Origin of the sequence: Phenylobacterium sp. (genome assembly GCF_030680185.1) — a bacterium.
Lineage (GTDB): Bacteria > Pseudomonadota > Alphaproteobacteria > Caulobacterales > Caulobacteraceae > Phenylobacterium.
This window is the reverse complement of sequence record NZ_JAUXVZ010000034.1, coordinates 1-54,325: the sequence shown is the minus strand read 5'-3', so window position 1 is coordinate 54,325 and position 54,325 is coordinate 1. Positions and strand designations below refer to the sequence as shown.

Below are 54,325 nucleotides of genomic sequence, written 5' to 3'. Positions count from 1 at the left end.
TTGCGATGCAGGCTTTCGACCCGCTCGATCACCGCCAGGCGACGCTGCGCCTCATCCTTCAGCGAGGCGGGCAGCCGCTCCCAGCGTATCCACACGCTTTCACGGTCCATGCGCTCGGCGGCGGGCGCTTCGCGCATCATCATCTGGGCGCGGGCCACCTCCGGCAGCAGCGAGAGGTGATACTCCGTCCCGCCGCCCCGGCCGCGCCGGGGCCGGGCCAGGGCGCCGCGGATATCGCAGACCGCCTGCGCCCAGCCTTCGCGCTCGGCGAGCTGCTGGACGCCCCGCTTGGTTGTCGCCAGGCCCGGCAGTTTCAGCTCGGCCAGCTCGGCCGCTGAAAACCACTCCTGGGCCATCCCCCCCGACGTCATCATCATTTCCGGCCCCGGCTAATTCGAACTTCAAGAGGGGCCTGGCTGCGCAGCGTCTTGGCCTTGGCCAGCAGCTCGCGGCCATGGGCCTCGGCCAGGCTGGCCTGGGCATGCCGGGCCTCTTCGCCCTGCAGCAGCAGCACGCCGTCGTCGTGCAGGCAGACGTCCCAGAGCCACAGGCAGCCGGTCGCCCGCACGAAGGCGATGAAGCGGACCAGGCTGATGTTGTGGGTGATCTTGGATGGCGCGGTGTAGGCGTAGAGCTGCTGGGCGGTGACCTCGTCGTCACCCAGCAGGTCGGTCATCTCGGCGGCGACGACGGGGACCGTCTTTCCGCACTCGCGGATGGCCTCCATCATCGACATCGAGATCTGGCGCTTCATATCGAGCGCCTTGGGCAGGCTCTGCGGCGCCCGCACCGGCCAGACCTGCTCCACGTCGAACAGATCCCGCGTCTGGGAATCGCCTCGCGTCTTAGCCATGGGCGTGACTCTGGCTAAGGTGTCGCCAGTAACGGGAGCTATCCATGCCGACAGCGATATGGCCCACCCCCAACTCGGCAGCTGATGCCCTGCTGGTTCGGCTGCTGGAAAAGGTCCTGCCGGACTGGAAACGACGGGCCGTGCAAGAACTGACGGGGTACGACGTCGCCGAGTTCCTCTGGGACGTGATCGCTCCCTTAAAAGGACGCGCAGCGCCGACGGCGCAGCCCTTGGCTGAGATAGAAGTTGACGCCAGCCTGGCTGCCTTGGCGGAAGGGGCAGACTTCTCATTCGACCGGCTGTCGTCGGCCGCCCAAGATGTCTTCCATGCTCGCCTGCTGGTCGCTCTGGCGGGGGCGATGGTTGCCGGAGCGGAGGGAAACGCTGTCATGCTTCTTCCCCTCGGCCTGCCGGAGGCTGAGCGATCGCGCGCCGTACTTGTTCGGCTGCTTTATCAAGCCCCTCTTTCGATCGAAGGGCTCGACTGAGCGCCGAATGTCCGCGGCGCATCACGGCGAGATCAAGCGGGTGTGGGGTTGTGAAGCGGTCACGCATCGGCCCGCTCCACCACCCACCCGCCCGGCAGCGGCTTGCCCGCCAACTCGTGCAGGATCGCTTCGCGGGCGACTGGCGATGCCTTGCCCCAAAGCGCCTTGAAGGCCTTCAACGTTTCGTCGACGGGCGTTCGCGCGGTCTGTGTAGGGATGACGCCGGAGGCCTTCGCGAGGGCGTCGGAAACGCTGCGGTTCTCACCCTCCAGCAGGATGTCGATCACCGGGGCCTTGTCGGCCTCGGGCAGGGACGCCAGCTGGCGCAGGACGCCTTCGTTCTTGGCGATCCAGGTGCCGCGAAGACGGGGAATATCAGCGATCAGGCCGGCATATGCCTGGCAAGCGCGGTACACCGTGCGCGGCGACAGCCGGGCTTCCGCGGCTGTCTCCTCTGCGAAGCCCATGAGCGACCGGACATAGGCGTTGGGCCTTTTTGTCAGGCTGACAAAATTCTTCGGGGGGCGCCCACGCCTTCCACTCCGGACCGGCTCCGCGACGACTTCTTCGGGGTGGCGCTCGGCATAGAGCTCGAGCCGCTCGGCGACATGCAGAATGAAGTCCAGGCCGCTGACCTCGCCGCGGATGAGGTTTTCATCGACCTCCATCTGACGGGCGTCCAGGTCCGTAAGGACGCGAACCTTGCATCGCACCGTAGCCAGGCCGAGCTGCCGGTGAGCGGCGACCCGTGTCGCACCCGCCACAAGCTTGAACAGCCCGTCCTCACCCTCAAGCGGGCGCACGGTCGGCAGGTGGATGAGGCCGACTTCTCGGATGGAGACGGCAACCTCAGCCACCCGGGCAGTATCAGGCGTGCGTAGGCGTTGACCCAGCACGATGCGGTCCAACGGGATGTCGAGCTCGACCGCTGTCACCGGACGTTGTGCGGAAGCAGTCATGCCTAACGCGCCCCCGCGAATTGACGGTGCGTTTCGGAACGATTCCGACTATTTTGATCACGAACGTGACGGGTTGCGAGCCGACGGCCATAGGGGTCGTAACGGTCTGGCCAAAGAACTTGAAGAGGGACGCCCAGGAAGGACGAGATCACCGATTCGCCTGCGGGCGAGGGCCTTACGAGAGCTACGCGGCACGCGCTGTCGCTTAGGCCGTTGTCCAACGCCAGTTGGGTGACCGTGGTGCCACGCTTGCGGATCGCCGCTTTGATGTCTTCACGGTGCCAACCGTGCTGTTTGGCTCGGGGCGGTGCCATTTAGCCTCAATCTCGTAACGAACGGCACGAGATTGGCGACAATCGTTTCGGATATCAAGTCCCCACTTCAGGGCGCGATGACGCTTGGATCAAATTGTCGCGGACTTCGATTACGACGGGTTCGCTCAGCGGGCGAAGGAGGCGATCTTCCCAGAGAAGATCACCGCCTTTGCGACCCGCATCGGCATGCAGCACGGCACGGTGTCGAAAGTGCTCAACGTGCGCGGCTCCATGGCTCCCCGCCTGGACATCGCAGCGAAGATCGCCGAGGGCGCTGGCGTGACCTTAGACTGGCTTGTGTTTGGGCGTGGGGACGGGCCTGGGCACGCCGACCTAGTCCAGGTTCCCCGTTATGACGCCCAGTTGGCGGCCGGGGCTGGGGCATGGAATGAAGGACGCCTGAAGCTCGAGGACGTCCCCTTCACGAAAGCATTCCTCAAGGAGCAGCTCGGCCGCGACACCGCGGCCGGCCTAGTCATCGTCACCGCCCGCGGCGACTCCATGGAGCCCACCATCTCAGACCGTGCCTGGCTTTTGGTGGACGAGGCCGAGCAGCGCGTCTTCGACGGCGTCTTCGCCTTCGTCCTGGCCGACGAGGCGCGGGTGAAGCGCCTGCGCCGCCTCACCGACGGCCTGCTGCTGATCTCAGACAACGACTCCTACCCGCCGGAAGAGGTCCGCGGCGAAGAGCTCAAAAAGCTGCAGATCATTGGTCCCGTTCTCACCACGATCCAGCCGATCTAGGGGAGGAGCGGTGCTCCTGGGGGAAACCGAAATCCGGCCGCTTGGGCGGACAGATGACGTGTGTCCTTCGTGCGGGGTCGAGCTGGCGCGCCGACCTGGTCGCAAGGCGAGCTGTCCACATTGTGGCGAGTACATCTATGTCAGGACCCGCCCCTGGGACGGGCGCAGGGTCCTGGCGAGCGAGTCCGAGACTGTAGAAGTCGAGGCGCAGTGGCGTGCGTTTTATGATTTCAAATGGGGGATCCGGCAAATGGCGCTGGAATTCCCGCAGCTGATGCCCCTCTTCGATGATCTTCACACTGGCCGGCGCGGACAAACCCCAGTGGACTGGCTACATCTGGAGGCGGTGGTTTCGGGAATTCCTGCAACTACCGAAAGCCACTATCGGGACCTGATCCAGACCATAAAAGAACAGCAGAGTAAGAGGACTGCCCCATGAGCGAGGTCGACCAGCAACCCCCCGTTTCGCCTTACAGCATCTTCGGATGGACACTATTTGCCGTTGGCTTGGGCTTGGTTGCATGGGCTTTCACCATCGATCCCAGCGTCTCTGTCCGTGATGCGGCACGGCTCATGGAGATGCCGGGAGGCGGACTGCCCATGGCTGAGACGCGGGTGAACAACATCGGCCTGCTGATGCGTCAGGCGCTACTCTGCATCTGCGGCTCGGGCTTCATGGTCGCCGGAGCGGTCTTCGCCTGCAGGCGCTGAGTGCGTTCCCAGTTCGTAGACCGCGCCAACCTGCAGATGCCCTCGCTCTTACCGGCTACAGCTCTGTAATCATCGACTTTTTTGGAACTGGGAACAACATGCCGAAGTGGGAAGGGCATTTCCCAGTTCGCTTCCCACTTCCATGCGGCCAAAACGCGCCCGCCGGAGTGGCCAGGCTGCGCCCTCGAACGCCCTTCAAACACCCTTCGAGCGCTGCTCAACCCTTATGGATCAAGGCTTCCCGCGGGCCACGCCGACCGCGCGTCGAACGCCCCTGGGCGGCCCGTCGAATGTCTAAACCGCACTCCGGTTTTGACTGTCCAAAACGCCCTTGAGGGCCGATTCTGGCCCGATCCGCCGGACAACCGCCTCGCCGCCCGACCGACCCCCGAGACGGCCCAAAACCCTTGATTCCAAAGGCCCCGTCCCACCTTGTCCCGGGTTATCCCGCCTCATCCCGCCTACTCCAGGATCAAGTGTCTAGGCACAGAGCCTGTAGCGCTCGGCGCCATGGGGACGCAGCTCCATCAGGATCACCTCGTCCAGCTGGGCCCCACGCCAGACCGACTGCGTCAGCAGGTCGTGAGTGGCCGACAGGGCCAGCAGGCGAGCCTCGAAGGCTTCGCGGAAGTCGGCTGGGCTGGCGGTGGTTCTTAGGGTTTGGGCGGCGATGGCCTGGACGGTGGCCAAGGTGTTCTTCACCCGGTGGTTCAGCTCGTCCAGCAACAGCTTCTGCTGGCGCTCGGCCCGCACCCGCGCGGTGACGTCGCTGCCTTCGATGAACACGCCCCAGGGAACCCCGCGGCCATCGAGGATGGGTTGATAGATGAAGTCCAGGAACCGCTCCTCCGGCGGTCCGTCGGCCTGCCTTTGCAGGAGAACGCTGGCGGCCTGCCCCACATAGGGCTGCCCGGTGCGCATCACTTCGGTGAGGATGTCCTGGAAGACCTGGCCCTCGAGCTCGGGCAGGGCCTCCAGCAGGGGCTTGCCGATCACGGCGCGGCGGCCGATCAGGCTCTGATAGGCGTTGTTCACCAGCCGGAAGACGAAGTCCGGCCCGATCAACACGGCCATGAGGCCGGGCGCCTGCATGAACAGGTTGCGGATCTGATTGGTCTCCTCGACCAGGATCAGATTGGTCTGCTGAAGTTCCCGCGCCCGCTGGTAGAGCTGGGTGGCGCTTTCGATGGGCGGCTCAGCCGGACCGCCGGAAGGGCCATATGCGATGTCCTTCAGCCGCTCGATCTCTGTGACGTCCACCGTGTTCTGGAGCACATGGGTGACATTGCCGGCCGGATCGAACAGCGGGGTGTGAACGGCCGACCAGAAGCGCATCTCGAAACCGCCGCCCAGGGAGACGGGCAGGGGAATGGCGTAGGGGATGAGCGCCAGGGTGTCGGGCTGGCCGGTGTCCAGGACCCGTTGAAGCGAGTCGCGAAGCTGGCGGCCACCCTCGCCGGGATTGGGAAACAGGTCGAAGATGTTGCGGCCGATCAGTTCCTCACGCGACCGCTCGGTGGTGCGCTGATAGGCGAGGTTGGCCTCGACGAAACAGAGATCGCGGTCGAGCACCATGTGCGGGCTCGGCAAGGTTTCAAACAGCGCCCTGAAGTCGATCTGCGGCAAAGCTACCCCCATATTTTCCGGTAACGCTCTCACCGGGGAAGCGATCCACAGGGGCGTATCGGCCCATAGCGGGCGGCCCTTGAGACATCAACAATCTCGTCCGCGTGTAAACGCCGCGCCTCTGGGTCTGGCGCTCTGAGTCGCCTATATCGGCCTGATGGTTGAACCCGACGCCGCGCCGCCGCTCATCGGCGCCGCCCTCATCAAGGATCACGTCAAGCGCCTGCCCGACGCGCCCGGCGTCTATCGCATGGTCGGCGAGGACGGCGAGGTGCTCTATGTGGGCAAGGCCCGCTCGCTGAAGAAGCGGGTGACCCAGTACGCCCAAGGCCGCTTCCACACCCAGCGCATCGCCCTGATGGTGGATCTCACCCGGTCGATGGAGTTCGTCACCACCCGCACCGAAACCGACGCCCTGCTGCTCGAGATCAATCTGATCAAGCAGCTCAAGCCCCGGTTCAACGTCCTGCTGCGGGACGACAAGAGCTTCCCCGAGATCGTTATCCGCCGGGACCATGACGCCCCCCAACTGCGCAAGCACCGGGGCGCCCACACCATCAAGGGCGACTATTTCGGCCCCTTCGCCAGCGCCTGGGCGGTGAACCGCACGCTCAACACCCTGCAGAAGGCCTTCCTGCTGCGGTCCTGTTCGGACAGCGTCTACGAAACCCGATCGCGGCCGTGCATGCTGCACCAGATCAAGCGCTGCGCCGCGCCCTGCACGGGGCTGGTCTCCCTGGAGGACTATGGCGCCCTGGTGAACGAGGCCGAGGCCTTCCTGCGGGGCAAGAGCCGTGCGGTGATGGCCAAGCTGTCGGCCGAGATGCAGGCCGCCTCCGACGAGATGGAGTTCGAGCGCGCCGCCCGCCTGCGCGACCGCATCCGGGCGCTGGCCTCCGTCGCCCAGGAACAGCAGATCAACCCCGAGAGCCTGGAAGAGGGCGACATCATCGCCCTGCACGGCGAGGGCGGTCAGGCCTGCGTCCAGGTCTTCTTCTTCCGCGGCGGCCAGAACTGGGGCAACCGCGCCTATTTCCCGCGGGTCGACAAGAGCGATGAGGCCGCCGACGTCATGGCCGCCTTCCTCGGCCAGTTCTACGAAGACAAGCCGATCCCCAAGCTGATCCTGACCAATGTGGAGCCGGCTGACCGGGACCTGCTGTGCGAGGCCTTCGCCCTGAAGGCCGGCCGCAAGGTGGAGATTGTCCAGCCCCTGCGCGGCGAGAAGCGCCAGCTGGTGGAGCACGCCCTGACCAACGCCCGCGAGGCCCTGGGGCGGCGGATGGCCGAGAGCTCGGCCCAGTCCAAGCTGTTGCTGGGGGTCTGCGAGGCGTTCGGCCTGGAGGCGCCGCCGGAGCGGATCGAGGTCTATGACAACAGCCACATCATGGGGACCAACGCCGTCGGGGGCATGATCGTGGCCGGGCCCGAGGGCTTCCTGAAGAACCAGTATCGCAAGTTCAACATCAAGGGGACCGACCTCACGCCGGGCGACGACTACGGCATGATGCGCGAGGTGCTGCGTCGTCGCTTCGCCAGGATGGTCAAGGACGAGGAGGCCGGCGATGCCGCCCCGCGTCCCGATCTGGTGCTGATTGACGGCGGTGCAGGGCAACTGGCCGCGGCCCAGGAGATCATGGCCGATCTCGGGGTGGACGATATCGCCGTGGTGGGCGTGGCCAAGGGACCGGACCGCGACGCAGGTCTGGAGCGGTTCTTCATGATGGGCCGCACGCCCTTCATGCTCGAGCCCAAGTCGCCGGTGCTCTACTACCTGCAGCGCCTGCGCGACGAGGCCCACCGGTTCGCCATCGGCAGCCACCGGGTGCGTCGCGCCATCGACATGAAGAAGAGCCCGCTGGACGAGATCGACGGGGTCGGCCCGGGACGCAAGCGCGCCCTGCTGCACGCCTTCGGATCGGCCAAGGGCGTGTCCCGGGCCTCGGTGGACGATCTGGCCAAGGTGGATGGGGTCAGTCTGGCCCTGGCCCAGCGGATCCACGACCGGTTCCGCAAATAGGCGCCGGATCGCCGGTCCGTGCGTTATGGTCGGCGAACACTACGGAGATGTCCCATGCTGCTTCGTCTGACCCTCGCCGCCGCCCTTCTCGCCGTGCCCGTTGCGGCCGGCGCCAGTTCTCCCGACGCCTGGAATGAATTCCGGGCCGAGGTCCGCGCCAAATGCCTGGCCCAAGCCCAGGCCCAGGGCATGGGCAGCCCCGACGTGGTCGTGCATCCCTTCGGCTCGGAATCCTATGGGATCGCCGTGCTCCGCGAGGGCGACGACAAGCGCATCTGCATTTTCGACAAGCGCACCAAGGCCGTCGAACTTACCTGATCGTCTTAAGGACCGAAGGCCCCGATGAAAGCCCTGCCCAATATCCTGACCTCCCTGCGGCTGGTCCTGGCCCTGTTCATGTTCGTGGCCCTGGCCACGGCGGCGGGGGGAACACCCTGGCTCAGCGAGCGGCTGACCATGGAGGGTCAGTTCTCCCTGCAGCGTTGGGCCTTCATCGCCTTTGTCATCGCCGCCAGCACCGACTGGGTCGACGGCTGGCTGGCGCGCAAGATGGATGCGGTCACGGTGTGGGGGGCGATCCTCGACCCGATCGGCGACAAGGTGCTGGTCTGCGGCGCGGTGCTGGGCCTGATGGCCCTCGGGCCGCAGCCGCTGGTGCTGCTGCCGGCCGGCCTGATCCTGTTCCGCGAGTTCACCGTCAGCGCTCTGCGCGAGGTGGGGGCCGGCAAGGGCGTGAAACTGCCGGTGACCATGTTGGCCAAGTGGAAGACGGCGTTGCAGATGACGGCCCTGGGGGCCGAGCTGTTCGTCGCCTCCTGGGGCGCCTTTGGCCTGCCTCAGACGCCGGAACTGCTGGGACCGGCCAGTCTGGTCGCGCACACGCTGTTCTGGCTGGCCGCCGTGGTGACCCTGATCACCGGGGCGCAGTATTGGGAGCAGACCCGCAAGGCTCTTGCGCCCGGCTAGACCGCGGCTTCTGGGGCGAGGGGCCGGGCGAAGGCCGTCGGCCACCCGCCCGATCCAGTTGCATCATGCGAACCAGCATCGCTTCGCCAGCCATGCGCAGCATCATCGACCCTCTCCCTGCCTCGGTGCGATCCGTCTCGCCTGGGGTTATCGATATTGAGAATGAATCTCATATTTGGTCAAGAATGAGACGCCGAGGGGAGCAAACGTCACCGTGGCGCGTTAGGGTGACCGCGAACAGCTGAGGAGATTCTCATGCGCCCCCTTCTTCTTTCCATGGCCGCCGTCGTGGCCCTTTCCGGCGCGCCGTCCCTGGCCGCGGCCCAGACCGCCTCGGGCACGCCGCTCGGCAACTTCTTCGCCTGCGAGGCCAGCGGCCAGCGCCAGGAAACCGGCGCCCTGCTCGGCGGCGTGGCCGGCGCCCTGCTGGGCAGCCAGGTCAGCAAGAACGAGCGCGCCCTGGGCGCGGTGCTGGGCGCGGGCCTTGGCGCCGCGGCCGGTTCCTGGGTCGGCTGCCGGATGCAGGTCAGCGAGCAGCAGCGGGTCGTCAACGCCGTTGAAACCGCCCTCAACACCGACCGCAGCCAGACGTGGAACGATCCCACCACAGGCACGACCGGCCGGGTGGACATCATCAACGCCAATGTCGGCGGCGGCGGTGGCGGCGGGGTGTCCTACGGCCAGGCGACCTCGGCGGCCAATCTCCGCTTCGACGGGCGCGTGCAGCCCCTGCGCACCTCGTTCGAGCCCACCAACGCCCAGTTCACCACGTCCAGCACGGTGAATCTCCGCGGCAGCCCCAGCGCCAATGGCGCGGTGGTCGGCCAGCTGCGCGGCGGCCAGACCTTCAATGTCGCCGGTCGGGTGGCGGGCGACCGCTGGCTGCTGGTCGAACAGAACGGCTATGTGACCGGCTATGTGGCCGAATGGGTGGTGCAGCCCGCGGCCAGCGGCGGCGGCTACGCCAACGCCAACTGCAAAGTCGTCCAGCAGACCATCCAGCCCCGCATGGGTCAGGCCACCACCGAGCGCTACACCGCCTGCCGCGAGGCCGGTGGCGGCTGGCGCCTCACTTCCGCCTGATCGCTCAGGCTGACGGACAAGATCAGGGCCTGGGCGCGCAAACGCCCAGGCCCTTTTCATTCAGGACATCGGGTTGGCTTCCGGCGGGGGATCGCCAGGCAGGGGGATGAACTCCTGGTCGTCGGCGTCGGGCAGCTTCATGCGGCCAGCCCGCCAGTCGGCCTTGGCCTGCTCGATCCGATCCTTGGATGACGAGACGAAGTTCCATTCGATGAACCGCTGGCCCACCGGCTCGCCCCCCAGCAGCATGACGATGGCCTCGGTGACGCCCGTGAACAGCACCGGCTGGCCCGGCTCGAACACCAGCATCTGGCCTTCGCTATAGGTCTGGCCCTCCACCTCAACCTGGCCGCGCGCCACATAGGCCGCCCGCTCGGGATACTCGGCGGGCAGTTGCGCCCGGGCGCCCGGCTGCAGGGTCCAATGGACATAAAAGAGCGGTGAGTGGACCGGCACCTTGGACTTGGCGCCAAACGCCGCCCCGGCGATCAGCACGGCGCTGAGGCCCGGCTCGTCGTGGCGGACCAGCTCGTCTGCGCCGAAATGCACGAAGCCGGGGTCGGTCTCCTCATCGGCTTCCGGCAAGGCGATCCAGGCCTGGATGCCGTCCATCCTGCCGCCCTCGTGCCGCAGATGCTCGAACCGCTCGGAGTGGGTGATCCCCTTGCCGGCCGTCATCCAGTTGACCTCGCCGGGCTTGATCTCCTGGATCGCGCCGACGCTGTCGCGATGGGTGATCTGGCCGTCAAACAGGTAGGACAGGGTCGATAGCCCGATATGCGGGTGGGGCCGCACGTCCACATTGGCCGGAAAGCCCGGATCGAACCGCGCCGGCCCCATATGGTCGAAGAAGATGAAGGGCCCGACCATCCGGCGGGGGCCATAGGGCAGGACCCGTCCCACCTCGAAGCCGCCCAGATCCTTGCGGCGCTGCTGAATCACCCGTTCGATCGTCACGGTCGTCTCCCGTTTGGCTGTGCTTGCCAGCGACTATAGAACGTCTCGGCGCCAAGGGCAGTTGGAGGATGGGCTTGAAGCCGGATCGCGAGACCTACCGGCCGCCCTGGCTGTTGTGGGCGGTCGCCGCCCTGGCCATTCTCGTTGGAGGGCTTTCCCTCTATCGCGAGGTTACGGGGCAGAACGATGGCTCGGACCTCAGGGCCGACCCACGCCTCGCGCCCGTTCATCAGGCGCAACTGCTGGAGGTGGCGCGCACGGCCTATGCCCTCCTGCGGACGCCGGAATTCGCCGCGGTTCTGAAGGCGGCGGCCGACGACCAGCCGGTCTACGTCTCCCGCGACCGGGGCGAGCGGTCCGCCGAGGCCGTTCTGGCCGATCTCACCGGCCGGGGCCGCTACCTGCCGGTCCGGCTGGTCATGATGGACCCGTATGCCCCAGGCGCCCGCGGCCACTACGCGGCCGGCGGCGGCGTCGGCTATGTCAGCCAGGATGGCGAGATCCACCTGCCGCCGGACGTGCTGGCCGACTGGGCCTCGGGCGACCTTGTCCGCCAGTCCTGCGCCCTCAACACCCTGGCCCATGAGATCGCCCACACCATCTCGATCTCGCCCTTCGTCTTCACCCCGGCCTTCACCGACACCCGCATCGGCGAGCGCGCCATTCCCCGCCGGGACGGGGGCGACAGCCCGGTGGCCTCCTATCTGATCGGCTCGGCCGCCCAGTGCGCCTGGCTCCAGCAGCAGGGCCGGATTGTAGCAAGCGAGGTCCGCGCCTGTGTGAATGTGTTCGGAACCCGAGGTTTCAACGACCGCTGCCGCGCCTTCACCGCCGACGAACCCATCCGCGAACGCCCCGGCCTGCCCCCGCCCATGCGCCCGCTCTAGCCTCAGGCGACGCGGGGGGCGTAGGGCCCCAGCGACTCCAGGTCCTGGTCTGCGTCAGGCCACCGGCGGCGAAGCCATGAGGCCGCCCGCCGGGCCCACCCGGCCAGGTGCGGCAGGCGCCGATGGTCGGATGCGGCGTCGGCCGCCGCCTCCAGAGCCGCCACCATCTGCAACCGGCTGGCGTCGCCCCACGGCCGGGCGTCCAGCCGTTCGAACCGGGTGAGCCGTTCGCAGGCCCGGGTCAGACAGGCCGCGGCCATGCCGAGGCCAAAGACGTCATCGTCCTCGGCGGCCGGCACCCCTGTCGCCAGCGCCGCCCGGTAAATCTGTTCGAGCGCCGCCCGCTGGGACGGCCCTGCCACCGTCAACCAGGCTGGCCCAGGCACGTGCATGGCCGCCGCATCCACCAGGGCGTGCCTGAAGTCGGCGGCCTCGAAATCGATCAGACGACCGTCGCCTTCGTGCGCCAGGAAGTTGTTGGCTTCGCAGTCTCCATTGGAAAAGACCTGCAAGGGGCCGGGCGCCAGCAGGGTGGCGAAGGCCGTCGCCAGATCGGCCTCGACAGCAGGGCCAAGCGGCAGGCCGAGCCCTGCGAGCCCCTGCATCATCGCCAGGGCCGCGCGCGCATCGACGATCCGCTGGTCGGTCGGCGGCGCGCCGCTCCGGATCAGCGCGGCCTCGAATTCGGCCCGTCGTCCGCTGGTCCGAGCCGCCAGTTCGCCTGAGGCCTGGGCGAAGGCGGCGAGCCCCGCCCAAGCCCCTGCGACGCCAGCCTCGCGGATTTGCTGATCCAGGGCGCGGCGGGGCGCCAGGTCCTCCATGACCAGCAGGCCGGCGGCCAGGTCGCTCGCCAGCAGCCGCGGCGCGCTGGTCACCCCGATATCCTGCAGGAAGATCAGGGACGCGTGCTCCACAAGGATCTGCCGCCGATCGCTCCTGACCGCGCCGCTGCGCCGCCATTTCACGATCACCGGGACACGCGCCTTCTCCAACTGGCAGCGCATCACCGACCAGGGCTCCAGCCGAGCCCAGCTGACGATGCGGTCTCCGAGGAGGTCCTCCAGCGTTTCGCGCGCAGGGCCGCCGTCTGTGTCCATCTCTTCCCCCAGCGGTTCGCTACGGGCGCGGTGTGACGGCCTGACGACAGCTCGGGCTGGCTGTGGAGCAGACGCGCTTCGCTTCGTCATAGAAGCGTCGGGTCAGACGGCTAAGCAGTGGTCATTGCGCAGTGCAGGGGGCGGGCATGGAGCGGGTCGTGATCCTGGGCTGCGCGGGCACGGGTAAGTCGACCCTGGCCCGGCGGCTGGGGGCGAAGACCGGCCTGCCGGTGGTGCATCTGGACGCGCTGTTCTGGGAGGCGGGCTGGACGGAGTCCGAGCCGGCCATCTTCCGTCAGCGGGTGGTCGAGGCCCTGGCTGGCGGGCGATGGATCACCGACGGCATCTACAACTCCAAGACCTTCGACCTGCGGCTGCCCCAGGCCGACCTGATTCTCTGGATCGACCAGCCGCTGGCCCTGCGGCTCTTGCGGGTGATCTGGCGGGCCCTGCGATACCAAGGCCAGACGAGGCCGGACATGGCTCCGGACTGTCCGGAGCGAGTGGATCTAGAATTCCTGAAATACATCTGGAACTTCGACCGCAAGAACCGCCCGCGGCTGGAGGCGACCATCGCTCGGCTGGCGCCGGCCACGCCGCTGGTGCGCCTGCACGGCGATCGCCAGATCGCGCGGTTCCTGGAGGGCGTGGCGGAGCTGTCCTGAGCGTCAGGCGCTTCACGGGTCTTGCAACCACGCAGCTTTCGCGCGTTGTAGGCGAATGGGCAGATACGATCCGCGGCGGGACGAGCTGAAGGGCCGACAGGCTGACGCGTTTGAGCCCACCTTCGGCGACGCCTTCCTGATCGCCGGCGCGGACCGGGTCCGTTTTCGCCGCGTGCGGTGAGCCTTGATGGTGCGTCGCGCCCCGAGCGGGAAAAAGGTTCTCTCTGAGGCCAATCTGGCGTCCCTTGGCGCCGAACGGCTGGCGGCCCTGCTGATGGAGACCGCCAGCCCGGCCCTGAAGCGCCGCCTGCGCATGGAGCTGGCCGCCGAGGTGGGGGCCGCCGACCTGGCCTTCGAGCTCGACAAGCGGCTGACAGCCCTGGAGGTCAGCCGGACGCGGGTCTCGTGGCGCAAGCGGCCGGAATTGCTGGCCGAACTGAGGACGCTGAACAGTATGATCGTCGAGCGGCTGGCGGCGCTGGAGCCGGCGCTGGCGCTGGATCGGCTGGTGGCCTGGTTTGATCTCTATCCCAGCCTTACCCGCCGGGTGCAGGACCCCAAGGGCGAACTGGCGCTCATCTTCGACTCCGCCTCAGGCGATTTGACAGCCCTGGCCTCGAAACTGGGTCCGGAGATTGCGGGGCCGACTCTGGGCGAGGCCCTCTCCACCCGGCTGTCGGAATGGGCGGTGTGGGTTGGTCGGGGGGCGGAAGGGCTCAGCCCGGCGCTGGCGCGGCGCCTGCTGAGCGATCTCACCCAAGGGCGGGAGAAGCCGACCGGGCGACTGGCCCTGGTGGTGCGTCGGCTGGCCGACCGGGCGGGCGATCTTGACGCCTGGATCCTCTCCTTGTCCGAAGCCGAACAGAAGAAGCCGGAGGTCGGCGCAGAGATCGCCCGGCGTCTGGCGCAGGCGGGCCAGGTCGCAGCGGCCCGACAGGCCCTGGAGGCGGCGCGAACCTCCAGCCCCGGCGCTCGCCCGGCGCCGAAGGCGTCTGCGCCCGAGCCGCAGCCAGAGAGCTGGTACGCCGCAGAGATCGCCGTGCTGGAGGCCGAGGGGGATGTCGAAGCCGCGGACGCCGCGCGGTGGCGGCTGTTCGAGCGCACCCTGTCCGAAGACGCGCTGCGGGCGCTGCTGGCCAAGCTGGCGGACTTCGAGGACGTGGTCGCCCTCGATCGCGCCTTCGAGATCGCCGCGGGCCATGGGGATCTCATGAAGGCGCTCGCTTTCCTGATCGACTGGCCTGCCCATCGGGAGGCCGCGGCCCTGGTCCTGAAGCGGCGCTCTGAGCTGCGCGGGTCCTGGAACGATCTGCCGGCCTGGGCCGAACGGCTGTCCGCCCGCCATCCCCAGGCCGCCCTGCTGCTGGTGCGGGCGCGGGCCATGGCGCTCCTGCGCCTCGGCGCCGGCTTCACCGAGGAGGTCCAGCAACTGATCGCCGAGGCCGAGGTCCTGGCCGTGGGGCTCAGCGACCCTGACATTCCTGGCCACGAAACCTTCCTGGCAGACCTGCGGCAGCGTTAGGGCCGCCGTCGGCCTGCATCGGGACTGGTGATCGTCTCGTGGCCGAGGCCAAGACCCAGGAGCCGGCCGGCCATTCTGCGCAGACGGCGATGGCGACTGAGCACGCGCAGCGGCAGGGGCGCACGCAGGTCATCACCCCCAGCCAAGGCTGGGGCGAGCAGGCGCTCGTGGGCGATTTTCTGCACGGCCTGCATGCGGACAATCTTGCGCCAGCGATCTGCCTGGAGCCGGTGCAGCAGGGGGTCTGGATTTTCCCCCAGGGCGAGGGGACCGGCGAGCAGGTTCGCGGCGACAACGGCGTCCTGGACGGCGAAATTGATGCCGACGCCGCCCACCGGACTCATGGCGTGAGCGGCGTCGCCCAGGGCCAGCAGCCCGGGGCGATGCCACGTCGTCAGCCGATCGAGGCGCACGGAGAGCGTCTTCACCTCATCCAGGCTGGCGATGCGAGCGACCGACGGGGCAAGTTCGGGCAGCAGGTCGGCGAGGTCAGCCTTGAAGGCGTCAAGCCCGGCGTCATCGATTTCGGTGCGGCCGCCCTTGGCCACGACATAGGCGCACTGGAAGTAGTCCGCCCGGTCGATGAGCACGGCGAAATGGCCGCGGCCGATCACAGCCGTCAGGTCTTCCCCGGCAGCCCCGGCCTTTTCCAGCCGGAACCAGAGCACGTCTATGGGGGCGTAGAGATCCTCCAACGGCAGGGCGGCGGAGTCTCGGATGACGGAGCGACGCCCATCGGCGGCGATGACCAGGCGCGCCGGGAACCGCTCGCCGCTGGCCAGTGTCACGCCATCCACCCGTCCGTCGCCGTCGAATGTCGCGCCGGTGACGGCGGTCGACATTCGCAGTTCGAACTCGGGATAGCGTCGGCCTTCATCTGCCAGGAACTTCAGCAAGTCCCACTGCGGCATCATGGCGATGTAGCGCTCCCGAAAGGGGAGGGCGCTCAGATCTGCGACCGCAAAGACCTCTCCGGCGATGCGAATCCGCATGCTGTCGATCCGGCTGTGCGGAATCTCCAGGACGGCTTCCAGCAGACCCAGCTGGCGGAACAGATCGAGGGTGGTGGGGTGAACGGTGTCGCCCCGGAAGTCCCGCAGGAAGTCGCCGTGCTTCTCGAAGACGGTGACCGGAACCCCAGCCCGGGCGAACAGGAGGCCCGAAAAGAGACCTGCCGGCCCGCCGCCGACAACTGCCACCCGGTCATTCATCGTCGCCTGCGCCCGCCTCGCGACTAGCTGTGGGCGCTCACATAGGGGCTGATGAGGCCCAGCGGCGCGGCGGTGGTGTTCTTGACCGCACGGATGACGATGCGGCTTTCGATGTTGGAGACCAGGCCCAGCGACAGGATCTGGTCGCGGAGGAAGTTGTCGAAGGCGTGCATGTCCCGGGTGACGATGCGCAGCTCATAGTCGGCCGAGCCGGTGACGGTGGCGCACTGAACCACCTCGTGCAGCTTGGCGATGGCGGTCTCGAAGGCGTCGAGATTGTCCCGCGTCGGCAGGGACAGCTTGACGGTGCAATAGACCTCGAAGTTCAGGCCCAGGCGCTCGCGGTCCAGGATGGTCACCCGCCGCTGGATGACGCCGGCGTCCTCCAGCCGCTTGATCCGCCGCCAGCACGGGCTGGAGGACAGGCCGACACGCTCGGCGATCTCGGCCACGGACAGGCCGGCGTCGTGCTGGATCAGGTCGAGGATCTTGGCATCGACGGCGTCGAGGGTCTCGGACACGGTTTTCTCCCTGATATGGGCTGGATGCGCCCGTATCGTGCCCCGGAACCGGCTGCAGGGGGCACGCCTTTAGTAAGCAATTGCCGCGGTCTTATATGATCTTGCAATGACATAGGGAGTCCCAAAGGGAAAGATATTGCGATGCGGCACTCAGATGTGACGCTCGACGACAAGTTTCTGCTCACCGAGGGTCGGGTTTTCATCACCGGGGTCCAGGCGCTTTTGCGGGTGCTGATGGATCAGAGGCGGCTGGACGAAGCCGCTGGCCTCAACACCGCCGGCTTCGTCTCCGGCTATCGCGGCTCGCCGTTGGGCGGGCTCGACCAGCAGGCCCACCGGGCGGGCAAGCACCTGGACGCCGCCCAGGTGGTGTTCAAGGAAGGCCTGAACGAGGACCTGGCCGCCACCGCCGTCTGGGGCAGCCAGCAGGCCAATCTCTTTCCCGGCGCCCTTTACGACGGCGTCTTTGGCATGTGGTACGGCAAGGCGCCGGGCGTCGACCGCACCGGCGACGTCTTCAAGCACGCCAACTTCGCCGGGACCTCGCCCAAGGGCGGCGTGGTGGCGGTGGCCGGCGACGACCACAATTGCAAGTCCTCCACCCTGCCATCCCAGTCGGAATTCGCCTTCCAGGACTTCGAGATGCCGGTGCTGTCGCCGGCCGACGTGCAGGAGGTGCTGGACTACGGCCTGATGGCCTACGCCATGTCGCGTTTCTCAGGGCTGTGGGTCGGGCTGATCGCGCTCGCCGACACCATGGACTCCGGCATGACCATCGATGTCGGGCTGGACCGCCACCGCGTCGTCACCCCCGCAGGCTTCAAGCTGCCGGCCGACGGCCTCGGCATCCGGCTGAAGGACCAGCCGATGGACAAGGAGCGGCGGCTGCGGACCTTCAAGCTGCCCGCTGCGCTGGCGTTCGCCCGGGCCAACCGCATCGACCGGGTGACGCTGGCCTCGCCCCGGCCGCGCCTGGGCATCGTCTGCCAGGGCCAGGCCTATAAGGACGTCATCGAGGCCTTCGCCGCCATGGGGGTCACGCCGGCCCAGGCGGCCGATCTCGGCGTCTCCATCTACAAGGTCGGCATGCCCTGGCCGCTGGAGCCCACGGGGCTTCGCGCCTTCGCCGCCGGTCTCGAGACCCTGATGGTGATCGAGCACAAACGGCCGCTGATCGAAGGTCAGGCCCGGGCCGCCCTCTATGACCTGCCGGCCCAGGCGCGGCCCGGGATCATCGGCAAGACCGATGAGCAGGGCCATCCGCTGCTGTCGGATCTCGGCGCGCTTTCGGTGGCCGAGGTGGCGCTGGCCATCGCCGACCGCCTGCCGCCCGGGCCGCATATGGACGGGGTCTATGACTATCTGAACCGGGTTTCGGCGGCCGGCGTCGCCGCCGTCAGCCTGTCATCGGACCAGCAGCGTAAGCCCTTCTTCTGCTCGGGCTGCCCGCACAACACCTCGACGCGCCTGCCGGAAGGATCCCGCGCCCTGGCCGGCATCGGCTGCCACTATATGGCCAGCTTCACCGACCCCAACACCGACCTGAACAGCCATATGGGCGGCGAGGGCCTGAGCTGGGTGGGGGCCGCGCCCTTCACCACCGAGAAGCACGTCTTCGTCAATCTGGGGGACGGGACCTATAACCACTCCGGTTCGCTCGCCATCCGCGCCGCCGTCGCAGCGAAGGCCAACGTCACCTACAAGCTGCTGTTCAACGATGCGGTCGCCATGACCGGCGGCCAGGCGGCCGAGAGCGGCTTCACGCCCGCCCAGATTACCCGCCAGTTGGCTTCCGAAGGCGTCGCCCGCACTGTCATCGTGGCCGACGATCCGGACCGCTACGAAGGCGTCAAGGACCTGGCCCCCGGCGTCGAGGTCAAGCCACGGGCCGAACTGATGGCCGTCCAGCGCCAGCTGCGCGACACGCCCGGCGTCACCGTCCTGCTCTATGATCAGGTCTGCGCCACCGAGAAGCGCCGGCGGCGCAAGCGCGGAACCCTGGTGGCCGCCGAGCAGAGGGTGATGATCAATCCTCTGGTCTGCGAGGGCTGTGGCGACTGTTCGAAGGCCTCCAACTGCGTCTCGGTCGAGCCGCTGAACACCGAGTTCGGCCGCAAGCGCAAGATCAACCAGTCCACCTGCAACCAGGACTATTCCTGCCTGGATGGCTTCTGCCCCTCCTTCATCACCCTGGAGGGGGCGGAAAACCCGCACGCGGCCCGGCTGCCGGCGCTCACGGCGGACTCCACGCCGCTGCCGGCGTTCGAGCCCTCGCCGGGCGTACGCAACATCGTCTTCACCGGCGTCGGCGGCACGGGCGTGACGACCACCGCCTCGATCCTGGCCATGGCCGCCCATGTGGACGGCAAGGCGGCCTCGGTGGTCGACATGACCGGCCTGGCGCAGAAGGGCGGGGCCGTGTTCAGCCACGTGCGCATCGGCGAGGACGAGGACAGCATCGTCGGCGGTCGGACGCCCGCGGCCAGCGCCCATGTGCTGATCGCCTGCGACGTCATGGTGGCGGCTGGCGCCGATGCGCTTTCCCTCTACGCCAAGGACCGGACCGTCGCCTTCGGCAACGCCGACCTGTCGCCCACCGCCGACTTCGTCACCGACCGGGACGTGCGGTTCGATTCCGGCGGCATGGCGCGGCGGATCGCCGCCGCCGCCAAGGCCTATGACGAGACGCCCGCCCACCACATGGCCGAGACCGAGCTGGGCGACGCCATCTACGCCAATATGATCATGCTGGGCTTCGCCTGGCAGAAGGGGGTGATCCCCATCTCCAGCCGAGCCCTATATCGCGCCATCAAGCTGAACGGCGTCGCGGCGGAGGAAAACCTCCAGGCCTTCGAACTGGGCCGCCGGGCGGCCCACGATCCGGCCCACCGCGGCAGGCCAGAGGCCGACGTGGCGACGCCGGAAACCCTGCCGCTGCCTGAGCTGATCGCGCACCGCGTCCGGGAACTGACCGCCTATCAGAACGCCGCCTATGCCCGGCGCTATCAGGACCGCGTCGAGACCTTCCTGCCCCTGGGCTCCGAGGCCCTGAGCCGGGCCGTGGCGATCAACCTCTACAAGCTCATGGCCTACAAGGACGAGTATGAGGTGGCGCGGCTGTACGGGGATGGTCGCTTCGACGCCTATCGCAGCCAGACCTTCAAGGGCGGCAAGGCCAAGGTGTGGCTCGCGCCGCCGATGCTCGCGCGCAAGGACGACCAGGGAAACCCGCGCAAGATCGCCTTCGGCGGCTGGATGCTGGACTACGGCTTCCCGGTCCTGGCCAGGCTGAAGGGCCTGCGGGGCACGGCGCTCGACCTGTTCGGCTACTCGGACGAACGCCGAATGGAACGCGGCCTGATCGCGACCTATGAGGCCGACCTTCAGCGCATCGCCCGCGAACTGATCCCTGAGCGTCTGGCCCTGGCGGTCGAGCTCGCCCAGGTCCCGCAGGACATCCGCGGCTTCGGCCACGTCAAGCAGGCCTCTTTGGAGCCGGCAATGGCCAAGCGTGAGGCCCTGTGGGCGCAATGGGATCAGGCGGGCGCGGCGGCTGCGGCCTGACCGACGCTGAAAGTCGTTTCCCTGGGCCGCCCCTCGGGTTAGCCATGAGCATGGCAGATTTCGATTTCGACGCCCTGGTGGTCGGGGCCGGCGCCGTGGGCCTGGCCTGCGGCTATGCGCTCGCGCGGCGGGGGATGACCGCGGTGGTCCTGGAGGCCGACGCGGCCATCGGCCAGGGTGTCTCCTCGCGCAATTCCGAGGTGATCCACGGGGGGCTATACTATCCCACCGGCTCGCTGAAGGCCCGGCTCTGCGTGCAGGGGCGGCGCATGCTCTATTCGTTCCTGGAGGCGCGCAACGTCGCCTTCGACCGCTGCGGCAAGCTGGTGGTGGCCAACGGCCCCGAAGAAGTCGCCCGGCTCGAGCCCATCCTCGAACAGGCGCGGACCAACGAGGTCGAGGACATGGCGCAGCTGACCCGCGCCCAGGCCCTGGCCCTGGAGCCGGAGCTCGCCTGCGACGCCGCGCTCATCTCGCCGCAGAGCGGGGTGTTCGACAGCCATGGCTACATGCTGGCCCTGCAGGGCGAGATCGAAGCGGCCGGCGGGGCGGTGGTGGTCTCCACGCCCTTCGAGGGCGCAGAGCCGATCCCTGGCGGCGGCTGGAAGGTGCGGGCTGGCGGGGCGGAGCCGACCACGCTCACCGTGCGCCTGCTGATCACAGCCCCGGGGCTGTCGGCCCAGGCGGTGGCCGGTGAGATCGATGGCTTCCCCAAGGCCGAAATCCCCCCCGGCCACTACGGCAAGGGCCGCTATTTCCGCCTGCAGGGCAAGGCGCCGTTCGCGCGGCTGATCTATCCGCCGCCGATCCCTGGCGCGCTGGGCACCCACTACCGTCGCGACCTGGGCGGGCAGGCGGTGTTCGGCCCCGACCTGATCTTCGTCGACGAGCTGGACTACAGCGTCGAGCCGGACGCCGCGGCCGGCTTCTACGAGAAGGTGCGCAGGTTCTGGCCGGGCCTGCCGGATGATGCGCTGAGCCCCGACTATGCCGGCATCCGGCCCAAGCTGCACGGACCAGGCGAGCCCCACTCGGACTTCCGCATCGACGGGCCAGAGGCCCACGGCCTGGAGGGCCTCGTCGCCCTGTTCGGCATCGAGAGCCCCGGCCTCACCTCTTCCCTGGCGATTGGGGAAGAGGTGGCCGGAAGGCTTGGGCTGGCCAGGGCGTAGCCCGCGCGGGACAACCGCCCTCGTCCTTCGAGGCCCGCTGGCGCGGGCGCCTCAGGATGAGGACGGAATGAGAGGCCTCGCCACACACCTCCTCATCCTGAGGTGCGAGCGAAGCGAGCCTCGAAGGACGCAAGGCCGGGCAACCCCTGCGTCCAACAGGCTTGGTCCCTAGTCCGCCCGGGGAACCAGCTTCAGGATCTTGCCCTGTTCGTTGTCGGTGGCGACGTAGATGGCGCCGTCGGGCCCGACCTCGACCTCACGGATGCGTTCGTCGATATCGGTGAGCAGGCGTTCTTCGCCGACGACACGTTCCCCATTAAGGGTCAGCCGGACCAGATGCTTGTCGCGCAGGGCGCCGACGAACAGGCTGCCCTGCCAGGCCGGGAACAGATCGCCCTGGTAAAAGACCATGCCCGACGGGCCGATCACCGGATCCCAGTAATAGGCCGGCTGCTCCATCCCCTCACGGGCGGTCTGGCCTTCGCCGATCGCGCCGCCGGAATATTCCAGGCCATAGGCGATGGTCGGCCAGCCATAGTTCTTGCCGGCCTCGATGATGTTCAGCTCATCGCCGCCGCGGGCGCCGTGCTCGATTTCCCAGAGCTTGCCGGTTTCGGGATGCAAGGCCGCGGCCTGAACGTTGCGCACGCCGGAAGCGAAGATCTCCGGGCGCACCCCGTCCTGGCCGACGAAGGGATTGTCGGCGGGGATCGAGCCGTCGCGGTTGATGCGCACGACCTTGCCCAGGGCGGAGTTCATGTCCTGGGCCTGGACGCGGCCGGCCAGGATCGAACGCTCGCCAAGCGAGATCAGCAGATGGCCGTCGCGGTCGAAGACCAGGCGGTTGCCATAGTGCTTGGTGGAGTCCAGCGCCGGCTGCTGCTGGAAGATGACCTGGACGTCCTCGACGCGCGCGGCGCCGCCGGTCTCCGCGAGCTTGCCCCGGGCCACGGCGGTGGAATTGGTCCCGTTCCCGCGCGGCTCGGCATAGCTCCAATAGATCAGGTTGTTCGTGGCGAAGTCGGGATCCAGCGCCACGTCCAGCAGGCCGCCCTGGTCGCGGGCGTCCACCTCGGGCAGGCCGGTCACGGGCTCGGAAAGCGCGCCCTGCGCCGTCACGATCCGCAGGCGGCCGGGCTTTTCGGTCACAAGCATGCGGCCGTCGGGCAGGAAGGCGATGGCCCACGGCTTGTTCAGCCCCTCGGCGACAGTCTCGACGCTATAGGCCACGTTGGCCGTGACTTCCGGCGCGCGGGTCTGGCCGGGGAAGGCCGGGGTCTGGGACGGCGCATTGGCAGGCCGAGTCTCCCAGGGCTGGCCGCCTTCAGCCGGCGCTGGCGCTGGCGACTGGGCTGCGCTGTCGGCGCCGCCACAGGCGGCGAGGATGGCGGCGAGCGCCGTGGTGAGAAGCAGGTTTTTCATGGGCGGTCTCCCTCTGGTCGAGCTTTGAGCGTCTGAACCGCTCAGTTCGTTCCGGCCACGCTGTCCAACGCTTCGGTCGGGCTCGCGCCGTCCACATGTATGCGCGACCAAACGGCGAGGAAGAGCAGGGGCCAGCGTCGCGGGTCGTTTTCGCCCTTGAACACGGCCTGGGCTTCCTCGGCGCCCATGATGGTCCGGACGGCGGCGACGTCGCCGATGCGCTCGGCGATGGCCTCGGCCCGCGGCGCGATCCAGGCGGCGACGGGCACGGTGAAGCCCTGCTTGCGCGCCCAGGGCGAAGCCGCCGGGCAGGCGCCCTCCAGCCATTTTCGCACCAGCCACTTGCCATAGCGGCCGCGCACCTTGAACCGGTCGGGCAGGGCGAAGGCGAAGTCGGCCACGACAGGATCGAGAAACGGCGTGCGGCCTTCCAGCCCATGGGCCATCAGGCAGCGGTCGAGCTTGGTCAGAAGGTCGTTGGGCAGCCAGGTGGCGATGTCGGCGTACTGGGCCCGTTGCAGGCGGGTCAGGCCCTCGGGCCCCTTGGCCTGGGCCCGCCAGCGGGCCAGCGCGGCGGGATCGGCGTCGCGGGGCTCGGCCGGGCGGCCCCCCAGCCAGGCCGGCCGCAGGGCGCGGCGATAGCGGCCATAGCCGCCGAACAGCTCATCGCCGCCCTCGCCGGTCAGGACGACGGTCAGGGTCCCCTTGGCCGCCTGGGCCAGCTTGAAGGTCGGCAGGGTGGCGTAGTCGGCTGTGGGGTCGTCCAGGGCTTTCGCCACCTGGGGCAGGAGCGACCAGAAGTCGGCCTCGCCGAAGGTGGTCTCCCGCCAGTCGAGGTTCAGCGCCCGGGCCACCCGCTCGGCCTGGGCCCGCTCGTCCCGGGCGCCCGGCGCGTCGAAGCCGCAGGTAAAGGCGGTGACTGGCCGGCTGTTCAGCCGCGCCATCAGGGTGGCGATGGCCGCGGAGTCGATCCCGCCCGACAGGAAGAGGCCATAGGGCACGTCGGCCCGCTGGTGCACGCGAACGCTGTCCTCCAGCACGGCGTCGAGGCGGGCGACCAGGGCGGCTTCATCGCTGGCGAAGGGTCGCGTGCGGGCCGGGGGCAGGGCGGGGCGGACCTCGTGGGGAACGAGCCGGCCCTCCACCACCTCGGCGATGGCGCCGGGCGCCAGGCGACGGACGCCGGGGAAGATGGTTTCGTCGCCCAGGGTGTAGTTGAAGGCCAGCAGCTCGCGGGCGGCGTGGGCGCGGATGGCCCGGGGCGCCAGGCCCGCGGCCAGGAAGGCGCCGGCCTCCGAGGCGAAGGCCAGGCCGCTCTCCAGCTCCATCACATAGAGCGGCTTGATGCCGAAGGGATCGCGCACCAGCCAGGTACGGCCGTCAGGCCCGACCAGGCAGAAGGCGTACATGCCCCGCAGCCGTTGAAAGGCGGCCGGCCCCTCCTGCGCATAGAGGTGCAGCAGGGGCTCGAAGTCCGAGCCGGTGGAGAGCGCGTCCGTCAGGGCGAAGTCCTGCGCCAGCTCCAGATAGTTGTAGATTTCCCCATTGCCGATGACCGTCCCGCCCGCGGCGCGCAGCGGCTGCCAGCCGCCCTCCAGGTCGATGATCGACAGCCGGGCATGGGCCAGCGAGCGGCCCGGCGCCTCCTCCACCCGAATCCCGTCAGGGCCGCGGTGGGTCATGGCCTCGATCAGCGGGCGGGCCGAGGCCTCACCATCCAGGATTCCGGCGATGCCGCACATCAGTCGGCGCCGAACCGGGCGAAGAGGTCGCGCCATTGGGCCACGACGGCGGCTTGGGAAAACTCCGCCTCCACCCGGGCCAGGCCGTTCTGGGCCAGACGGATGCGCAGCATGGGATCGTCCAGCAGCCGGCCGACGGCGGTTCCCAGGGCCTCGGCGTCGTCCACCGGAACCAACAGGCCGTCCTCGCCGTCGCGGATCAGGGCGCCGGGTCCCTGGCTGGCGGCGGCGGCCACGGGCAGGCCGTGCGCCCAGGCCTGGATCACCACATTGCCCAGGGGCTCGTAGCGGGAGGGAAAGACGCACACATCGGCGGCCCGGTAGAGCGCCGAGGGATCGTTGCGCCAGCCCAGGAACCGCACCCGCTCGGCGACGCCTAGGGCCGCAGCCAGCGCCTTCAGCCGCGCCTCCTCCGGCCCCGTGCCGGCGATCCACAGCCAGGCCTGCGGCAGGCGGGTCAGAGCGTTCAGCGTGACGTCATGGGCCTTGGCCTCGTGCAGCCGGCCCATGGCCAGCAGCAGGGGGGCGTCGGCCGGGGTGGAGAGCGCCGCCCGCTCGGCCGGCGCAGCCTCGTCGGGCGCCTCGGCGAAGTTGGGGATGCAGGCGACCTTGCCCGCCGGCCAGCCCTGAGCCACCACCCAGTCGGCGATGTCCTCGGTGTTGGCCACCAGGAAGTCGAAGCCGGCATAGTATTTGAGCTTGTAATAGCCCCCCAGCCGGCCGATCCGCGCCCACGGTCCTTTGGGCGTATGGCGGGCTGCGCGGTTCATCCAGGCCAGCGCCACGGTGACGTCCTGGCGATGGGCGAACCCCGCCACCTTGCGCCGGGTCAAAAGATCCAGCGGTCCGCCGAAGCCGAAGGTCTCCACCGCCACGCCGTCGCCGGCCAGCACGGCCTCGCGCCGGGCGTGGGGGCGCAGGGCCGCGGCCTGGGCCACGCCGTCGCTGGCGAGGGCGCGGACGAGGTCGACGAAATAGGTCTCCGCCCCGCCTTCGCCGGCCGTTCCCAGAAGATGAAGCACGCTCATGGCGGGCGCGAACCTAGCCTTGGTTTGCCCTGCGCCCAAGCCGCTTGATGCGCCGATCCGAAATCCCTATAACCCGCGCCTCGCGCGTCAGCGGCGCGAACCCGTGGCTGGGTAGCTCAGCTGGTTAGAGCGGTGGATTCATAACCCACAGGTCGGCGGTTCGAGCCCGCCCCCAGCTACCATTCGTTTCAACTGCCCTCCTACATTGGCAGTGGTCACCCTTGCAGCCCATTCGCGTCACATTCTGAGGGCGGGGCCGAGGCAATCAGGCGTCACCGAGCGGGGGACAAGGTCGACCAGCAGGCTCAGACCGCCGACAGGCCCCGCCGCCGAACGCTGAGACCCACGGCAGCGATCCGCTCGACATCGGCATAGGCCGGGTCGGAAAGCTGGTCGCCAAAGATATCGGGGTCCAGCTCCCGATAGGCGATCTCGAAATCGCTGTCGGACAGGTTCGCCGTGATCGCCTGGTGGAACAGGTCCTGGCCCTCGACAATGGCGCTGCCGGTATAGAGGAGCAGCCGCCCCCTAGGCGCGAGACGTTGCGCTGCGGCCAGGGTCCAGTCGAGGGAAAGCTGCGCCCCATGGAGGTCGCCGCCATCCCGATAGGTGTGGCCGTTGTCGCCGGCGATAAAGGGGGGATTGGCGATAGCCAGATCGATGGGTTCGCCCACGCTCTCCAGCCCGTCGCCAAGGATCGTCTCCGGAGCCATGCCCGCATGGGCGGCGTTGGCCCGGGCCAGCCGCAGGGCCTGGAGGTTGAGGTCTGTCAGGACCGTTCTTTTGGGCTGCGCGAGCGCGGCTGCGACCACGGCGCCAGCGCCCGATCCAGCGCCGATATCGACGAGCAGGTCGATCGGTGAGGCGCCCGCCAGCTCGGCGGTCAGGAAGTTCGCGAACCGATAGGTGTCAGGACCAAAGAAGACGGCGTCCTCCGCCGTGGTCGGAAACGCCGAGTGGAGAAAGAGGTGCGCTCCGAGCGACGATATCCGCACGCGGCTGCGAAGGAGGCCCTCGTCCTGATCTATCAGCTCGGCGGCCCATAGGGCGTCCATCAGGCCGTTGGACAAAAGGTCGGGTCGAAACGGCAGGCTCCAGCCAAAGACATCGCGCAGGTTCTGGGCCACGGGCTGGGCTTGGCGCTGCAGAACGCGGCGATGGGTGAAGGGCGACGGAGTGACGAAGTGGTAGTCGGCCTGCCTCAGCAGATTGAGCAGGGCGCCCAGGGCGCGCTGGTCCTCATCATGGACATCGAGATCGGCGGGAAGGGCCTGCACGTCCGTCAACCTCGTGGCTTGAGCGCGGGCTTAACTCTCGGCCGATGTCGCGGTTCCAGCGGGGGACTCAGCGCGGGCGTTTGCTTATCCCCTCCACCATCCGGTCGATGGCTCCGTCGAGGAGATCAAGCGTGGTGGCGTCGAGGCGGGCGCGGCCAAGGATCTGCAGGGCGACGTCGCGGCCGGTGTTGAAGGCCAGCAGGCTGGAGATCAGCATCAGGGCCTCGGCGCGGTCGGCGTCCTGAACCGTCTTGCGGCCCTGACAGCCGGCGACCAGACGGGCGGTGATCTCGACGCCCGGCGCCCAGAGCTGGTCATAGAGGATCTGGAAGGCCGGCCCACGGTCGCGCATCTCGCGGGCCACGAAGTCGGCCTGGGAGCCGGCGGCCTCGTCCTGCGCGAACAGCCGCAGCAGGCGGCGCAGGATGTGGCGGAGATAGTCGCTGCAGACCTCGGGCGGCGGCGCGGCGTCCAGGGCCAGGCCAGCCTCCAGCGCCAGGTCGGCGGCCTGGGCGTAGTAGCGGGCGACGATAGCCCGCGCGCAGGCGAGGTGGAGCCCCTCCTTGTTGCCGAAGTGATAGGCGATGGCCGGCAGGGCCACCCCGGCCGCCTCGGCGATCTGGCGGGTGGTGGCGGCCGCGAAGCCATGCCGGCCAAAGGCCGAAAGGGCGGCCGTGATGATCGCCTCGCGGGTGGCCTCGCTCTTGGCGTAGCCCTGCCGGCTGGCGGCGGGCGCCACAGGGATCATCGTCTCAGCCATGGGCGGCCTTATAGGCCTCGCCGTCGGAGGTGAACTCCGCGCGACCATAGCGGGCGAGCAGGGCTTCCAGCTTGCTAACCAGACGACGGTCGGCCATGTCGCGGATTCCGGGGGCCCGGGCCAGCGCATCATAGAGTCGCACCTGCGAGAAGATGCGTCCGGCCGCCACCAGGGCGAGGCGCCGGTCGCGGGGGCCATAGGCCACCCCCATCCGGCGGGCGCGGGCGGTGTCGCCCTGCAGGAACTGGCGGATGAAGAAGGCCTTGGAGAAGCTGCGTTCCAGCTCCCGGTCGATCCTCCCCAGCAGGGTGCGGTCGTGGGAGAGCTCGGTGGTCATGGTTCCGCGCACCAGGGCGCCGCAGGTCTCCTCGTCATAGGCGCTGCGCAGGGTGGCCTGGCGGGCCAGCATCAGCCGGGCGATGGCCCGCGGGCTGTCCCCCAGCAGGGGCTCGGGCAGGCCCAGCAGGAAGCAGCGATAGCGGGCGATCTCGATGCGGGCGCGCTCGGCCGGCGTGAAGGTCTCGCGCCCCTGACGCAGGGCCTTGAAGGCGATCAGGAACGAACCGATCTGGCCGGCCGGCATCTGATCCACCTGCGGGATCGGCACGCCATAGACGGCGCTGTCCCAGACGCCCTGGCGCCGCATCACATTGAAGCGGACCATGGAGTGCATCAGCCGCACCATGGCCGCAGCCTTGAACGCCGCCCCATGCCGCTCCAAGGCGCCGGGCATGACGGTCAGGGTGAAGAAGGTGGCGGTCTCGTGCACCCGTTTGGCGGCCAGCTTGTCCGACAGGCTGCCGGTCAGCGCCATGGGCAGGGCGGAGTACTTGTTGAGGAAGGTGGCCAGGAAGGCGCCGCGAATGGCGAAGGGGACCAGGTGAGCGTACTGGTTGCGCTCGATCCGCGCGCCTTCGGCGATCAGGTCCATGTCGAGCCAGTCGGGCTTGCGCGCCATGTCGGCGATGAAGGCGGCCAGTTCCGGCGGCGCATCGGTCACAGCCTCGACCCCCTTGTCGCAGGCGGTCTCCAGCATCTCGATCAAGCGACGGAAGCCGAAGTCCTCCATGCGCGCGGCATAGGCGTCGGCCACCACGTCGCCCATCAGGGTGTAGGCGGACATCATCTCGATCAGGGGGGCGTCGGCCATGATGTCGGCCGTCATCTCGCCAAAGCCCAGGCCGTCGGCGGACGGCTCAGTGGTGAAGCGCTCGGGCGCGCTCTTAAGGTCGATCTGGCCGTAGATCTGGGGAACCTGGCCCGCCTGGGCGTCCACCTGGCGCCAGAGGTCGGGATGGAATTGACGCGGCTGCATGGCGGCCTCCTGAATATCTATCATACGTTAGATATCTATCGAGCGATATGTTTCAAGGGCGGTGTTCGTCGGATCGTTTCCCGGGCTTGCCTTTTGAGAAGCTGGTGGGCCTTGTGCGGCCTCGGTTCAGATGGAGGCCTGCGATGGCGAGGAACGTGTATGACGCCCCGGTGAAGAAGGGGCGCGGCCTTGTCCAGTTGGGGGTCGTCGGGCTCGCCGCCGTGGTGCTGATCGGCGGGGTGCTGGCCATGCTGGGGCAGCAGCGTACGGCCTCGGCCGCCGACTGGACCCCGCGTGGCCCCGAATGCCCGGTGTGGGACGGTCCCCTGCCGGTCTCCAAGAGTCGCCCCGACCTGCTGACCTTCGATTACGGCGGCGCGACGCTCGGCCGCTGGTTCGGCCACGTCAATTGCGTGCAGGTCTATAAGACGGCCCTGCCGGGCGGCGGCGTCTATTACGCCTGCCACTTCACCGGCCCGGACTTCGTGCAGGTGACGGTGGGCGACCAGGTGACGACCTTCCGTCCCGGCGTCGGCAAGCCGGCCATCGTCAGCATCCGCGACGGCGAGGTCAGCTGCGCCACCGACCCCCGCGCCGTAGCGCCCCGCAAGCCCTAAGCCGACGAGGTTGGTTAAGACTTTGGTCAGGACTGACTTCTAATTCGCGTCCCCTAGGTTGTGATCTGCTCGCATTTCGGGCGTCCCGGGGGGGAATTATGAGCAATTGGAAGATGGCGGCTTCGGCCGTGGCGCTGGGCGTGTGCCTGGCGCCGTCGCTGGCGCAGGCCCAGAGCCTGGAGGATGTCCTGGCGCGCCTCGAGCGTCTGGAGCAGGAAAACCGCCAACTGCGCCAGGAGGTGGACAGCCTCAAGGGCGGCGGCCCGGTCGTCGCCATGGCCGAAGCGCCGGCCCCTGCGCCGGTCGAGACCGCGCCTGCGGCCGCGCCGATCCGGGAGGTTCAGGCGCCGGTGGCTGACAATGATCGGGCGCGGGCCGCCGTGGAGCTCAACTCCGGCCTGTTCATCAGCCGGGCGAGCGATGTCAGCTATCGGGTGCTGGACCCCACCACCCATACGAGCCGCAAGCCGCTGATGCTGCTGGACGCCCGGCGCCAGGGGGACCTGCGCGACGGCGGGGTCTATCTGGGCGGGGCGATCACGGCGCTGGCCAACTAACAGGAGACCAATCGGAACTCCAAGTTCGGCTATCTGATGCGCCATCCCACCTCGGCCAACCAGATTGGCGAGACGGCGTCCGAGGCCGTCCTGCATTCGGCGCAGCTCAGCGTCACCGCCAATGTGACCCCCTGGATCACGGCCTATGCCGAGCTGCTCTATGACCCGGAGCAGAGCTTCGGGACCGGCACCATCACCGCCGTCGGCCGCAACCAGATGCAGCTGCGCAAGGGCTATGTGATGTTCGGGGATCTGGAGGAGAGCCCCTACTACGCCGCCATCGGCAAGATGGAGGCGCCGTTCGGCCTGATGGACACGGTCAGCCCGTTCACCGCCTCGACGGTCTGGCACGCCTTCGGCGGCCTCGCCTGGGGCGCGCTGGCCGGCTATTCCAAGGATGGCCTGAACATCGCGCTGGAGGCCGTGCAGGGCGGTTCGCAGTTCCGCTCCCTGGCCACCTCGGTGGAAGGCACCAACGTGCCCTCGCGGCTGAACAACTTCGTGGCCGACGCCAACTATACGTTCGACCTGGGCGGGCCGGGGCGGGACCTGATGGCCGGCGCCTCCTATGTGCATGGCAGCGCCTATTGCCATGGCTTCCCCGTGGTGCACTTCAATCCCTGCGTCGACGACAACCCGGCCTATGCGGTCTACAGCCAGCTGCACTACGACCGCTGGACCGCCAACGCCGAGTTCGCCAAGACGCTGGAAGAATGGCCGGGGACCTTCAACCCCACCCCGCCGCTGAACCAGTTCGCCGCCAGCAAGGTGACCAGCTGGGGCGTGGGCGGCCGCTATGCCGCCGAGATCGGCGGGCAGGAGGTCCATCTCTCCAGCGAGTTCTCCACCTATATCGCCGGCCCCAAGGGCTCGCCCTGGCGGCGGCAGGACCAGTGGGTCTTCGGCCTGGCGGCCTTCCCGGTCAGCCACGTCAAACTCTTCTCCGAGCTGGTGCTGGTGGAGGGCTATGTGCCGCTCAACTTCCTCAGCGGCGGCAATCTCGGCCCCGGCGTGAGCTGGAGCGACGCCGATGCGCGCACGACCGTTCTGCTGCTTGGCGCGAACGTCGCCTTCTAGGGTGGCTGGCCTGGCCGGCGATTGATCCTTGGCGAGGGTCGGCTGCGTACTCTACATTCGAAGCCTTTAGGGCCGGCGCGGGCGATCATTCGGCCCGCCCGGACGTCGCTCCGGCGATGGTTTTGAGTGAAGGTGGCGCAGATGGGTTCCGATACGCAGACCGTCGCGGGCGGGCGGACGATCGACAAGGACGCGCTGCTGGCCAAGTACATCGCCGAGCGGGACAAGCGCCTGCGGCCCGACGGGAATGACCAGTATCTGGAGCTGAAGGGTCAGCTCTCCCACTATCTCGAAGACCCCTATACGCCGCGGGTCGAGCGCGACCCCAGGACCGACCACGTCACCTTCGCCTTCATCGGCGGCGGATTCGCCGGCCTTGTGACCGGCGCGCGGCTGGTGGAGGCCGGCGTCAACGACGTGCGCATCATCGAGAAGGGCGGCGATTTCGGCGGCACCTGGTACTGGAACCGCTATCCCGGCGCCCAGTGCGATACGGCGTCCATGATCTACATGCCGCTGCTGGAAGAGACCGGGCACATGCCGAGCGAGAAGTACGCTCACGCGCCGGAAATCCTCGAACAGTGCCAGCGGATCGGCCGCCAGTACGGCCTCTATGACAATGCGCTCTTCCACACCGAGGTCGAGGACCTGTCGTGGGACGAGGCCAAAAGCCGCTGGGTGATCCGCACCAACCGCGGCGACGCCTTCACGGCCAGCTTCATCGGCCTTGGCACCGGCCCGCTGCATGTGCCCAAGCTGCCGGGCATTCCGGGCATCGACACCTTCAAGGGTCATTCCTTCCACACCAGCCGGTGGGACTATGACTATACCGGCGGCGACCCCTCAGGCGCGCCGCTGGAGAAGCTGGCCGACAAGCGGGTGGCGATCATCGGCACCGGCGCCACCTCGGTCCAGGCCGTGCCCCACCTGGCCCGGGCCTGCCAGACGCTCTATGTGGTCCAGCGGACGCCGTCTTCGGTGGACGTGCGCGCCAATGCGCCCATCGATCCCGACTGGTTTTCGCAGATTGCGACGCCCGGCTGGCAACAGCGCTGGCTGGAGAACTTCACCGCCAACCAGGGCGGGAGCATCACCGAGGAAGACCTGGTGATGGACGGCTGGACAGATCTCTCCCGCCGCATCCGCAGCAAGATCAACGAACTGCCGCCCGAACAGCGCACGCCGCGGAACATGCTGGCGGCCTTCGAGGACTCCGATTTCGAGAAGATGGATGAGATCCGCGCCCGCGTGGACTCCATCGTGCAAGACGGCGAGACCGCCCAGAAGCTCAAGGCCTGGTACCGCCAGCTCTGCAAGCGGCCCTGCTTCCATGACGCCTATCTGCAGGCCTTCAATGCGCCGGGCACGCATCTGATCGACACCGACGGGCAGGGGGTCGAGCGGATTACGGAAAAGGGCTTCGTGGTCGCCGGCGTCGAATATGAGGTGGACTGCATCATCTACGCCTCGGGCTTCGAGGTCGGCACCGAATATACCCGCCGGGCCGGCTTCGACCTGACGGGCCGCGGCGGGCTCAAGCTGTCCCAGGCCTGGGGCGAGGGGATGAAGAGCCTGCACGGCATCCATGTGCGTGACTTCCCCAACGCCTTCTTCGTCCAGCCGACCCAGGGCGCCAACCTGATCTCCAATATTCCGCACAATCTGACGGAGTCCGGTCGCACCATCGCCATGACGGTCCGCCACGCCCTGGACGTCGGCGCCAAGGAGGTCGAGGTGACACCGGAGGCCCAGGCCGCCTGGGTCGATCTGCTGCTGACCGGCATGGGGCGCATGCTGGGAGCGCCCGACTGCACGCCGGGCTACTACAACAACGAGGGCCAGGATCCCGGCCCCGCGGCGGCGCTGAATGTCGGCTATCCGCAGGGCGCGAGCGCCTTCTTCAAATACATCGACGGCTGGCGCACGTCCGGCGCCTTCGAGGGCCTGACCTTCCGCTGAAGCAGAGCGGCGGCCGCTGGCCGCCGGCTCATGTTCAACCAATCGGTTGACGATCTAGGATCGTGTCCCTATATTCAACCTTATGGTTGAATTATCTGCACCCCAGTTGGACACTGTCTTTCACGCCCTCGGCGACGCCACGCGCCGCCGGATGCTGCGCGAACTCTCTGAGGGCGAGCGCACGGTGGGCCAGCTTGCCGAACCCTTCGCCATCTCGCTGGCGGCCGCCTCCAAGCACATCAAGACCCTCGAGACCGCGGGCCTGATCCGTCGCGAGGTGCGGGGCCGCACGCACATCTGTCGTCTCGATCCCGGCCCGCTGGCCAGCGCCCACCAATGGCTCGGCGTCTATCAGCGGTTCTGGACCGAGCGTCTCGACGTCCTCGAAGGCCTCCTGCGCCAGGAGGACGCGCCACCGCCTTCCAAGCCCAAAGGAGAAGACCCATGAGCGACCTTGCCACCCTCGACGCCTATGGCGCGCTGATCGAGCCCGCCACCCTGAAGGTGCAGCGCCTGTTGCCCGGACCCATCGAGCGGGTTTGGGACTATCTGACCAAGACCGAACTGCGCCGGCGCTGGCTGGCGTCCGGCGAGATGCCCGCCCAGGCGGGCGGCGAGTTTGAACTGGTCTGGCGCAATGATGAGCTGACCGATCCCCCTGGCGTGCGCCCCGACGGCTTCTCCCATGAGCATCGGATGGAGAGCCGGGTGGTGGCCTTCGAGCCGCCCCGCAAGCTGGTGATCACCTGGGGCGTGCAGAGCGAGGTCGAGTTCGGCCTGGAGAGCCAAGGCGGCGAGGTGCTGCTGACCGTCATCCACCGGCGGCTCCCCGACCGCGACGCCCTCCTGAATGTCAGCGCCGGCTGGCATGCGCATATCGACGTCCTCGCCGCCCAGCTGTCGGGTCAGACGCCCAAGCCCCATTGGGATAACTGGGTCCAGCTTCGGGCCGAGTACGACGCCCGCCTGCCGGCCTGAGGACGCCAGCCCTCAGGAGGGGAGGAGCCCCGCCGCCTTTTGCGCCATGTAGCAGGCGTCCCAGGACGGCTCGCCGCCGAAGTGCTCCAGCATCAGCTGGGTCAGGGCCTGGACCTTGCGCGAGGCGTGATCGGCCGGCGGGGGCCGCACCACATAGAGCCCCGCCTCCGGGATCGGATGATCCTGGAGGAGGAGGCTCAACTCGCCGGTGGCGATGGCGTGGCCACAGAGGAAGGTGGGCAGGATGGCGATTCCGAGCCCGGCGGTGACGGCCGCCAGCAGGGCCTGACCGCTGTCGGCCTGGAAGCGCGCCTTGGGCCGGATGGCCAGGGCGCGGGGGCCGGCCCCGAAGCGCCAGACCTCGTCCGGCTGGCCGACCGCGGCATGGGCGGCCAGATCCTCGGGCCGCTGGGGCGTCCCATGTTCGGCCAGATAGCCGGGACTGGCCACCACCGCGGCGGCGATCGGCGCGATCCTGCGGGCCACAAGGCTGGAGTCCGCCAGGCGCCCGATGCGGATGGCGGCGTCGAAGCGCTCCCCCACCAGATCCACGAAGCGGTCGCTGAACGAGGCCTGGATCTCCAGCCGTGGATGACGCTGGGAAAGCTCTGTCAGGACCGAGCTGAGATGGGTGGCGCCGAAGCTCAGGGGTGCGGCGATCCGCAGGCGCCCGGTGACCTCCTCGCCCTGGGCCACGGCGGCGCGCGCCGCCTCGGCGCCGGCCAGCAGCGTCTCGGCGTGGCGGCGGAAGGTGGCGCCGGCCTCGGTGAGCGCCACGCCCCGGGTCGTGCGCGCCAGCAACTGGGCGCCGAGCTCATCCTCCAGCCGGGACAGGCGCCGACTGATCATGGACTTGGACTGGTCGAGGCGTCGCGCCGCCTGGGTCAGACCTCCGGCCTCGGCCACTTCGACAAAGGTCCGGACATCTTCGAGATCGAGCATACATGTTGCATAAATCGGAACAATCATTCCCGCAATGGCCGCCTACTGTTGCGCATCGCGAGACGATACCTCCTGGACATCGAACACACCGACGACAGGAGCGCGTCATGTCCAACCTTCTCGTAATCAACAGTTCCTCGGCCGGCGAACAGTCGGTCTCCCGCCAGCTGGTCGCCGCGGCGGTCGCCACGGTTCAGCGCAACGACCCCGGCGTCACCGTCGTGCGTCGGGAACTGGGCGAGGACCCGGTGCCGCATCTGGTGCGCGACACCCTGGCCGGCGTTCGCGGCGTGGCCTCAACCCCGGCCGAGCACGCGGCCCGGGCGCTGTCGGACACCCTGATCGCCGAGCTGCGCGCGGCAGACACCATCATCATCGGCGCGCCGATGTACAACTTCAGCCTGCCCACCACCCTGCGGGCCTGGCTCGACCATGTGTTGCGGGCCGGCGAAACCTTCACCTATTCCGAGGCCGGGCCGAAGGGCCTGCTGGAGGGCAAGCGGGTGATCGTCATCGAGAGCCGCGGCGGCTTCTACAGCGAAGGCCCCGGCCAGGTCGCCGACTTCCAGGAGCCCTATCTGCGCCACCTGCTGGGCTTCATCGGCCTGACGGACGTCACCTTTGTCCATGCCGAGAAGATCGGCTTCGGGCCCGAGGCGCGGACCGCCGCCATCGAAGGCGCCGAGGCCCGGCTGGCCGAGGTGCTCGGCGAGCGGCTGGTCGCGGCCTGAAGGGTGTGAACGGGGCGGCCAGACTTGAGCGCCGGCCGCTCCGCTCAGATCTCCAGCCGGTAAATCCGGCGCGCGGTGTCATGGAACAGGGCGGCCTTTTCGTCCGCTGACGCGCCCGCCGCCAGCCGCTTGAAGGCGTTCCAGAGGGTCGCGTAGTCGCACGTCCCCGCATCGACCGGGAAGTTGCTTTCGAACATGCAGCGGCTGGCGCCGAAGGCCTCGATCGTGGTCTCCACATAGGGCCGCCACGCCTCGGCCAGCATCGCCGACGTCGCGGGGGGCTCGGCCATGAAGCTCGGGAAGCCGGCGAACGGCATGGCCAGGCCGCCAACCTTGCAGACCACATTGGGGCGCTCGGCCAAGTCCCGGATACTGTCGCGCCAGATCTCGAACCGCGCCTCGCGCTGGCCGGCATAGGCGCCGATCCCGAGCGGCGTGCCCACATGATCCAGGATGATGGTCGTCTCAGGGAAGGCGCTGGCCAGATCCATCAGGTCGGGAAGCTGCGGTTCCAGCAGCCAGGCGTCGAAAGACAGGCCGTGGTCGGCGAGGTGAGCGAAACCCGCCCGGAAGGCTTCGCTGCGATAGAGGCCGGCGGCGTTGCGAGCCAGGGGCCCGAGGACGGCAGCGTCCGGATCATAGGACGCGCTCTGGCGAACGCCACGGAACCGTCCGCCGCCAGCGGCCAGATGCGCCTCGATCACCGGCGCCGCGGCGTCCCCCAAGGTCAGGTCGACATGGCCGACAATGCCAGCGCAGGCGCGGGCTTCGCCATAGAGTCCGCTGGCGCTCATGGCCGCCACGCCATTGACGAACTCGGTCTCTCCGACGGGCGCCAGGGCCGCTGGCGCGCCGGCCCGATACATGGCGCCGCATTCGACGAAGATGGTCGCCCGCACATTGTGGCCGGCGCCCAGGTCGCCCAGGAGCTGATCCAGCAGATAGTGGGGCGAGCGGCGGAGCAGGGCTTCGAAGCCATGGCGGGGCGCCGGGGCGTCGGCGCCAAACCGGCCGCGCATGTCCCAAAGGTGATGGTGAGGGTCGACGATCGGCAGCTCGGGCTCGAGAATGGTCTCGCGGCTCATGGGGTGTCCTCCTTGTGGCGCAGCGATGTTCAACCCGGGAGACGTGTTTCCCAAGGAAATCAATTCGTAGGCATTGGCATGCCATTGTTCGGCGTTTCGCCAGACGCCGAGGCTCACCTTGCTCAAGCTCACGGCCCGCAAGCCGGCCGATATTACAGTCTCTCCTGAGGTTCTGGCCCAGTCCCAGACGCCGGTTCTGCGCACCTATGTGCTGGCGGCGGCGATCTATTACGCCCTGGTCAGCGCGTCGCATCCGTTCTTCGAGACCGGCCGAGCCCTGGTGATCCTGACGGGGCTGTCGGTGGTGGCCATGGTCATGGGCCTGCTCGCCTGGCGCTGGCTGAAGCAGCCCCGGCGACTTGGGGTTCTTGAGGCGACAGCCTTGGCGATGAACGCCCTCTTCATGGTCAATGTGGTCGCCTATCTGAGCATCCACTTCGAAGCCCTGAAGCTGTTCTATTTCGTGCTCATGGCCCTGGTCTTCGCGATCGCTGCGCCGACCCGTCGGGTCGCCTATGTGAGCACCCTGGCGGCCTTTATCGGCATGGTGCTGATGGCCCGCGCAGCGCCTGGCCACCTGATCGGCCACTACGCCTATGTCGGCGTGGCGGGCATGTTTGCCGCCCTGGGCATGTCGACTTTGATGCGGGGCGCCGTGATGCGGGAAATCCGCGCCCGACTGGCCACGGACGAGCTCAATGTCGCCCTCCGCAACGAACTGACGCGGAACCAGGCCCTGACCCGAGAGGCCCAGGCTTTGGCCGTGGCCGCCCGCGCCGCCGATCGCACCAAGAGCGAGTTTCTGGCGACCATGAGTCATGAAATCCGGACGCCCCTCAACGGGGTGTTGGGCATGGTTCAGGTCATGGCCCTGGACGACCTGCCAGCCCTCCAGCGGGAACGCCTGGGTGTGGTGCAGGACTCCGCCTCGAACCTTCTGGATATCCTCAACGCCGTGCTGGATATCGCCCGGATCGAGGCCGGCGAGATGACCATCACCGCCGCGGAGTTCGACCTCGACCGCCTCATTAGCCCCTTGGGCGTCCTCTATGGCCAGATCGCCGCCGAGCGCGGGCTCACCTTCACGCTCGACCTCGAGCCGGAGGCTTGCGGGCGACGTCTGGGCGACGAGGTGCGTCTGCGCCAGGTGATCAGCAACCTGATCTCCAACGCCCTGAAGTTCACGGAGTCCGGCTCGATCTCGGTGCGCATCGGCGGGGACGCGACGCAACTGACCTGCGAGGTCGCCGATACCGGCATCGGCATTCCCCTGGATCACCAGGACACCATCTTCGACAAGTTCGTCCAGGCCGACGCCTCCAATACCCGGCGCAGCGGCGGGACCGGCCTTGGTCTGGCCATCTGCCGCGATCTCGTCGCGTTGATGGGGGGCAAGATCAGCTTCCAGAGCCAGCCAGGAGTCGGAACGACGTTCACGCTGGCTCTGCCCATGCCGCGGATCGCGCCGGTTTCGGCGGCGGATCTGGCGGCCGTGCAGCCGCCGGCCGAGGGTGTCCGTGGCCGTCGGATCCTGATCGTCGACGACAACGGCGCCAACCGCATGGTCCTCAAGACCCTCCTCGAAAGCCAGGGGCTGAACTGCGGCCAGGCGGCCGACGGCCACGAGGCAGTCCAGGCCTGGAGTGACGGCGGCTGGGATCTGGTGCTGATGGACATCCACATGCCCGGCATGGATGGCATGGACGCCACCAAGGCGATCCGCGCCGCTGAGCTGGAGACCGGCCGGCCGCGGACCCCCATCCTGGCCCTGACCGCCAGTGTCATGATCCATGAGACCCAGCTCTATCTGGGGATTGGCATGGACGGCGTCGCCGCAAAGCCCGTCCAGCTCGGCCCGTTGATGCGGCAGATCGAACAGGCCTTGAGGGTCGCCAGAACTGGCGCGGCAGCCCGTTCGGCGAGCGTGTCCCGCAGCGCCTGATACGCGACGGCCGCCCGTCTCGGGCTCGCCTTCAGGTTTGTATGAACCCTTCTCTCGTCTCGCGCGCTTCTGGGTCGGCTCCAGAGGAGGACACACGCCATGGCCGACGACATCTACGGGAAGCGCAACCCGGGCGCGGGAGGCGAAACCCACCAGACCGCCTCTGGCGACACCCCCGTCCTGACCACCCAGCAGGGCGTTCCGGTCGCCGATGACCAGAACAGCCTGAAAATCGGCGCCCGCGGCCCGACCCTGCTGGACGATTTCCATCTGCGCGAAAAACTCTTCCACTTCGACCATGAGCGGATTCCCGAACGGGTGGTCCATGCGCGGGGCTTCGGTGTGCACGGCTATTTCGAGGCGACGGAATCGCTGAGCGACCTGACCCGCGCCGATCCCTTCCAGAAGGCGGGCCAGCGGACGCCGGTCTTCGTGCGCTTCTCCACCGTGGCTGGCGCCAAGGGCTCGCCGGACCTGCCCCGGGACGTGCGCGGCTTTGCGGTGAAGTTCTACACCCAGGAGGGCAACTGGGACCTGGTGGGCAACAACATCCCGGTCTTCTTCATCCAGGACGCCATCAAGTTCCCCGACCTGATCCATGCGGCCAAGCCGGCGCCCGACCGTGGCTTCCCGCAGGCCCAGACCGCGCACGACAACTTCTGGGACTTCATCACCCTGAGCCCAGAGTCCATGCACATGATCATGTGGGCCATGTCCGACCGAGCGATCCCGCGGTCCCTGCGCTTCATGGAAGGCTTCGGCGTCCACACCTTCCGGTTCATCAACGCCGAGGGCAAGTCGAGCTTCGTCAAGTTCCACTGGAAGCCCAAGCTCGGGCTGCAGTCGGTGCTGTGGAACGAGGCGCTGAAGATCAATGGCGCCGATCCTGACTTCCATCGCCGCGACCTGTGGGACGCCGTCGAGAGCGCCACGCCGCCGGAATGGGAACTGGGCGTCCAGGTCTTCGACGAGGCCTTCGCCGATGAATTCGAGTTCGACGTTCTCGATCCCACCAAGATCATCCCCGAAGAGCGAGTTCCGGTGCGGATCGTCGGCCGCATGGTGCTGGACAACAACGTCCAGAACTTCTTCGCCGAGACCGAGCAGGTCGCCTTCTGCACCCAGAACGTGGTGCCGGGCATCGGCTTCACCAACGATCCCCTGCTGCAGGGCCGGAACTTCTCCTATCTCGACACCCAGCTGAAGCGCCTGGGTGGCCCGAACTTCACCCACATCCCGGTGAACGCGCCCCGCTGTCCGGTCCACAACTTCCAGCAGGATGGCCACATGGCCATGCGCAATCCCGTCGGCCGCGCCAATTACGAGCCCAACAGCTGGGGCGAACAGAGTGGACCCCGGGAGAGCCCGGAGCGGGGTTATCCGCATTTCGCCGCGGCCGAATCTGGCGAGACCCGCCAGATCCGCGCCGAGACCTTCGCCGATCACTACAGCCAGGCCCGGCAGTTCTTCGTCAGCCAGACTCCGATCGAGCAAAAGCACATGGGCGACGCCCTGGTGTTCGAGCTCAGCAAGGTTGATCGGCTCGACATCCGCGAGCGCATGGTCGGGCACCTGCGCAATATCGACGAAGGCCTCGCCAAGACGGTCGCCACCGGCCTTGGCCTTGCCAAGATGCCCGCCGCCCTGAAGCCGGCGCGGCCGGTGGTGACCGACCTGCCGGCCTCCGACGCGCTCAGCATGCTGAAGCGACCCCTGCCGAAGTTCGAGGGTCGCAAATTCGGGCTCCTGATGACCGACGGCGCCGATGCGAGCCTCTTCAAGGCGCTCACTGACGCCATCGCCGCCGAGGGCGCCATCTTCGAAGTGATCGCGCCTCACATCGGCGGGGTGAAGCTCTCCGACGGCGCCCTGCTGCCGGCCGATCAGAAGATCGATGGCGGACCGTCAGTGCTCTATGACGCCGTCGCCGTGCTGGTGTCGGAGGAGGGGGCCGCCATCCTCTCCAAGGACAAGACGGCCAAGGACTTCGTCAATGACGCCTTCGCCCATTGCAAGTTCATCGCCCATACCGAGGCCGCGGCCGTCCTGTTCGACAAGGCCGGCGTAGCCGAGGACATGGATGAAGGCTTCATCGCGCTCGAGTCGGCCAAGGACGCCAAGACCTTTGTCGAGGCCTGTCGCGCCATCCGCCTGTGGGCGCGGGAGATGAAGGTCGACCTGGACGCGGCGGCCCTCCAGTAGGCGGCCCGGATGCGCCTGGGGAGGGCTTCGGGCATCTCCCCAGGCGCGTCATCCGCCATCACGGCGGCGTGATAAATTTGCCTCAGAGACGCAACCTTTTTCCGGGTTCACCGGTTTGTGATGTGAGTGGACACAACAGGAGACTCTGAAAATGACCCTCAAGACCAAGTTTTTCGCCGCCGGCGCCGCGCTGGCTCTGATGACCGCGCCGGCCGCTTTCGCTCAGGATGCGGGCGTCGATGCGACCATGTCGGATGAGGCCGCCGCGAGCGCCATGGCCACTGAGCCGGCCGCCAGCGGCGCGGGCTTTACCGACGCCCAGGTCGAGGACTTCGCCGAAGCCATGACGGACGTCCAGGCGCTCAATGAAGAGTACGGCGCCAAGGTCGCCGCCGAAGCCGACGCTACCGCTCAGACGGCTCTGCAGCAGGAAATGACCTCGAAGATGACTGCCGCGGTCGAAGACTCTGGCCTGACGGCGACCGAATACAACCAGATCGCTGCGGCCGCTCAGACCGATGCTGAGCTTCGTGCCCGGATCGGCCAGGCCATGCAGGCCGATGCTGGCGCCGCCGCTGACGCCTCAGCCAATGTCGAGGCCGCCGAGAGCGAGCCGGACATGTAAAAGCCTGATCGCGATCAGGCGACATAGGGCGCGGTCCATCAGGGCCGCGCCTTTTCGTTGGCCGGAATGTCAGGCGGCGCGGGCCGTGCTGCCCTCGAGCGCCTGTTGCAGGGCGCGCAGCAGGTTTTCAGGCTTCATCGGCTTTTCCACCACGCCGATCATGCCGGCGGCGATATAGGCGGCCGCATCCTCGGGATCGGCGTTGGCCGTCAGGGCGATGATGGGGGTCTGCGCGGCCGGGCCGGCCAACGCCCGGATGGCGCGGGTGGCGGCCACCCCGTCCATGCGCGGCATCTTGATATCCATCAGGATCAGGTCGAAGCGGCCGGTCCTGGCCAGTTCCACGGCCTCGACCCCATCCACGGCGGTCTCGGCCGTGCAGTCGAACATTTCGCAGAGGGTCTCTGCCACCATGCGGTTGGTGGCGTTGTCGTCGACGATCAGGATGTGAGCCGCGCGGTCTGCGGCGGATTCGGGTTGCGCCGCCTCGGCCTTGGGCGCGCAGGGGGCGTCGAGGACGAAGACGGCGGTCTCGCCGCCGCCGGCGTTGCTCTCGGTATGCTGGGCGCCGTCAAGGCTCGCCAGGATGTTCTGGGCCAGGGCCGCGCCAATGGCGGTTTCCAGGCCGAAGCGGGCGTCGATGTCCTCGATGCTGCCTGAAAGGCCCTGATGCATCACCTCGCCGGCGCCACGGACGCGACCTTCGAGGCGAAGCGCCTCGCCAGATTGCGCGCTGACGCGAAGCGAGGCCTCGACCGCGCCGCGATGGACGCTGGAGATGGCCTGTCCGATGAAGCCGTCGAAAACCTGATGCAGTCGATGCGGATCGACTAGGGCGGCGGCCGCCGGATCTCCCTCATACGACACCAGCAGGGTGACGCCGCTCTCCCGGGCGCGGCTGATCCAGCGCTCCTGCACCTCGTCCATCAGATCGCGGAGCAGGCGCGGCTCGGGCTTGAGGCTGAGCCGCTGCTCGGCGGCGGTCTTCAGATCCTGGGTGGCGGCCAGCAGGCGGCAGACGGCGGTCGCCGCTTCATCCACGCCGTCAACACAGGCCTGGGCGTCGGCGTTGAGGTGCTGGCGGCTCAGTCGGTCGGTAAGCGCCAACACGCCCTCAAGCTGGACGCGGATCTCTTCCGTAACGCGATCGAGGAAGAAGTCGGAGAGAGGCATGGGTAGCCGGGACCGTTGAATCTTCCACTCAGGATGGAGGGAACCCTTTTCAGAGACGTTAAGTTGGGCGGGTCTGTTTGACGCAGGCGTAAAAACGCAAAGCGGGGCGGCAGGTCTCCCCGCCGCCCCGCCCTGATCGCGATCTGCAATCTTTAGAAGCGGTACTGAAGCTCCAGGCCGAAGGTCCGCGGCTGGATCAGGCCACGGGTGATCGCCGATCCGGTCTGGCGCAGATAGGTCTGGCCACCCACCACCAGGCCCGGATTGGGATTGCCGAAGACCGCCGTCGGGTTGGTCGATCCGGTGGAGGTGAAGCCCTCTTCCTCGAAGGCGTTCTTCACAAATCCGATCAGCGAATAGCGGTCCTCGATATCGCGCCAGATCAGGCGGAAGTCGGCGACCGTATAGGCCGGCACCGCAAAGGCGGGGTTGTCGAAGGGCTGGTAGATGGTCTCGTCGGTCCAGAAGGCCGTGCCCGAGGCGATCAACGACCCAGGTCCGAAGTCCCAGGTATAGTTGGCGTTCATCGCCACCTTGTGTTCCGGGGACTGGAATAGCCGCGAGCCCTCCAGATCCTGGAAGACCAGCAGCACCCCATTCTGGACCGCCGTACCGCCGGCCGGTTGCGCCTGGGGCAGCAGGGCGCTGGGATCGGCCGGATCATAGAAGCAGCAGCCGCGGGTGATCTCGGTGTTCAGATAGCCGTAGCTGACCGAGACCTGGAGATTGCGGCTGGGTTCCCAGATGGTTTCCAGTTCCAGGCCATAGGCGCGGGCGTCCACATTGATGAAGTTGTTGGCCGCTGCCGTGCCCGCCGCGTTCAGCTGCTGCAGGTTCAGCTGCAGGTCGGTGTAGTCGTTGTAATAGAGCGAGGCGTTGACGATCAGCTGGCGGGCGATCGTCTTCTTCATGCCCAGCTCGTATGCGTTGACGAATTCGGCGTCGCCTTCCGGATTGGGCGCCAGCGTCCCCAGCAGGAAGCCGCCCGACTTATAGCCGCGGCTGTACTTGGCGTAGAACAGGCTGTCGTCGTCCGGGGTCCAGTCGAGGTTTACCACCCCGGTGACCGCATCCCAGCTGTTGGACAGGACGCGGCTGTTCTGCACGCCCGGCGTGCCGGGCTGAAGGTCGGTCGAGACGTCATAGGCAAATAGTCCGCCCGCCACAGGCCCGAAGGGACCCGCCGGCGAATAGAGCACCAGGCGCTGGCTCTCGAAGCCGTCCTTCTCATCCTTGGTGTAGCGCAGGCCGGTGGTCAGCGCCCAGGCGTCGCTGAACGCGTAGGTGAACTGGCCGAAGACCGCATAGGCCTTGGAGTTCAGGTCGGCGATGTTGTCGGCGAAGTTGCGGCTCGGATTGGCCGGCGCGGGGATGCAGGGGTTGGTCGCCCCGCCGAAATAGCAGGGGTTCGACATCTGAGACTGCTGGGGGTTGCCCAGCTGGATGCGCTGCCCATGATCCTCGTTGTATTGATATAGGCCGAGGATCCAGTTGAGCGGACCATCCGAATTGGAGGTCAGGTTCAGCTCGTTGGAATAGTACTTCTTCTTCTCGTAGAAGTCGGTGGTGTAGTCCACATAGACGCCAGGTACGCCGGCCACGGTGATGGGCGCGGTGCGGCTGGTGTTGTCGTAGTCGCCGCCGGTTTGATAGTCGTACTGCTGGAAGCCGCCGATGTATCGGAGGTCGGCGAAGCCCAGGTCCCAGGTGATCTGGCCAGTCAGCACATGGTTGCCCCGCAGGGCGCCATAGCCGTCGCGATTGGTGTTCTGGACGTACGGGTCTGCGACGCCGGGGTTCACCACGGTCTCGCCGAACTGGAAGTTGGTCACCAGCCCGCCGATCGGCTGGAAGGCCCGGGTGGTGTCGTAGGGGCTGACCAGATTGGTCAGGCGGTCGCCGACGCCGAGGCTGTCGTCCCAATTGGAGCGGTTGTAGCGAACCCAGACATCGACGCTGTCGCCAAGCTCGGCCTCCACCTGGGCCTCGAAATAGGTGCGCTTGATCGAGGCGCCTTCATTGGCGCTGCCGATGTTTTCGATGAAGCCGCGGCGCTGCCATTCCTGGTTGCCGCCGACCTTGAAGCGGAGATTGTCGGCCACCGGGAGCGAAACGACGCCCTCAATGCGGGTGTATTCGTAATTGCCGACCGCGGCGCGGATCTCGCCGGAGAAGTCCTGCGACGGGCGCTTGGACACCTGATTGATCGCCCCGCCCATGGCGTTGCGGCCATAGAGGGTGCCCTGGGGACCGCGGAGGATTTCGGTGCGCTCGATGAACAGCGGGGTCTTGAACAGCTCCGACGAACTCGCCGAATAGAAGCCGTCGGAATAGGCGGCCACGCCGGGATCGTTGCCGATATAGAAGGTGTTGCGGCCGGCGCCGCGCAGGGAGACCCGGTCGGTGCCGGAATAGTTCATCCCGGGCGTGAAGTTCACGAAGTCCTGGATGTTGGTGATGCCCTGGGTGTCACGCTGCTGGGAGGTGAAGGCCGAGACGGCGACGGGAACATCCTGCAGGGCCTGCTCGCGCTTTTCAGCGGTGATGACCAGTTCCTGGATCATGTAGGGTTCGGCCTGGGCCTGGGCGAGCGCCGATCCAGCGCTGGCGACGAAGGCGGCCAGGGACACGGTCGCGACCAGGCTTCGGCGCAGACCGGACTTCTTCAAAGACGGCATGGATCCTCCCAGGCGGCTTTGGCGCCGCCCTTGTTTGCGAGTTGAGACAAAACAGCCGCCGGGGGAGCGGCGGCCGGGCGCGAACCTCGCCCTGACTGACGTCTCCGTCAAACTGAACCTTGTTCACTTGGGGCGACTTGGGATGGGTTAGGCGGAAAAGTGGCGGAAATACCGCGGTTTCAAACGCGGCGTATAAAACTGACCGTTGTTATCCCGTATGTTCCCTTACGGAAGAACGGAAACGGCGATTCGACCCGCGTCGTCGACAGGCGTACCAAACATTCTAAGCCCTCTATGCTTGGCGCTATGTGGCGGATGATGAGGACGCTCGGCCGCACCGGCCCGGTCTTCCCCTGCGGACCTTCGACGCGCATATGGGGGCGATGACAGACGCCCCCCGTGATCGCCGCGCCCTTGTCCTGTTTTCCGGCGGCCAGGACTCCTCGGTCTGCCTGGCCTGGGCCCTGGCGCGCTACGACCATGTGGAGACGGTGGGCTTCGACTATGGCCAGCGGCACGCGGTCGAAATGCAAGCCCGCCAGGTAGTGCGCCAGGCGATGGCGGCGCAGTTCCCGGACTGGGCGCCGCGGCTGGGCCAGGACCATCTGATCGACCTGACAGGGTTCGGCGCCATCACCGAGACCGCCATGACCGCCGATCGCGCCTTCGAGGTGACCGAGAAGGGGTTGCCATCGACCTTCGTGCCGGGCCGAAACCTCGTCTTTCTCACCTATGGCGCGGCGGTGGCCGACCGGCGGGGGATTCGCGATCTGGTGGGCGGCATGTGCGAGACCGACTTCTCCGGCTATCCGGACTGCCGCCGCGACACGATCGACGCCCTGGAACACGCGCTGAACCTGGGCATGGCGCAGGACTTCCGCATCCAGACCCCGCTGATGGCGCTCACCAAGGCGGAGACCTGGGCGCTCTCGAAGTCCCTGGGCGGTGAGGCCCTGGTGGCGCTGATCTGCGAAGAGAGCCATACCTGCTATCGCGGCGACCGCGGCGCCCTCCACGACTGGGGCCACGGCTGCGGCGATTGCCCGGCCTGCGAGCTGCGCGCCCGGGGCTGGACCGAGTGGGTCGCCCAAGGCCGCCCAGAGCTTGCGTCATGAGCTATGCGGTCAAGGAGATCTTCCTGACCCTGCAGGGGGAGGGGGGGCAGGCGGGCCGCCCGGCGGTTTTCTGTCGCTTCGCCGGCTGTAACCTCTGGTCGGGTCGTGAAATAGATCGGGCGAGCGCGGTCTGCACCTTCTGCGACACCGACTTCGTGGGGATGGATGGCCCCGGTGGCGGACGGTTCGCCGGGCCCGATGAACTGGCCGACGAGGTCGCCGCCGCCTGGGGCGATGAGCCCGCCCATCGCCTGGTGGTCTGCACCGGCGGCGAGCCGCTGCTGCAGCTGGATACCCCGCTGATCGCCGCCTTCAAGGCCCGGGGCTTCGAAATCGCCGTGGAGACGAATGGCACTCTGCCGGCCCCCTCCGGGATCGACTGGGTCTGCGTCAGCCCCAAGGCGCAGGTGCCCGTGGTGCAGACCGCGGGACAGGAACTGAAGCTGGTCTTTCCGCAGGCGGGCGTCGATCCGGCGCGCTTTGCGGATCTGGATTTCGAGCGCTTCTATCTCCAGCCCATGGACGGTCCGGACCGACTGGCGAACACCGAGGCGGCGATCGCCTATTGCCTCGCCCACCCCCGTTGGCGTTTAAGCGTCCAAACCCACAAATATCTGGGCATTCCCTGACGGCCGGTCGGCTGGACGGATCGCCCTTAAGCGCGCCAATGACATCGCATATCTTCGAGATCACCAAGGTCGCGACCTTCGACGCGGCCCATTACCTGCCCCATGGTCCCGCCGACAGCCCGTACACGCGGCTGCATGGCCACTCCTTCCAGGTGGAGGCCACGGTCGGCGGCGCGCCCCAGGCCCCGATGGGCTGGGTGGCTGACCTGGCCGAGCTCGACAGCGCCCTGCGCGCCGTCGCCCTGGAACTGGACCATGGCCTGCTGAACGAAAAGGCCGGGCTTGAGAGCCCGACCCTGGAGAACATCTGCCTCTATTTCGCCGAGCGGCTGAAGGCGGGCTTTCCCGGGCTGACCCGGATCAAGGTGTCGCGGCCGACCATCGGCGAAAGCTGCGCGCTGACGCTCTAGACTCGCGGCGTTCAGCGGCGACGCCGGTCGTCTTTGTCCTCATCGTCGCCGTCCGGGATCACGGCGCCTGCGGCCATGCCGACACCCTTGGCGGTGGCCCCGACGGCCGCTCCGGTGACGCCGATGGCCACGCCCGCCGTCGTGCCCACGACGGCGGCGGCCAGGCAGCCGGCCTGGGTGAGGCCCAAGAGGCCGATCAGGCTCAGGCGAAGCAGCATCGGCGCGTTCATGGTGAATCCCCCCAGGTCAGAGGTCAGAAGACGCGCAAAACATCACCAAATGGTGGCGACCTGATCCAGGCTCAGTCGAGCTGGTGCGACAGGGCCACAGCGGTGTCGGTGTTGCGGCGCCAGGGGCCGTTGAAATTGGGGTCCGCGCGGCGGCGGCGGTCAGGGCCGAAATAGTCCTGGGTGCGGATATAGGGCCGCGGATGCTCGACGATGCGGTTCAGCCGCTCCAGCACGCCGCGGGCGGTCAGCGGCTTGGCCAGGAACTCATTGACCCCGGCGTCGCGGGCCTCGGCCACCCGGCGCATGGTCGAATGGCCGGTGATCATGACCACCGGAATCATCTGATTGGGGCTGTCGGCGGAATTGCGCAGCAGACGCACGAAGTCGATGCCGTCCAGGGGCTGCATCGAAAGGTCGGTCATGACGATATCGATGGCGTGGCTGCGCAGTGCCTGCAGACCCTCGGCGCCATCGGCGGCCTCGTGGATATGGACCACGCCGATCGCCCGCAGAATCTCGGTCAACAGCACCCGCATGTGGTGGTTGTCATCGACCAGCAGGACTCTCAGGAGTTCGTAGCGCAAGGTTTCCGTCTTTCGAGGCGGTGTCTCGGCTCAGGCTCCGGCGGGGGCCGAATTTGAAGCCGCTCATTTCAGGCAAGTCATCGACGGGGTCAATGCGGAAAACCGGCGATTTCTGAGGTCGTTCCGCGCGCGCCCTGTAAGGCTAGACGTGCGGCCCGGGCGTAAACCGCGCCTCGCCGGCCTGGGCCCGGTGGCGCAGGAAGGCGTCGGCCAGAACGCAGGCGGTCATCGCCTCCACGACCGGCACGGCGCGGATCCCCACGCAGGGATCGTGTCGGCCCTTGGTGCGAAGCTCGATCTCCTGGCCCGCCTCATTCAGGCTCCGCCGGGGGGTCAGAATCGAGGAGGTGGGCTTGAACGCGACGCGCGCGCTCACCGCCTGGCCGGTGGAGATGCCGCCGAGCACGCCGCCGGCCATGTTCGACAAAAAGACCGGCTGGCCATCATTGCCCATCCGCATCTCGTCGGCGTTTTCCTCGCCCGACAGGGCGGCGGCGGCGAAGCCGGCTCCGATCTCGACACCCTTGGCGGCGTTGATCGACATCAGCGCGCCGGCCAACTCGGCGTCCAGCTTGCCATAGATGGGCGCCCCCCAGCCGGCCGGGACGCCAACGGCCTCGACCTCGACCACGGCGCCGGTGGAGGAGCCGCTCTTGCGGATCTTCTCCAGGTGGGATTCCCAGACTGCCACCGTCTCGGCGTCCGGGCACCAGAAGGGGTTGTTGCGGGTCTCGTCCCAGTCGAAGCGGCTGCGGTCGATCGCATGCGGGCCGATCTGGACCACGGCGGCGCGGATGGTGACGCCGGCCAGGATCTTGCGGGCCACGGCGCCGGCCGCCACCCGCGCGGCGGTTTCGCGCGCCGAGGACCGGCCGCCGCCGCGATAGTCGCGCACGCCGTACTTGGCGAAATAGGGGTAGTCGGCATGACCCGGGCGGAAGGCCTGGGCGATCTCGGAATAGTCGCGGCTGCGCTGATCGGTGTTGTCGATCATCATCGAGATCGGCGTGCCGGTGGTGACGGGCCCGCCCGTGCGGTCGTCCTCGAACACCCCCGACAGGATGCGCACGGCGTCGGGTTCCTGGCGCTGGGTGACGAACTTACCCTGGCCGGGCCTGCGCTGGTCAAGCCAGACCTGGACGTCTTCAGCCGTCAGCGAAAGCCCCGCAGGACATCCGTCGACGACGCAGCCCAGGGCCGGGCCGTGGCTTTCGCCCCAGGTGGTGACGCGGAACAGATGGCCAAATGTGTTGTGCGACATGGCGGCGGTCTTAGCGCATTTCCCGCCGGGCGCCACGCCCTCGGCGTGGGGAACCTTCACGGTTCAGGGGCGCTGTTAAGGCATGAAAACGACACAGGAGTTCAAGCCCATGCGCCTCGTGATCCTCTCAGTCGCCGCCCTCATGCTGCCGGCCACGGCCAGCCTCGCCGATGCGCCGCCTTCGGCTCAGGAGCGGGCGCAGGTGATGGCCGCACTGTCGGCGGTCGGCTGCAGCGATCCCCGCGAGATCGAGCGGGAAGAAGATGACGGTGTGCTCGAGGGCTATGAGGTCGAGGACGCCAAGTGCGCCGATGGCGTCTATGATTTCGAGCTGGACACCCAGTTCAACATCACCGACCGCGATAAGGACGACTAAGGCTCAGGCCGCCCAGGCCGCTGCGAACCGGCGAAGCAGGGTGCGCGCCGCGCTCGACGCCGTTTCGCCAGCGGCCTGCAGGCGGATGAACATGTCCCCCTGCCGGTGACGCCCCCGGGCCGGCAGGCCTTCACCCTCCAGCCGTATGAGGCCGCGCGACGCGGCCTTTTGCGTGATCCAGACATCCCGCGGACCCAGCGGGGTCTCCACCCGGGTTCGGCCACCCTGATCCATCAGGGTTCTGTCCAGCGTCGCTGTGACCCACAGATCATTGCCCCGCACGATCAGCCGGCCGTCGCCGCGGATCGCCACGCTAAGAAGCTCGCGTCCCACACGCAGGCGATCGCCGTGGCGAAGGCCGGCCGGAACGGTGATCCGCACCCGCCGCTCATCGGCCATCACATGCTCCAGCACCCCGCCTTGAACGGCGAGCGTGGGGCTGACCTGCAGCACGGGGGCGTCCGGCGTCCGTCGGGCCTGGACGCTAGGCGGTTGACGGATGGGGATCTCAGACGCTGGCGCGCTGCGAAGGGCGTCATAGGCCTGCACGAGGCGACGAAAGGCTTCGGCGTCGCCGCCGGATCGGTCCGGGTGAACGGCCTTGGCCCGATTGCGAAAGGCGCGACGCAGCTCGCCCGGCGAGGCGGCCGCGCCCACGCCGAGCATCTCCCGCGCCCGGCGCGTGGTCAGGGGCTGATCGGTCCCGCTCATAGGACGAAAGTCCTAGGCCAGGCGCCGTCAACGGCGCGTTAAACCCCTGACGCACGAGCGCCTGCGCGCTATAGGGCGCAGGTCATGTCAAAGACTCCCGAAGACTCCCTCATTCCTGCCTCGCCCAGCGAGGACGACTATGTGGCCCAGGTGACGAAGGCCGAACCGCCGCCGCTGTTGTCGGAGGACGATCCCTTCGTCCTGTTCGCCGAATGGCTGCGCGAAGCCGGCGCCAAGGAGCCCAACGATCCCAACGCCATGGCCCTGTCGACGGCGGACGCCGACGGCGCGCCCGATGTGCGCATGGTGCTGCTGAAGGATGTCGATCCCGAGGGGTTCGTCTTCTACACCAACCTCGAAAGCGCCAAGGGCCGGCAACTGGCGGAAAATCCCCGCGCCGCCCTGCTGTTTCACTGGAAATCGCTGCGCCGTCAGGTGCGGGTGCGGGGTTCGGTCGCGCCGGTGACGGCGGCCGAGGCCGACGCCTATTTCGCCACCCGGGCGCGGGCCTCCCAGCTGGGCGCCTGGGCCTCGAGCCAGTCGCGGCCTTTGCCTGATCGGCTGGCCCTGGAAAAGCGCATCGCCGAGACGGGTTTGCGGTTTGGCCTCGGCAAGGTCGAACGGCCGCCCCATTGGTCGGGCTTCCGCCTGACGCCCTCGGTCATCGAATTCTGGCGCGACCGGCCTTTCCGCCTGCACGAGCGGCTGGTTTTCGCCCGGGCCAACGGCGGCTGGACCACCGAGCGGCTCTATCCGTGACGGACGCCCTGTCTTGACCGATCCCGAAGAGGTCGAGGTCGCCAGTTGGCTGGAGGCCCAGGCCGAGCGCCGCATCGACACCGCCTGCGCCCGGGTTTTCCTGACGCCCGAGCGCGCCTTCAAGATCAAGCGCCGGGTGGAGCTGGGCTATCTGGACTACTCCACCCTGGAGCTGCGGCGCTGGGCGCTGGACCGCGAATTGCGCTTCAACCGGGCCGCGGCGCCGGACATCTACCGCACGGTGCGCACCATCAGCCGGACGGCCGACGGGGGGCTGGAGTTTGACGGGGAGGGCGAGCCTGTCGAGTTCGCCCTGGAGATGCGCCGGTTCGACGAACATGCCGTGCTGGCCGCCCAGCCCTGGGCGGTGGATGGCGGCCTGGCCGACAGCCTCGGGCGAACCGTGGCCAGCTTCCATGCCACGGCGCCGCTGCGTCCCCAGGGCGGTGGCGGGCGAGCGCTGAAGTTCACCATCGATTCCAACGCCCATCTCCTGCGCGAGTTGGCGCCGCGGCTGGGGGCAGAGCGGGTCGAGGCGGTGGTGGCGGCGACGAATGAGGCCTTCTTCCGGCATCAGGCGCTGCTGGACGCCCGCGCCATGGGCGGCTTCGCCCGTCACTGCCATGGGGATCTCCACCTGGGGAACATCCTGCTGGAGGACGGGCGGCCGATCCTGTTCGACTGCATCGAGTTCAACGACACCCTGTCGGATGTGGACGTCCAGTACGACATCGCCTTCCTGCTGATGGATCTGGATTTCCGCCGCCGCCGCGACGCCGCCGTGCGGGTGCTGTCGGCCTATCTGGACGAGGCGGCCCGCAGCTTCGGCCCCGAACTTTGGGACGGCCTGGCCGCCCTGCCGCTGATGCTGGCGGTTCGCGCCGCCGTCCGCGCCCATGTCTGGGCCCATTCGGGGGACGACAGCGCGGCCAGCGCCTATCTGGACACCGCGCTCGCCCACCTGTCGCCGCCGCCGCCGAGCCTGGCGGCCGTCGGGGGGCTGTCGGGCACGGGCAAGTCCACCTTCGCGCGGCTGATCGCGCCGGGGCTGGGGGCGTCTCCTGGCGCGGTGGTGCTGCGGACCGATGAGGTTCGCAAGCGGCTGATGGGCGTGCCGCCCGACAGTCGCCTGCCGGCCAGCGCCTATGGGCCGGGCTTCTACGAGCAGGTCTACGACACCCTGTTCAGCGAGGCGGGCCAGGCCCTGGCGGCCGGCCGCGCCGTGGTGCTGGACGCGACCTTCATCTCGCCGGACCAGAGGGGCCGCGCCGAGGCCCTGGCCCGTCGGGCAGGGGTTCCTTTCGCCGGGATCTGGCTGGAGGCGCCGGCCGAAATCCTTGCTGCGCGCATCGGAACGCGGCACGGGGACGCTTCGGACGCCACGGTCGAGACCCTGCAGATGCAGATCGACCGTGAGGTCGGCGACATCGCCTGGACCCGCGTCGATGCGTCGGGCCCCGCTGCCGAGGCCGCCGAGGCCTGGAGCCACCTCCAGACCTCGGTCTGACCATCGTCAGGCCTGGGCCGGCTCGCGGACCAGAGCCTTGCGCCGCGCCGCGACCGCGCTGGCCAGGTTCTCCAGCACCGCCACGGAATCCGCCCAGCCGATGCAGCCATCGGTGATCGACTGGCCGTAGGTCAGGGGCTGGCCGGGGACCAGATCCTGGCGGCCGGCCACCAGATGGCTCTCGATCATCACCCCCATGACGCTCTGATCGCCCGCGCGCAGGCGCGCGGCGAGATCGGCGGCCACGGCCGGCTGGTTTTCCGGCTTCTTGTGGCTGTTGGCATGGCTGGCGTCGACCATCAGCCGGGGCGCCAGACCCGCCTTCTCGATCAGGGCGCAGGCCGCCGCGACGCTCGCGGCGTCGTAGTTGGGCGCTGCGCCTCCGCGGAGCACCACATGGCAGTCGCCGTTGCCAGTCGTGGCGGCGATGGCCGAGCGGCCTTCCTTGGTGACGGCCAGGAAGTGGTGCGGCTGGCTGGCGGCGCGCACCGCGTCCACGGCGATCTGCACATTGCCGTCGGTGCCGTTCTTGAAGCCCACGGGGCAGGAGAGGCCCGAGGCCAGCTCCCGGTGAATCTGGCTTTCGGTGGTCCGCGCCCCGATGGCGCCCCAGGCCACCAGATCGGCGATGTACTGGGGCGTGGTGACGTCCAGGAACTCGCACGCCGCCGGCAGATCCAGGTCGTTGATGTCGGCCAGCAGGCCGCGGGCGATCCGCAGGCCCTGGTCAATCTGGAACCCGCCGTCCAGGCCGGGATCGTTGATCAGCCCCTTCCAGCCCACCGTGGTGCGCGGCTTTTCGAAATAGACCCGCATCAGGATTTCCAGCTCGCCGGCGAACCGCGCGCGCTCCGCCGCCAGCCGGCGCGCATAGTCCATGGCCGCATCCGGATCGTGGATAGAGCAGGGGCCGATGACCACCAGCAGGCGGTCGTCGCGGCCGTGGATGATGTCCTGGGCGGCCTTGCGCGCGCCGGTCACCGTACGGGTGGCGCGGTCGGTGCGGGGCTGGGCGGTCATGATCTCGGCCGGCGGCGTGAGCGGCTTGATCGAGTTGATCCGCAGGTCGTCGGTGGTGAGGGGCGCTGTGGCGGTCATGGATGGCTCTCTGGATGGACTCTTGGGCGGAGCCGTCCGACGGGCCATAAAAAAAGCCGCCGGATCGGCGGCGGCGGTGGGGTTCGTCTTACGTCTGGGTCACGTCAGCAGAACTCCGTCCGTCGCCAGGGGCGTCGGATAGCCAAAATACCAAAAGAGATAGGTGGCGGCGTTC

Annotated in this window: 52 protein-coding genes and 1 tRNA gene (1 of these 53 cut by a window edge); 29 read left to right on the top strand and 24 right to left on the bottom strand. The window is 68.0% G+C overall.

Annotated elements, in window-relative coordinates:
• Both Q8L83_RS08135 and Q8L83_RS08130 read right to left on the bottom strand, forming a co-directional pair.
• Positions 1-377: the beginning of a transposase domain-containing protein gene (locus Q8L83_RS08135; protein WP_305285853.1), read on the bottom strand. 1,579 nt of this gene lie to the left of the window's left edge; the window shows 377 of its 1,956 coding nt (coding positions 1-377); the start codon lies at positions 375-377; its stop codon lies off the left edge, out of view.
• A complete protein-coding gene (locus Q8L83_RS08130) occupies positions 374-853 on the bottom strand; it encodes a hypothetical protein (RefSeq protein WP_305285851.1) in 480 nt (159 codons plus the stop codon). The genes Q8L83_RS08135 and Q8L83_RS08130 overlap by 4 nt, the downstream gene beginning before the upstream one ends.
• Before the next feature lie 44 nt (positions 854-897).
• Here Q8L83_RS08130 and Q8L83_RS08125 point away from each other — a divergent pair, with 44 nt between their 5' ends.
• Positions 898-1,341 carry a hypothetical protein gene (locus Q8L83_RS08125; RefSeq protein ID WP_305285849.1) on the top strand — a complete coding sequence of 148 codons (444 nt, stop codon included), beginning with the start codon at positions 898-900 and terminating at the stop codon, positions 1,339-1,341.
• A gap of 59 nt (positions 1,342-1,400) precedes the next feature.
• Here Q8L83_RS08125 and Q8L83_RS08120 read toward each other — a convergent pair whose 3' ends face one another.
• On the bottom strand, positions 1,401-2,300 hold the full coding sequence (locus Q8L83_RS08120; protein WP_305285847.1) for a ParB N-terminal domain-containing protein: 900 nt from the start codon (positions 2,298-2,300) through the stop codon (positions 1,401-1,403).
• Positions 2,301-2,302: 2 nt separating this feature from the next.
• The gene (locus Q8L83_RS18625; protein ID WP_370868371.1) at positions 2,303-2,614 is read right to left on the bottom strand and encodes a helix-turn-helix domain-containing protein; all 312 of its coding nucleotides are present in this window, start codon (positions 2,612-2,614) and stop codon (positions 2,303-2,305) included.
• A gap of 84 nt (positions 2,615-2,698) precedes the next feature.
• Here Q8L83_RS18625 and Q8L83_RS08115 point away from each other — a divergent pair, with 84 nt between their 5' ends.
• Complete coding sequence (locus Q8L83_RS08115) at positions 2,699-3,358, top strand: helix-turn-helix transcriptional regulator (protein ID WP_305285844.1); 660 nt, start codon at positions 2,699-2,701, stop codon at positions 3,356-3,358.
• Positions 3,359-3,793: 435 nt separating this feature from the next.
• On the top strand, positions 3,794-4,069 hold the full coding sequence (locus tag Q8L83_RS08110; RefSeq protein WP_305285843.1) for a hypothetical protein: 276 nt from the start codon (positions 3,794-3,796) through the stop codon (positions 4,067-4,069).
• Positions 4,070-4,549: 480 nt separating this feature from the next.
• Here Q8L83_RS08110 and Q8L83_RS08105 read toward each other — a convergent pair whose 3' ends face one another.
• On the bottom strand, positions 4,550-5,695 hold the full coding sequence (locus Q8L83_RS08105; RefSeq protein WP_305285841.1) for a PAS domain-containing protein: 1,146 nt from the start codon (positions 5,693-5,695) through the stop codon (positions 4,550-4,552).
• 157 nt (positions 5,696-5,852) lie between these two features.
• On the opposite strand from Q8L83_RS08105, the gene uvrC reads away from it, so the two are divergent.
• The 4 genes from uvrC (at position 5,853) to Q8L83_RS08085 (ending at position 9,764) form a co-directional block, all read left to right on the top strand.
• Complete coding sequence (gene uvrC / locus Q8L83_RS08100; RefSeq protein ID WP_305285840.1) at positions 5,853-7,715, top strand: excinuclease ABC subunit UvrC; 1,863 nt, start codon at positions 5,853-5,855, stop codon at positions 7,713-7,715.
• 54 nt (positions 7,716-7,769) lie between these two features.
• Positions 7,770-8,033 carry a hypothetical protein gene (locus Q8L83_RS08095; protein ID WP_305285839.1) on the top strand — a complete coding sequence of 88 codons (264 nt, stop codon included), beginning with the start codon at positions 7,770-7,772 and terminating at the stop codon, positions 8,031-8,033.
• A gap of 24 nt (positions 8,034-8,057) precedes the next feature.
• A complete protein-coding gene (gene pgsA, locus Q8L83_RS08090) occupies positions 8,058-8,681 on the top strand; it encodes a CDP-diacylglycerol--glycerol-3-phosphate 3-phosphatidyltransferase (RefSeq protein ID WP_305285837.1) in 624 nt (207 codons plus the stop codon).
• A gap of 255 nt (positions 8,682-8,936) precedes the next feature.
• Entirely contained in the window at positions 8,937-9,764 is an 828-nt protein-coding gene (locus Q8L83_RS08085; RefSeq protein WP_305285835.1) for an SH3 domain-containing protein, read from the top strand.
• Between the two features lie 60 nt (positions 9,765-9,824).
• Here Q8L83_RS08085 and Q8L83_RS08080 read toward each other — a convergent pair whose 3' ends face one another.
• Entirely contained in the window at positions 9,825-10,715 is an 891-nt protein-coding gene (locus Q8L83_RS08080; protein WP_305285916.1) for a pirin family protein, read from the bottom strand.
• Between the two features lie 80 nt (positions 10,716-10,795).
• On the opposite strand from Q8L83_RS08080, the gene Q8L83_RS08075 reads away from it, so the two are divergent.
• A complete protein-coding gene (locus Q8L83_RS08075) occupies positions 10,796-11,608 on the top strand; it encodes a hypothetical protein (protein ID WP_305285833.1) in 813 nt (270 codons plus the stop codon).
• Between the two features lie 2 nt (positions 11,609-11,610).
• Here the strand turns inward: Q8L83_RS08075 and Q8L83_RS08070 are convergent, their stop codons facing one another.
• Entirely contained in the window at positions 11,611-12,705 is a 1,095-nt protein-coding gene (locus Q8L83_RS08070) for a hypothetical protein (RefSeq protein ID WP_305285831.1), read from the bottom strand.
• 146 nt (positions 12,706-12,851) lie between these two features.
• Between Q8L83_RS08070 and Q8L83_RS08065 the strand changes: the two genes are divergently transcribed.
• Positions 12,852-13,370, top strand: coding sequence for a hypothetical protein (locus Q8L83_RS08065; RefSeq protein WP_305285830.1), 519 nt, complete (start codon positions 12,852-12,854; stop codon positions 13,368-13,370).
• Between the two features lie 187 nt (positions 13,371-13,557).
• A complete protein-coding gene (locus tag Q8L83_RS08060) occupies positions 13,558-14,892 on the top strand; it encodes a DUF6880 family protein (protein ID WP_305285829.1) in 1,335 nt (444 codons plus the stop codon).
• Here the strand turns inward: Q8L83_RS08060 and Q8L83_RS08055 are convergent.
• Together Q8L83_RS08055 and Q8L83_RS08050 are read right to left on the bottom strand one after the other, a co-directional pair.
• Positions 14,889-16,103 carry an FAD-dependent oxidoreductase gene (locus Q8L83_RS08055; protein ID WP_305285827.1) on the bottom strand — a complete coding sequence of 405 codons (1,215 nt, stop codon included), beginning with the start codon at positions 16,101-16,103 and terminating at the stop codon, positions 14,889-14,891. The two genes, Q8L83_RS08060 and Q8L83_RS08055, sit on opposite strands and share 4 nt — an antisense overlap.
• Before the next feature lie 23 nt (positions 16,104-16,126).
• Positions 16,127-16,624 (bottom strand): Lrp/AsnC family transcriptional regulator, encoded by a 498-nt coding sequence (locus tag Q8L83_RS08050; RefSeq protein WP_305285825.1) that lies wholly within the window; start codon positions 16,622-16,624, stop codon positions 16,127-16,129.
• Positions 16,625-16,765: 141 nt separating this feature from the next.
• Between Q8L83_RS08050 and Q8L83_RS08045 the strand changes: the two genes are divergently transcribed.
• Positions 16,766-20,188, top strand: coding sequence for an indolepyruvate ferredoxin oxidoreductase family protein (locus Q8L83_RS08045; RefSeq protein ID WP_305285823.1), 3,423 nt, complete (start codon positions 16,766-16,768; stop codon positions 20,186-20,188).
• Between the two features lie 50 nt (positions 20,189-20,238).
• Entirely contained in the window at positions 20,239-21,360 is a 1,122-nt protein-coding gene (locus tag Q8L83_RS08040) for an NAD(P)/FAD-dependent oxidoreductase (RefSeq protein ID WP_305285914.1), read from the top strand.
• Between the two features lie 168 nt (positions 21,361-21,528).
• Here the strand turns inward: Q8L83_RS08040 and Q8L83_RS08035 are convergent, their stop codons facing one another.
• From Q8L83_RS08035 to Q8L83_RS08025, 3 genes are read right to left on the bottom strand one after another with little or no spacing between them, the layout of a single operon-like run.
• Positions 21,529-22,782 carry a PQQ-dependent sugar dehydrogenase gene (locus Q8L83_RS08035; RefSeq protein WP_305285821.1) on the bottom strand — a complete coding sequence of 418 codons (1,254 nt, stop codon included), beginning with the start codon at positions 22,780-22,782 and terminating at the stop codon, positions 21,529-21,531.
• A gap of 41 nt (positions 22,783-22,823) precedes the next feature.
• Positions 22,824-24,524, bottom strand: coding sequence for an asparagine synthase (glutamine-hydrolyzing) (gene asnB / locus Q8L83_RS08030; protein WP_305285819.1), 1,701 nt, complete (start codon positions 24,522-24,524; stop codon positions 22,824-22,826).
• The gene (locus tag Q8L83_RS08025; RefSeq protein WP_305285817.1) at positions 24,524-25,552 is read right to left on the bottom strand and encodes a glycosyltransferase; all 1,029 of its coding nucleotides are present in this window, start codon (positions 25,550-25,552) and stop codon (positions 24,524-24,526) included. Before Q8L83_RS08025 ends, asnB begins: the two co-directional genes overlap by 1 nt.
• A 105-nt stretch (positions 25,553-25,657) precedes the next feature.
• On the opposite strand from Q8L83_RS08025, the gene Q8L83_RS08020 reads away from it, so the two are divergent.
• Positions 25,658-25,734: transfer RNA gene (locus Q8L83_RS08020), tRNA-Met, on the top strand.
• A 123-nt stretch (positions 25,735-25,857) separates the two neighbouring features.
• Here the strand turns inward: Q8L83_RS08020 and Q8L83_RS08015 are convergent.
• From Q8L83_RS08015 to Q8L83_RS08005, 3 genes are all read right to left on the bottom strand, one after another.
• Complete coding sequence (locus Q8L83_RS08015; RefSeq protein ID WP_305285815.1) at positions 25,858-26,829, bottom strand: methyltransferase; 972 nt, start codon at positions 26,827-26,829, stop codon at positions 25,858-25,860.
• A gap of 67 nt (positions 26,830-26,896) precedes the next feature.
• The gene (locus Q8L83_RS08010; protein ID WP_305285813.1) at positions 26,897-27,589 is read right to left on the bottom strand and encodes a CerR family C-terminal domain-containing protein; all 693 of its coding nucleotides are present in this window, start codon (positions 27,587-27,589) and stop codon (positions 26,897-26,899) included.
• A complete protein-coding gene (locus Q8L83_RS08005) occupies positions 27,582-28,904 on the bottom strand; it encodes an oxygenase MpaB family protein (protein WP_305285811.1) in 1,323 nt (440 codons plus the stop codon). The genes Q8L83_RS08010 and Q8L83_RS08005 overlap by 8 nt, the downstream gene beginning before the upstream one ends.
• 143 nt (positions 28,905-29,047) lie before the next feature.
• On the opposite strand from Q8L83_RS08005, the gene Q8L83_RS08000 reads away from it, so the two are divergent.
• From Q8L83_RS08000 to Q8L83_RS07975, 6 genes are all read left to right on the top strand, one after another.
• Positions 29,048-29,521, top strand: a complete 474-nt coding sequence (locus Q8L83_RS08000) for a hypothetical protein (RefSeq protein ID WP_305285809.1) — start codon at positions 29,048-29,050, stop codon at positions 29,519-29,521.
• Positions 29,522-29,619: 98 nt separating this feature from the next.
• On the top strand, positions 29,620-30,078 hold the full coding sequence (locus tag Q8L83_RS07995) for a hypothetical protein (RefSeq protein WP_305285807.1): 459 nt from the start codon (positions 29,620-29,622) through the stop codon (positions 30,076-30,078).
• Positions 30,079-30,114: 36 nt separating this feature from the next.
• On the top strand, positions 30,115-31,155 hold the full coding sequence (locus Q8L83_RS07990) for a hypothetical protein (protein WP_305285806.1): 1,041 nt from the start codon (positions 30,115-30,117) through the stop codon (positions 31,153-31,155).
• Between the two features lie 141 nt (positions 31,156-31,296).
• Positions 31,297-33,114, top strand: a complete 1,818-nt coding sequence (locus Q8L83_RS07985; protein WP_305285804.1) for an NAD(P)/FAD-dependent oxidoreductase — start codon at positions 31,297-31,299, stop codon at positions 33,112-33,114.
• Between the two features lie 106 nt (positions 33,115-33,220).
• The gene (locus tag Q8L83_RS07980; RefSeq protein ID WP_305285802.1) at positions 33,221-33,562 is read left to right on the top strand and encodes a helix-turn-helix transcriptional regulator; all 342 of its coding nucleotides are present in this window, start codon (positions 33,221-33,223) and stop codon (positions 33,560-33,562) included.
• Positions 33,559-34,092 carry an SRPBCC family protein gene (locus tag Q8L83_RS07975; protein ID WP_305285800.1) on the top strand — a complete coding sequence of 178 codons (534 nt, stop codon included), beginning with the start codon at positions 33,559-33,561 and terminating at the stop codon, positions 34,090-34,092. Before Q8L83_RS07980 ends, Q8L83_RS07975 begins: the two co-directional genes overlap by 4 nt.
• 12 nt (positions 34,093-34,104) lie before the next feature.
• Here the strand turns inward: Q8L83_RS07975 and Q8L83_RS07970 are convergent, their stop codons facing one another.
• The gene (locus tag Q8L83_RS07970) at positions 34,105-35,034 is read right to left on the bottom strand and encodes a LysR family transcriptional regulator (protein WP_305285798.1); all 930 of its coding nucleotides are present in this window, start codon (positions 35,032-35,034) and stop codon (positions 34,105-34,107) included.
• A gap of 107 nt (positions 35,035-35,141) precedes the next feature.
• Here Q8L83_RS07970 and Q8L83_RS07965 point away from each other — a divergent pair, with 107 nt between their 5' ends.
• A complete protein-coding gene (locus tag Q8L83_RS07965; RefSeq protein ID WP_305285796.1) occupies positions 35,142-35,765 on the top strand; it encodes an FMN-dependent NADH-azoreductase in 624 nt (207 codons plus the stop codon).
• A 44-nt stretch (positions 35,766-35,809) separates the two neighbouring features.
• Here Q8L83_RS07965 and Q8L83_RS07960 read toward each other — a convergent pair whose 3' ends face one another.
• Positions 35,810-36,850 (bottom strand): amidohydrolase, encoded by a 1,041-nt coding sequence (locus Q8L83_RS07960; RefSeq protein ID WP_305285794.1) that lies wholly within the window; start codon positions 36,848-36,850, stop codon positions 35,810-35,812.
• Positions 36,851-36,968: 118 nt separating this feature from the next.
• Between Q8L83_RS07960 and Q8L83_RS07955 the strand changes: the two genes are divergently transcribed.
• The 3 genes from Q8L83_RS07955 to Q8L83_RS07945 all read left to right on the top strand — a co-directional run bounded on the left by Q8L83_RS07955 (position 36,969) and on the right by Q8L83_RS07945 (position 41,619).
• The gene (locus Q8L83_RS07955; protein ID WP_305285793.1) at positions 36,969-38,792 is read left to right on the top strand and encodes an ATP-binding protein; all 1,824 of its coding nucleotides are present in this window, start codon (positions 36,969-36,971) and stop codon (positions 38,790-38,792) included.
• Between the two features lie 99 nt (positions 38,793-38,891).
• Entirely contained in the window at positions 38,892-40,994 is a 2,103-nt protein-coding gene (locus tag Q8L83_RS07950) for a catalase (RefSeq protein WP_305285792.1), read from the top strand.
• 151 nt (positions 40,995-41,145) lie between these two features.
• Entirely contained in the window at positions 41,146-41,619 is a 474-nt protein-coding gene (locus Q8L83_RS07945; RefSeq protein ID WP_305285791.1) for a DUF4168 domain-containing protein, read from the top strand.
• Positions 41,620-41,688: 69 nt separating this feature from the next.
• On the opposite strand, the gene Q8L83_RS07940 is transcribed toward Q8L83_RS07945, so the two are convergent.
• Together Q8L83_RS07940 and Q8L83_RS07935 are read right to left on the bottom strand one after the other, a co-directional pair.
• The gene (locus Q8L83_RS07940; protein ID WP_305285790.1) at positions 41,689-42,792 is read right to left on the bottom strand and encodes a response regulator; all 1,104 of its coding nucleotides are present in this window, start codon (positions 42,790-42,792) and stop codon (positions 41,689-41,691) included.
• A gap of 152 nt (positions 42,793-42,944) precedes the next feature.
• Positions 42,945-45,470 (bottom strand): TonB-dependent receptor, encoded by a 2,526-nt coding sequence (locus Q8L83_RS07935; protein WP_305285789.1) that lies wholly within the window; start codon positions 45,468-45,470, stop codon positions 42,945-42,947.
• Positions 45,471-45,853: 383 nt separating this feature from the next.
• On the opposite strand from Q8L83_RS07935, the gene queC reads away from it, so the two are divergent.
• The 3 genes from queC to Q8L83_RS07920 are packed head-to-tail and all read left to right on the top strand — an operon-like array spanning position 45,854 to position 47,624.
• On the top strand, positions 45,854-46,585 hold the full coding sequence (gene queC / locus Q8L83_RS07930; protein WP_305285788.1) for a 7-cyano-7-deazaguanine synthase QueC: 732 nt from the start codon (positions 45,854-45,856) through the stop codon (positions 46,583-46,585).
• Positions 46,582-47,214: a 7-carboxy-7-deazaguanine synthase gene (gene queE / locus Q8L83_RS07925; protein ID WP_305285787.1), complete on the top strand. Its 633-nt coding sequence runs from the start codon at positions 46,582-46,584 to the stop codon at positions 47,212-47,214. The genes queC and queE overlap by 4 nt, the downstream gene beginning before the upstream one ends.
• A gap of 38 nt (positions 47,215-47,252) precedes the next feature.
• Positions 47,253-47,624 carry a 6-carboxytetrahydropterin synthase gene (locus Q8L83_RS07920; protein WP_305285785.1) on the top strand — a complete coding sequence of 124 codons (372 nt, stop codon included), beginning with the start codon at positions 47,253-47,255 and terminating at the stop codon, positions 47,622-47,624.
• An 11-nt stretch (positions 47,625-47,635) separates the two neighbouring features.
• Here the strand turns inward: Q8L83_RS07920 and Q8L83_RS07915 are convergent, their stop codons facing one another.
• The 3 genes from Q8L83_RS07915 to aroC all read right to left on the bottom strand — a co-directional run bounded on the left by Q8L83_RS07915 (position 47,636) and on the right by aroC (position 49,699).
• Positions 47,636-47,854, bottom strand: a complete 219-nt coding sequence (locus tag Q8L83_RS07915; RefSeq protein WP_305285783.1) for a hypothetical protein — start codon at positions 47,852-47,854, stop codon at positions 47,636-47,638.
• Between the two features lie 71 nt (positions 47,855-47,925).
• On the bottom strand, positions 47,926-48,438 hold the full coding sequence (locus Q8L83_RS07910) for a response regulator (RefSeq protein ID WP_305285781.1): 513 nt from the start codon (positions 48,436-48,438) through the stop codon (positions 47,926-47,928).
• 142 nt (positions 48,439-48,580) lie between these two features.
• The gene (aroC, locus tag Q8L83_RS07905; protein ID WP_305285780.1) at positions 48,581-49,699 is read right to left on the bottom strand and encodes a chorismate synthase; all 1,119 of its coding nucleotides are present in this window, start codon (positions 49,697-49,699) and stop codon (positions 48,581-48,583) included.
• A gap of 109 nt (positions 49,700-49,808) precedes the next feature.
• Between aroC and Q8L83_RS07900 the strand changes: the two genes are divergently transcribed.
• Positions 49,809-50,075, top strand: coding sequence for a hypothetical protein (locus tag Q8L83_RS07900; RefSeq protein WP_305285779.1), 267 nt, complete (start codon positions 49,809-49,811; stop codon positions 50,073-50,075).
• Between the two features lie 3 nt (positions 50,076-50,078).
• On the opposite strand, the gene Q8L83_RS07895 is transcribed toward Q8L83_RS07900, so the two are convergent.
• A complete protein-coding gene (locus Q8L83_RS07895) occupies positions 50,079-50,786 on the bottom strand; it encodes a DnaJ C-terminal domain-containing protein (RefSeq protein WP_305285778.1) in 708 nt (235 codons plus the stop codon).
• 84 nt (positions 50,787-50,870) lie between these two features.
• On the opposite strand from Q8L83_RS07895, the gene pdxH reads away from it, so the two are divergent.
• Together pdxH and Q8L83_RS07885 are read left to right on the top strand one after the other, a co-directional pair.
• Positions 50,871-51,545, top strand: coding sequence for a pyridoxamine 5'-phosphate oxidase (pdxH, locus tag Q8L83_RS07890; protein ID WP_305285777.1), 675 nt, complete (start codon positions 50,871-50,873; stop codon positions 51,543-51,545).
• Between the two features lie 13 nt (positions 51,546-51,558).
• Positions 51,559-53,052 (top strand): bifunctional aminoglycoside phosphotransferase/ATP-binding protein, encoded by a 1,494-nt coding sequence (locus Q8L83_RS07885; protein ID WP_305285776.1) that lies wholly within the window; start codon positions 51,559-51,561, stop codon positions 53,050-53,052.
• Positions 53,053-53,058: 6 nt separating this feature from the next.
• Here Q8L83_RS07885 and Q8L83_RS07880 read toward each other — a convergent pair whose 3' ends face one another.
• On the bottom strand, positions 53,059-54,150 hold the full coding sequence (locus Q8L83_RS07880; protein ID WP_305285775.1) for a 3-deoxy-7-phosphoheptulonate synthase: 1,092 nt from the start codon (positions 54,148-54,150) through the stop codon (positions 53,059-53,061).
• Positions 54,151-54,325 lie beyond the last annotated feature (175 nt).

What these genes read in the sequence shown, in the direction of transcription:
- Q8L83_RS08130 (WP_305285851.1), bottom strand. Translation starts at nt 853, where the DNA reads ATGGCTAAGACGCGAGGCGATTCCCAGACGCGGGATCTGTTCGACGTG.
- Q8L83_RS08125 (WP_305285849.1), top strand. Translation starts at nt 898, where the DNA reads ATGCCGACAGCGATATGGCCCACCCCCAACTCGGCAGCTGATGCCCTG.
- Q8L83_RS08120 (WP_305285847.1), bottom strand. Translation starts at nt 2,300, where the DNA reads ATGACTGCTTCCGCACAACGTCCGGTGACAGCGGTCGAGCTCGACATC.
- Q8L83_RS18625 (WP_370868371.1), bottom strand. Translation starts at nt 2,614, where the DNA reads ATGGCACCGCCCCGAGCCAAACAGCACGGTTGGCACCGTGAAGACATC.
- Q8L83_RS08110 (WP_305285843.1), top strand. Translation starts at nt 3,794, where the DNA reads ATGAGCGAGGTCGACCAGCAACCCCCCGTTTCGCCTTACAGCATCTTC.
- uvrC (WP_305285840.1), top strand. Translation starts at nt 5,853, where the DNA reads ATGGTTGAACCCGACGCCGCGCCGCCGCTCATCGGCGCCGCCCTCATC.
- Q8L83_RS08095 (WP_305285839.1), top strand. Translation starts at nt 7,770, where the DNA reads ATGCTGCTTCGTCTGACCCTCGCCGCCGCCCTTCTCGCCGTGCCCGTT.
- pgsA (WP_305285837.1), top strand. Translation starts at nt 8,058, where the DNA reads ATGAAAGCCCTGCCCAATATCCTGACCTCCCTGCGGCTGGTCCTGGCC.
- Q8L83_RS08085 (WP_305285835.1), top strand. Translation starts at nt 8,937, where the DNA reads ATGCGCCCCCTTCTTCTTTCCATGGCCGCCGTCGTGGCCCTTTCCGGC.
- Q8L83_RS08070 (WP_305285831.1), bottom strand. Translation starts at nt 12,705, where the DNA reads ATGGACACAGACGGCGGCCCTGCGCGCGAAACGCTGGAGGACCTCCTC.
- Q8L83_RS08065 (WP_305285830.1), top strand. Translation starts at nt 12,852, where the DNA reads ATGGAGCGGGTCGTGATCCTGGGCTGCGCGGGCACGGGTAAGTCGACC.
- Q8L83_RS08060 (WP_305285829.1), top strand. Translation starts at nt 13,558, where the DNA reads ATGGTGCGTCGCGCCCCGAGCGGGAAAAAGGTTCTCTCTGAGGCCAAT.
- Q8L83_RS08055 (WP_305285827.1), bottom strand. Translation starts at nt 16,103, where the DNA reads ATGAATGACCGGGTGGCAGTTGTCGGCGGCGGGCCGGCAGGTCTCTTT.
- Q8L83_RS08045 (WP_305285823.1), top strand. Translation starts at nt 16,766, where the DNA reads ATGCGGCACTCAGATGTGACGCTCGACGACAAGTTTCTGCTCACCGAG.
- Q8L83_RS08040 (WP_305285914.1), top strand. Translation starts at nt 20,239, where the DNA reads ATGGCAGATTTCGATTTCGACGCCCTGGTGGTCGGGGCCGGCGCCGTG.
- Q8L83_RS08035 (WP_305285821.1), bottom strand. Translation starts at nt 22,782, where the DNA reads ATGAAAAACCTGCTTCTCACCACGGCGCTCGCCGCCATCCTCGCCGCC.
- asnB (WP_305285819.1), bottom strand. Translation starts at nt 24,524, where the DNA reads ATGTGCGGCATCGCCGGAATCCTGGATGGTGAGGCCTCGGCCCGCCCG.
- Q8L83_RS08025 (WP_305285817.1), bottom strand. Translation starts at nt 25,552, where the DNA reads ATGAGCGTGCTTCATCTTCTGGGAACGGCCGGCGAAGGCGGGGCGGAG.
- Q8L83_RS08010 (WP_305285813.1), bottom strand. Translation starts at nt 27,589, where the DNA reads ATGGCTGAGACGATGATCCCTGTGGCGCCCGCCGCCAGCCGGCAGGGC.
- Q8L83_RS08005 (WP_305285811.1), bottom strand. Translation starts at nt 28,904, where the DNA reads ATGCAGCCGCGTCAATTCCATCCCGACCTCTGGCGCCAGGTGGACGCC.
- Q8L83_RS08000 (WP_305285809.1), top strand. Translation starts at nt 29,048, where the DNA reads ATGGCGAGGAACGTGTATGACGCCCCGGTGAAGAAGGGGCGCGGCCTT.
- Q8L83_RS07995 (WP_305285807.1), top strand. Translation starts at nt 29,620, where the DNA reads ATGAGCAATTGGAAGATGGCGGCTTCGGCCGTGGCGCTGGGCGTGTGC.
- Q8L83_RS07990 (WP_305285806.1), top strand. Translation starts at nt 30,115, where the DNA reads ATGCGCCATCCCACCTCGGCCAACCAGATTGGCGAGACGGCGTCCGAG.
- Q8L83_RS07985 (WP_305285804.1), top strand. Translation starts at nt 31,297, where the DNA reads ATGGGTTCCGATACGCAGACCGTCGCGGGCGGGCGGACGATCGACAAG.
- Q8L83_RS07975 (WP_305285800.1), top strand. Translation starts at nt 33,559, where the DNA reads ATGAGCGACCTTGCCACCCTCGACGCCTATGGCGCGCTGATCGAGCCC.
- Q8L83_RS07970 (WP_305285798.1), bottom strand. Translation starts at nt 35,034, where the DNA reads ATGCTCGATCTCGAAGATGTCCGGACCTTTGTCGAAGTGGCCGAGGCC.
- Q8L83_RS07965 (WP_305285796.1), top strand. Translation starts at nt 35,142, where the DNA reads ATGTCCAACCTTCTCGTAATCAACAGTTCCTCGGCCGGCGAACAGTCG.
- Q8L83_RS07960 (WP_305285794.1), bottom strand. Translation starts at nt 36,850, where the DNA reads ATGAGCCGCGAGACCATTCTCGAGCCCGAGCTGCCGATCGTCGACCCT.
- Q8L83_RS07950 (WP_305285792.1), top strand. Translation starts at nt 38,892, where the DNA reads ATGGCCGACGACATCTACGGGAAGCGCAACCCGGGCGCGGGAGGCGAA.
- Q8L83_RS07945 (WP_305285791.1), top strand. Translation starts at nt 41,146, where the DNA reads ATGACCCTCAAGACCAAGTTTTTCGCCGCCGGCGCCGCGCTGGCTCTG.
- Q8L83_RS07940 (WP_305285790.1), bottom strand. Translation starts at nt 42,792, where the DNA reads ATGCCTCTCTCCGACTTCTTCCTCGATCGCGTTACGGAAGAGATCCGC.
- Q8L83_RS07935 (WP_305285789.1), bottom strand. Translation starts at nt 45,470, where the DNA reads ATGCCGTCTTTGAAGAAGTCCGGTCTGCGCCGAAGCCTGGTCGCGACC.
- queC (WP_305285788.1), top strand. Translation starts at nt 45,854, where the DNA reads ATGACAGACGCCCCCCGTGATCGCCGCGCCCTTGTCCTGTTTTCCGGC.
- queE (WP_305285787.1), top strand. Translation starts at nt 46,582, where the DNA reads ATGAGCTATGCGGTCAAGGAGATCTTCCTGACCCTGCAGGGGGAGGGG.
- Q8L83_RS07920 (WP_305285785.1), top strand. Translation starts at nt 47,253, where the DNA reads ATGACATCGCATATCTTCGAGATCACCAAGGTCGCGACCTTCGACGCG.
- Q8L83_RS07915 (WP_305285783.1), bottom strand. Translation starts at nt 47,854, where the DNA reads ATGAACGCGCCGATGCTGCTTCGCCTGAGCCTGATCGGCCTCTTGGGC.
- aroC (WP_305285780.1), bottom strand. Translation starts at nt 49,699, where the DNA reads ATGTCGCACAACACATTTGGCCATCTGTTCCGCGTCACCACCTGGGGC.
- Q8L83_RS07900 (WP_305285779.1), top strand. Translation starts at nt 49,809, where the DNA reads ATGCGCCTCGTGATCCTCTCAGTCGCCGCCCTCATGCTGCCGGCCACG.
- Q8L83_RS07895 (WP_305285778.1), bottom strand. Translation starts at nt 50,786, where the DNA reads ATGAGCGGGACCGATCAGCCCCTGACCACGCGCCGGGCGCGGGAGATG.
- pdxH (WP_305285777.1), top strand. Translation starts at nt 50,871, where the DNA reads ATGTCAAAGACTCCCGAAGACTCCCTCATTCCTGCCTCGCCCAGCGAG.
- Q8L83_RS07880 (WP_305285775.1), bottom strand. Translation starts at nt 54,150, where the DNA reads ATGACCGCCACAGCGCCCCTCACCACCGACGACCTGCGGATCAACTCG.